The organism is Paraconexibacter sp., from assembly GCF_059438195.1.
Genome location: NZ_JBLKKY010000012.1, coordinates 1 through 54,312, shown reverse-complemented (window position 1 = coordinate 54,312; position 54,312 = coordinate 1). Strand labels below are relative to the sequence as shown.

Annotated in this window: 57 protein-coding genes and 1 pseudogene (1 of these 58 only partly in view); 36 read left to right on the top strand and 22 right to left on the bottom strand. The window is 73.8% G+C overall.

Going from position 1 to position 54,312, the window contains the following annotated elements; all coding sequences use genetic code 11:
* The 4 genes from ACME2J_RS06485 to ACME2J_RS06470 form a co-directional block, all read left to right on the top strand.
* On the top strand, window positions 1-975 hold the 3' portion of the coding sequence (locus tag ACME2J_RS06485; protein WP_495544067.1) for a WD40 repeat domain-containing protein. 69 nt of this gene lie to the left of the window's left edge; the window shows 975 of its 1,044 coding nt (coding positions 70-1,044); the start codon falls outside the window, past its left edge; it ends in the stop codon at window positions 973-975.
* Window positions 976-1,008: 33 nt separating this feature from the next.
* Window positions 1,009-1,518: a hypothetical protein gene (locus tag ACME2J_RS06480; protein ID WP_495544093.1), complete on the top strand. Its 510-nt coding sequence runs from the start codon at window positions 1,009-1,011 to the stop codon at window positions 1,516-1,518.
* 152 nt (window positions 1,519-1,670) lie between these two features.
* Complete coding sequence (locus ACME2J_RS06475) at window positions 1,671-2,369, top strand: dihydrofolate reductase family protein (RefSeq protein ID WP_495544066.1); 699 nt, start codon at window positions 1,671-1,673, stop codon at window positions 2,367-2,369.
* A gap of 249 nt (window positions 2,370-2,618) precedes the next feature.
* The gene (locus ACME2J_RS06470) at window positions 2,619-3,245 is read left to right on the top strand and encodes a dihydrofolate reductase family protein (RefSeq protein ID WP_495544065.1); all 627 of its coding nucleotides are present in this window, start codon (window positions 2,619-2,621) and stop codon (window positions 3,243-3,245) included.
* 320 nt (window positions 3,246-3,565) lie between these two features.
* Here the strand turns inward: ACME2J_RS06470 and ACME2J_RS06465 are convergent, their stop codons facing one another.
* Complete coding sequence (locus ACME2J_RS06465; protein ID WP_495544064.1) at window positions 3,566-4,135, bottom strand: TetR/AcrR family transcriptional regulator; 570 nt, start codon at window positions 4,133-4,135, stop codon at window positions 3,566-3,568.
* Between the two features lie 94 nt (window positions 4,136-4,229).
* Between ACME2J_RS06465 and ACME2J_RS06460 the strand changes: the two genes are divergently transcribed.
* Window positions 4,230-4,562 (top strand): DUF1330 domain-containing protein, encoded by a 333-nt coding sequence (locus ACME2J_RS06460; protein ID WP_495544063.1) that lies wholly within the window; start codon window positions 4,230-4,232, stop codon window positions 4,560-4,562.
* A complete protein-coding gene (locus tag ACME2J_RS06455) occupies window positions 4,559-5,332 on the top strand; it encodes an MBL fold metallo-hydrolase (protein ID WP_495544062.1) in 774 nt (257 codons plus the stop codon). Before ACME2J_RS06460 ends, ACME2J_RS06455 begins: the two co-directional genes overlap by 4 nt.
* Before the next feature lie 170 nt (window positions 5,333-5,502).
* Here ACME2J_RS06455 and ACME2J_RS06450 read toward each other — a convergent pair whose 3' ends face one another.
* The gene (locus tag ACME2J_RS06450) at window positions 5,503-5,889 is read right to left on the bottom strand and encodes a ribonuclease HI family protein (RefSeq protein ID WP_495544061.1); all 387 of its coding nucleotides are present in this window, start codon (window positions 5,887-5,889) and stop codon (window positions 5,503-5,505) included.
* A 586-nt stretch (window positions 5,890-6,475) separates the two neighbouring features.
* On the opposite strand from ACME2J_RS06450, the gene ACME2J_RS06445 reads away from it, so the two are divergent.
* From ACME2J_RS06445 to ACME2J_RS06435, 3 genes are read left to right on the top strand one after another with little or no spacing between them, the layout of a single operon-like run.
* Window positions 6,476-6,637 carry a hypothetical protein gene (locus tag ACME2J_RS06445; protein ID WP_495544060.1) on the top strand — a complete coding sequence of 54 codons (162 nt, stop codon included), beginning with the start codon at window positions 6,476-6,478 and terminating at the stop codon, window positions 6,635-6,637.
* A 20-nt stretch (window positions 6,638-6,657) separates the two neighbouring features.
* Window positions 6,658-7,092 carry an SRPBCC family protein gene (locus ACME2J_RS06440; RefSeq protein WP_495544059.1) on the top strand — a complete coding sequence of 145 codons (435 nt, stop codon included), beginning with the start codon at window positions 6,658-6,660 and terminating at the stop codon, window positions 7,090-7,092.
* Between the two features lie 51 nt (window positions 7,093-7,143).
* A complete protein-coding gene (locus tag ACME2J_RS06435) occupies window positions 7,144-8,064 on the top strand; it encodes a methylenetetrahydrofolate reductase (protein ID WP_495544092.1) in 921 nt (306 codons plus the stop codon).
* Window positions 8,065-8,149: 85 nt separating this feature from the next.
* Here ACME2J_RS06435 and ACME2J_RS06430 read toward each other — a convergent pair whose 3' ends face one another.
* The 4 genes from ACME2J_RS06430 to ACME2J_RS06415 are packed head-to-tail and all read right to left on the bottom strand — an operon-like array spanning window position 8,150 to window position 11,366.
* Complete coding sequence (locus ACME2J_RS06430) at window positions 8,150-9,127, bottom strand: SRPBCC family protein (protein ID WP_495544058.1); 978 nt, start codon at window positions 9,125-9,127, stop codon at window positions 8,150-8,152.
* Between the two features lie 24 nt (window positions 9,128-9,151).
* Window positions 9,152-9,496 carry an ArsR/SmtB family transcription factor gene (locus tag ACME2J_RS06425; RefSeq protein WP_495544057.1) on the bottom strand — a complete coding sequence of 115 codons (345 nt, stop codon included), beginning with the start codon at window positions 9,494-9,496 and terminating at the stop codon, window positions 9,152-9,154.
* A 59-nt stretch (window positions 9,497-9,555) separates the two neighbouring features.
* Entirely contained in the window at window positions 9,556-9,822 is a 267-nt protein-coding gene (locus ACME2J_RS06420) for a DUF1905 domain-containing protein (RefSeq protein WP_495544056.1), read from the bottom strand.
* Complete coding sequence (locus ACME2J_RS06415; protein ID WP_495544091.1) at window positions 9,816-11,366, bottom strand: FAD-dependent monooxygenase; 1,551 nt, start codon at window positions 11,364-11,366, stop codon at window positions 9,816-9,818. The genes ACME2J_RS06420 and ACME2J_RS06415 overlap by 7 nt, the downstream gene beginning before the upstream one ends.
* Window positions 11,367-11,534: 168 nt before the next feature.
* Between ACME2J_RS06415 and ACME2J_RS06410 the strand changes: the two genes are divergently transcribed.
* Both ACME2J_RS06410 and ACME2J_RS06405 read left to right on the top strand, forming a co-directional pair.
* Window positions 11,535-12,362 carry a metallophosphoesterase family protein gene (locus tag ACME2J_RS06410; RefSeq protein ID WP_495544055.1) on the top strand — a complete coding sequence of 276 codons (828 nt, stop codon included), beginning with the start codon at window positions 11,535-11,537 and terminating at the stop codon, window positions 12,360-12,362.
* The gene (locus ACME2J_RS06405) at window positions 12,362-12,949 is read left to right on the top strand and encodes a nucleotidyltransferase family protein (protein ID WP_495544054.1); all 588 of its coding nucleotides are present in this window, start codon (window positions 12,362-12,364) and stop codon (window positions 12,947-12,949) included. Before ACME2J_RS06410 ends, ACME2J_RS06405 begins: the two co-directional genes overlap by 1 nt.
* Here ACME2J_RS06405 and ACME2J_RS06400 read toward each other — a convergent pair.
* Entirely contained in the window at window positions 12,936-14,543 is a 1,608-nt protein-coding gene (locus tag ACME2J_RS06400) for a lactonase family protein (RefSeq protein WP_495544053.1), read from the bottom strand. The two genes, ACME2J_RS06405 and ACME2J_RS06400, sit on opposite strands and share 14 nt — an antisense overlap.
* A gap of 125 nt (window positions 14,544-14,668) precedes the next feature.
* Between ACME2J_RS06400 and ACME2J_RS06395 the strand changes: the two genes are divergently transcribed.
* From ACME2J_RS06395 to ACME2J_RS06375, 5 genes are all read left to right on the top strand, one after another.
* Entirely contained in the window at window positions 14,669-15,493 is an 825-nt protein-coding gene (locus ACME2J_RS06395; protein WP_495544052.1) for a flagellar motor protein, read from the top strand.
* Between the two features lie 12 nt (window positions 15,494-15,505).
* Window positions 15,506-16,450, top strand: a complete 945-nt coding sequence (locus ACME2J_RS06390) for a flagellar motor protein MotB (protein WP_495544051.1) — start codon at window positions 15,506-15,508, stop codon at window positions 16,448-16,450.
* Window positions 16,447-16,896 (top strand): flagellar basal body-associated FliL family protein, encoded by a 450-nt coding sequence (locus tag ACME2J_RS06385; protein WP_495544050.1) that lies wholly within the window; start codon window positions 16,447-16,449, stop codon window positions 16,894-16,896. The genes ACME2J_RS06390 and ACME2J_RS06385 overlap by 4 nt, the downstream gene beginning before the upstream one ends.
* A 10-nt stretch (window positions 16,897-16,906) precedes the next feature.
* Window positions 16,907-17,314 (top strand): flagellar motor switch protein FliN, encoded by a 408-nt coding sequence (gene fliN / locus ACME2J_RS06380; RefSeq protein ID WP_495544049.1) that lies wholly within the window; start codon window positions 16,907-16,909, stop codon window positions 17,312-17,314.
* Between the two features lie 107 nt (window positions 17,315-17,421).
* Complete coding sequence (locus ACME2J_RS06375; RefSeq protein ID WP_495544048.1) at window positions 17,422-18,996, top strand: alpha/beta fold hydrolase; 1,575 nt, start codon at window positions 17,422-17,424, stop codon at window positions 18,994-18,996.
* 10 nt (window positions 18,997-19,006) lie between these two features.
* Here ACME2J_RS06375 and ACME2J_RS06370 read toward each other — a convergent pair whose 3' ends face one another.
* Entirely contained in the window at window positions 19,007-19,993 is a 987-nt protein-coding gene (locus ACME2J_RS06370; protein ID WP_495544047.1) for a patatin-like phospholipase family protein, read from the bottom strand.
* A 65-nt stretch (window positions 19,994-20,058) separates the two neighbouring features.
* Complete coding sequence (locus tag ACME2J_RS06365; protein ID WP_495544046.1) at window positions 20,059-21,912, bottom strand: hypothetical protein; 1,854 nt, start codon at window positions 21,910-21,912, stop codon at window positions 20,059-20,061.
* 161 nt (window positions 21,913-22,073) lie between these two features.
* Between ACME2J_RS06365 and ACME2J_RS06360 the strand changes: the two genes are divergently transcribed.
* Genes ACME2J_RS06360 through flhB form a run of 5 tightly spaced genes read left to right on the top strand, consistent with a single transcriptional unit; the run spans window position 22,074 to window position 25,494 of the window.
* On the top strand, window positions 22,074-22,667 hold the full coding sequence (locus tag ACME2J_RS06360) for a FliO/MopB family protein (RefSeq protein ID WP_495544045.1): 594 nt from the start codon (window positions 22,074-22,076) through the stop codon (window positions 22,665-22,667).
* Window positions 22,667-23,302 (top strand): flagellar type III secretion system pore protein FliP, encoded by a 636-nt coding sequence (gene fliP / locus ACME2J_RS06355; RefSeq protein WP_495544044.1) that lies wholly within the window; start codon window positions 22,667-22,669, stop codon window positions 23,300-23,302. Before ACME2J_RS06360 ends, fliP begins: the two co-directional genes overlap by 1 nt.
* 10 nt (window positions 23,303-23,312) lie before the next feature.
* Window positions 23,313-23,585, top strand: coding sequence for a flagellar biosynthesis protein FliQ (gene fliQ / locus ACME2J_RS06350; protein WP_495544043.1), 273 nt, complete (start codon window positions 23,313-23,315; stop codon window positions 23,583-23,585).
* 22 nt (window positions 23,586-23,607) lie between these two features.
* A complete protein-coding gene (gene fliR / locus ACME2J_RS06345) occupies window positions 23,608-24,417 on the top strand; it encodes a flagellar biosynthetic protein FliR (RefSeq protein WP_495544042.1) in 810 nt (269 codons plus the stop codon).
* A 3-nt stretch (window positions 24,418-24,420) separates the two neighbouring features.
* The gene (flhB, locus tag ACME2J_RS06340) at window positions 24,421-25,494 is read left to right on the top strand and encodes a flagellar biosynthesis protein FlhB (protein WP_495544041.1); all 1,074 of its coding nucleotides are present in this window, start codon (window positions 24,421-24,423) and stop codon (window positions 25,492-25,494) included.
* A 42-nt stretch (window positions 25,495-25,536) separates the two neighbouring features.
* On the opposite strand, the gene ACME2J_RS06335 is transcribed toward flhB, so the two are convergent.
* Window positions 25,537-26,076, bottom strand: a complete 540-nt coding sequence (locus ACME2J_RS06335) for a Uma2 family endonuclease (protein WP_495544040.1) — start codon at window positions 26,074-26,076, stop codon at window positions 25,537-25,539.
* A gap of 148 nt (window positions 26,077-26,224) precedes the next feature.
* On the opposite strand from ACME2J_RS06335, the gene flhA reads away from it, so the two are divergent.
* The 9 genes from flhA (at window position 26,225) to ACME2J_RS06290 (ending at window position 34,903) form a co-directional block, all read left to right on the top strand.
* Window positions 26,225-28,300, top strand: coding sequence for a flagellar biosynthesis protein FlhA (gene flhA / locus ACME2J_RS06330; protein ID WP_495544039.1), 2,076 nt, complete (start codon window positions 26,225-26,227; stop codon window positions 28,298-28,300).
* The gene (locus ACME2J_RS06325) at window positions 28,297-30,054 is read left to right on the top strand and encodes a flagellar biosynthesis protein FlhF (protein WP_495544038.1); all 1,758 of its coding nucleotides are present in this window, start codon (window positions 28,297-28,299) and stop codon (window positions 30,052-30,054) included. Before flhA ends, ACME2J_RS06325 begins: the two co-directional genes overlap by 4 nt.
* A complete protein-coding gene (locus ACME2J_RS06320; protein ID WP_495544037.1) occupies window positions 30,051-30,650 on the top strand; it encodes a hypothetical protein in 600 nt (199 codons plus the stop codon). Before ACME2J_RS06325 ends, ACME2J_RS06320 begins: the two co-directional genes overlap by 4 nt.
* A complete protein-coding gene (locus tag ACME2J_RS06315) occupies window positions 30,651-31,040 on the top strand; it encodes a hypothetical protein (RefSeq protein WP_495544036.1) in 390 nt (129 codons plus the stop codon).
* Window positions 31,037-32,248, top strand: coding sequence for a glycosyltransferase family 2 protein (locus ACME2J_RS06310; RefSeq protein WP_495544035.1), 1,212 nt, complete (start codon window positions 31,037-31,039; stop codon window positions 32,246-32,248). The genes ACME2J_RS06315 and ACME2J_RS06310 overlap by 4 nt, the downstream gene beginning before the upstream one ends.
* Window positions 32,249-32,417: 169 nt before the next feature.
* On the top strand, window positions 32,418-33,224 hold the full coding sequence (locus tag ACME2J_RS06305) for a flagellin N-terminal helical domain-containing protein (RefSeq protein WP_495544034.1): 807 nt from the start codon (window positions 32,418-32,420) through the stop codon (window positions 33,222-33,224).
* A gap of 261 nt (window positions 33,225-33,485) precedes the next feature.
* Entirely contained in the window at window positions 33,486-34,139 is a 654-nt protein-coding gene (locus ACME2J_RS06300) for a CHAP domain-containing protein (RefSeq protein ID WP_495544033.1), read from the top strand.
* Between the two features lie 32 nt (window positions 34,140-34,171).
* The gene (locus ACME2J_RS06295; RefSeq protein WP_495544032.1) at window positions 34,172-34,525 is read left to right on the top strand and encodes a hypothetical protein; all 354 of its coding nucleotides are present in this window, start codon (window positions 34,172-34,174) and stop codon (window positions 34,523-34,525) included.
* 69 nt (window positions 34,526-34,594) lie between these two features.
* Window positions 34,595-34,903 carry a putative quinol monooxygenase gene (locus tag ACME2J_RS06290; protein ID WP_495544031.1) on the top strand — a complete coding sequence of 103 codons (309 nt, stop codon included), beginning with the start codon at window positions 34,595-34,597 and terminating at the stop codon, window positions 34,901-34,903.
* A 76-nt stretch (window positions 34,904-34,979) separates the two neighbouring features.
* Here ACME2J_RS06290 and ACME2J_RS06285 read toward each other — a convergent pair whose 3' ends face one another.
* Window positions 34,980-36,155 (bottom strand): exonuclease/endonuclease/phosphatase family protein, encoded by a 1,176-nt coding sequence (locus ACME2J_RS06285; RefSeq protein WP_495544030.1) that lies wholly within the window; start codon window positions 36,153-36,155, stop codon window positions 34,980-34,982.
* Between the two features lie 137 nt (window positions 36,156-36,292).
* Here ACME2J_RS06285 and ACME2J_RS06280 point away from each other — a divergent pair, with 137 nt between their 5' ends.
* On the top strand, window positions 36,293-36,598 hold the full coding sequence (locus ACME2J_RS06280) for a hypothetical protein (protein WP_495544029.1): 306 nt from the start codon (window positions 36,293-36,295) through the stop codon (window positions 36,596-36,598).
* A 23-nt stretch (window positions 36,599-36,621) separates the two neighbouring features.
* Here ACME2J_RS06280 and ACME2J_RS06275 read toward each other — a convergent pair whose 3' ends face one another.
* The 4 genes from ACME2J_RS06275 to ACME2J_RS06260 all read right to left on the bottom strand — a co-directional run bounded on the left by ACME2J_RS06275 (window position 36,622) and on the right by ACME2J_RS06260 (window position 41,543).
* Window positions 36,622-36,798 carry a hypothetical protein gene (locus ACME2J_RS06275; protein WP_495544028.1) on the bottom strand — a complete coding sequence of 59 codons (177 nt, stop codon included), beginning with the start codon at window positions 36,796-36,798 and terminating at the stop codon, window positions 36,622-36,624.
* A gap of 35 nt (window positions 36,799-36,833) precedes the next feature.
* Complete coding sequence (locus tag ACME2J_RS06270; protein ID WP_495544027.1) at window positions 36,834-39,512, bottom strand: Ig-like domain-containing protein; 2,679 nt, start codon at window positions 39,510-39,512, stop codon at window positions 36,834-36,836.
* Window positions 39,513-39,600: 88 nt separating this feature from the next.
* Complete coding sequence (gene purM / locus ACME2J_RS06265) at window positions 39,601-40,704, bottom strand: phosphoribosylformylglycinamidine cyclo-ligase (RefSeq protein ID WP_495544026.1); 1,104 nt, start codon at window positions 40,702-40,704, stop codon at window positions 39,601-39,603.
* A complete protein-coding gene (locus tag ACME2J_RS06260) occupies window positions 40,701-41,543 on the bottom strand; it encodes an undecaprenyl-diphosphate phosphatase (protein WP_495544025.1) in 843 nt (280 codons plus the stop codon). Before ACME2J_RS06260 ends, purM begins: the two co-directional genes overlap by 4 nt.
* A 37-nt stretch (window positions 41,544-41,580) precedes the next feature.
* Here ACME2J_RS06260 and ACME2J_RS06255 point away from each other — a divergent pair, with 37 nt between their 5' ends.
* From ACME2J_RS06255 to ACME2J_RS06245, 3 genes are read left to right on the top strand one after another with little or no spacing between them, the layout of a single operon-like run.
* Window positions 41,581-42,687, top strand: coding sequence for a DegT/DnrJ/EryC1/StrS family aminotransferase (locus ACME2J_RS06255; RefSeq protein ID WP_495544024.1), 1,107 nt, complete (start codon window positions 41,581-41,583; stop codon window positions 42,685-42,687).
* Window positions 42,688-42,698: 11 nt separating this feature from the next.
* Window positions 42,699-43,718 (top strand): DUF354 domain-containing protein, encoded by a 1,020-nt coding sequence (locus tag ACME2J_RS06250; RefSeq protein ID WP_495544023.1) that lies wholly within the window; start codon window positions 42,699-42,701, stop codon window positions 43,716-43,718.
* Window positions 43,719-43,756: 38 nt separating this feature from the next.
* Window positions 43,757-44,776 (top strand): hypothetical protein, encoded by a 1,020-nt coding sequence (locus tag ACME2J_RS06245; protein WP_495544022.1) that lies wholly within the window; start codon window positions 43,757-43,759, stop codon window positions 44,774-44,776.
* Between the two features lie 39 nt (window positions 44,777-44,815).
* Here ACME2J_RS06245 and ACME2J_RS06240 read toward each other — a convergent pair whose 3' ends face one another.
* The 7 genes from ACME2J_RS06240 to ACME2J_RS06210 are packed head-to-tail and all read right to left on the bottom strand — an operon-like array spanning window position 44,816 to window position 51,963.
* Complete coding sequence (locus tag ACME2J_RS06240) at window positions 44,816-46,573, bottom strand: glycosyltransferase (RefSeq protein ID WP_495544021.1); 1,758 nt, start codon at window positions 46,571-46,573, stop codon at window positions 44,816-44,818.
* 55 nt (window positions 46,574-46,628) lie between these two features.
* Window positions 46,629-47,744 (bottom strand): DegT/DnrJ/EryC1/StrS family aminotransferase, encoded by a 1,116-nt coding sequence (locus tag ACME2J_RS06235; RefSeq protein WP_495544020.1) that lies wholly within the window; start codon window positions 47,742-47,744, stop codon window positions 46,629-46,631.
* A 9-nt stretch (window positions 47,745-47,753) separates the two neighbouring features.
* Complete coding sequence (locus ACME2J_RS06230) at window positions 47,754-48,206, bottom strand: sugar 3,4-ketoisomerase (RefSeq protein ID WP_495544019.1); 453 nt, start codon at window positions 48,204-48,206, stop codon at window positions 47,754-47,756.
* Window positions 48,207-48,211: 5 nt separating this feature from the next.
* On the bottom strand, window positions 48,212-48,946 hold the full coding sequence (locus ACME2J_RS06225; protein ID WP_495544018.1) for a class I SAM-dependent methyltransferase: 735 nt from the start codon (window positions 48,944-48,946) through the stop codon (window positions 48,212-48,214).
* Entirely contained in the window at window positions 48,943-50,313 is a 1,371-nt protein-coding gene (locus ACME2J_RS06220; protein WP_495544017.1) for an NAD(P)-binding protein, read from the bottom strand. Before ACME2J_RS06220 ends, ACME2J_RS06225 begins: the two co-directional genes overlap by 4 nt.
* Window positions 50,306-51,013, bottom strand: a complete 708-nt coding sequence (locus ACME2J_RS06215) for a class I SAM-dependent methyltransferase (protein WP_495544016.1) — start codon at window positions 51,011-51,013, stop codon at window positions 50,306-50,308. Before ACME2J_RS06215 ends, ACME2J_RS06220 begins: the two co-directional genes overlap by 8 nt.
* Window positions 51,010-51,963 (bottom strand): GNAT family N-acetyltransferase, encoded by a 954-nt coding sequence (locus ACME2J_RS06210; RefSeq protein ID WP_495544015.1) that lies wholly within the window; start codon window positions 51,961-51,963, stop codon window positions 51,010-51,012. Before ACME2J_RS06210 ends, ACME2J_RS06215 begins: the two co-directional genes overlap by 4 nt.
* Before the next feature lie 115 nt (window positions 51,964-52,078).
* Here ACME2J_RS06210 and ACME2J_RS06205 point away from each other — a divergent pair, with 115 nt between their 5' ends.
* Window positions 52,079-54,031, top strand: coding sequence for a polysaccharide biosynthesis protein (locus ACME2J_RS06205; protein ID WP_495544014.1), 1,953 nt, complete (start codon window positions 52,079-52,081; stop codon window positions 54,029-54,031).
* Window positions 54,032-54,072: 41 nt separating this feature from the next.
* Window positions 54,073-54,312: pseudogene (locus ACME2J_RS06200) on the top strand (hypothetical protein); the annotation flags it as partial.

Below are 54,312 nucleotides of genomic sequence, written 5' to 3'. Positions count from 1 at the left end.
GTCGAGGCGCATGAGGAAGTCGCCGAGCGCCGCGACCCCGTGCGCGGCACGGAGCTGCTCGCCCTCGACCTCACCGAGCCGGGCCGCGACGCCGCCGTCACCGGGATCGCCTGGCACCCCGCCGGCGGTCGTCTCGCCGCCGCCACGGCGGCCGTGACGGCGAGCATCTGGGACCTGTCCACCCGCGAGGCGCTCGTGACGGTGAGCCACGGCGATGCGGCCGACCGGATCGGGAGCGTCGCGCTCAGCGCCGACGGGAGCCGCCTGCTGACCGCCGGGAGCCGGTCCGCCCGCGTGTGGGACGCGGCCTCGGGAGAGGAGCTGCTGGTCGTGAGGCACAGCGAGGAGGCGTACAAGGCGCCGATCCTCGCTGCGCGCTTCGCGCCGGACGGGATGCACATCGCCACGGGCGGGGTCGACTGCACCGCGCGCGTCTGGGACGTCGCGACGGGCGTGGAGAGCATGCGGGCCGGCGGTCCCCGCACGGTGTGGGACGTCGCGTACGCCCCCGACGGCACATGGCTGGCCGTCGGCCGCGAGGACGGCGCCCGGATCCACGACGCCCGGACCGGCGACGATCTCGTGACGCTCGCCGTGGACGACTCGGTCCACGGGCTGGCCGTCAGCCCCGACGGCCGGCTGCTCGCGGCGAGGACCATCGACCGGGCAGTGATCTTCGAGACCGCGTCGTGGGCGAAGCTCCATGCCTTGCCGGGGATCGGCTTCGGCACCGCCCGTCTCTTCCACAGCGTGGACTTCAGCGCGGACAGCACGCGCATCGCGACGATGTGCGGCTACGTCGGCACCCCGGAGGGCTATGCCGAGGTGTGGTCGGTCGCCACCTGGGCGAAGCTCGCCGGGGTGCGCTGCGGCTTCGGTCCCGCCATCCTCAGCCCGGACGGGACGAGGCTCGCGACACGTGACGCGCGCGAGCCCGGCGTCCTGAAGGTCTGGGGCTTCGAGGGCCTTCCGTAGCGTCGTCCATTTCATGACTGACCCTGGACCGCCATCAAGGATCTGCCGATCGCGATCGAGTCCTCGTCGCTCGAGACGCTCCTGCCGAGCGGCCCGACCGGCATCGAGGACCTCTCGACGACGCAGCTGGTCCTGCGGGGCCGCGGCGAGGAGGGGATCGGCGAGCAGGTCGGGATGGTGAGGACCCAGGAGGGCCTGCGTGGGCTCGGGCTCTCGCTCACCGGGGAGTGGATGACGCTCGCGGACTTCCTCGCTCATCTCGACACGATCGGCATCGTCAACGTCAAGCCCTGCCGGGTCGGGCGCCTCGACGAGCTCAGCCGCCTCTACGCCCACTGCGAGTCCGCGGGCATCCAGATGTACAACGGCGGCATGGGCGAGCTCGGCGTCGGCCGCGGCCAGGCCCAGCTCCTCGCGGCGCTCTTCCACCCCGACGCGCCCAACGACATCGCGCCCTCCGAGTACAACCTCGAAGACCCGCCGGCGGGCCTGCCGGCGAGCCCGCTGGACCCGGCGGCAGGGCGGGGGTTCCGGCGGGGGTGATCGCGGGTCACTACGGAGCACGACCCGGACACCTCGAAGCTGCTGCGGGCGAGGGTGCTGTCGTTCCGGGCGCCGTAGGGGCGGAGCGCCGAAACGGAGCAGCGCGGGGCGGGCAGCGCCGCGACGCCGCACGTACGGAGATCTGCCGACGCGTGGCGTCGCTGATTCGCCCCACCCCCCGGACGACGGAGACGTGTGACGTTCTGGCGACGCGCAGCGTCGTCGGTACGACGCACGGTGGTGCCCGGCGGTCTCGCCCCGGGCGCTGCACCGTGGTGCGTGCGATGAGTCGCGCGCCGGCGGGCGGTCTTACCCGCATGTCCTCGATCACCGCACAGACGCACGCGACGCTCGACGGCGTCATCGACGCTCCGCCCGGTGACGCGCTCGTGCCGTTCATGAGCGACGCGGGTCGGCAGGGAGCGCTCGATCTCGCGCTGACGGCGGACGCGCTGCTGCTGCCGCGCAAGACCTGGCAGGGCCTGGCCCAGGTGTGGCGCGAGCAGACCGGCCCGATGGCCGAGCGGCTCAACGCGATGCCGAAGTACGTCGTGTCCGCGACGCTCAGCTCTGCCGACGAGTGGGACCACACGACGATCGTCGGCTACGAGGAGATCACCGGCCTACGCGCGCGTCAGCAGCTCCTGACCTACGGCTGCGGGCGCCTCGCACGGGATCTGCTGGTCGACGGGCTGCTCGACGTGCTCGTGCTGTCGGTCACGCCCGTCGTGGCGGGCGCGGGCCGGCGGCTGTTCGACGACCCCGGCGATCTCGTCCGACTGCGACTCACCGACAGCACGACCTTCGACACCGGGGCCGTGCGGCTGTTCCTCGAACCCGATCAAGCCTGACGAAGCCATGACCGACCCCATGCGCGACGACGCTCGTCCGACACACGGCGCTGCTCCTTGCACGCCTGGGTCGGTGACGTCGGCGCCGCTCCTGTTTCCCTCGTCCGACGCGGGTCTCGTTACGTTTCGTGCATTCCGGCTGCTTCGAGACGAACGTCGGTCGTGCAAGTGCGCTGAGCCCAGCCGTCCATCCGGTCGTCTGCCCTCGTTCGCAGCGGCGTTTCCCCTCGACCCTCTTTGAGGCCGCCCGTGTCCCACACCACCTGTCACATGTCGATCTCGCTCGACGGCTTCGTCGCCGGCCCGGACCAGAGCGTGGAGCATCCGCTCGGGCAGCGCGGGCATGAGCTCCACCGGTGGCACATGGGCGATCCACGCGCCACCGAGGCGAACGCGACGGCGGCCGCCTGGCTCGGACGTCCACGCGGGGCCTACGTCATGGGCCGCAACATGTTCGGACCGATCCGCGGCCCGTGGACGGAGGACTGGCGCGGCTGGTGGGGCGACGAGCCGCCGTACCACGCACCCGTCTTCGTCCTCACGCACCACGAGCGCGACGCGATCGAGATGGACGGAGGCACGACGTTCCACTTCGTGACGGAAGGTTTCGACGCGGCCTACGCGCAGGCACTCGCGGTCGCAGGCGAACGCGGCGTCGACATCGCGGGCGGGGCCTCGACCGTCCGGCAGGCGCTCGCCGCGGGCGTGGTCGACGAACTCACACTCGACGTCGCTCCCGTCCTCCTCGGCGCCGGCGAGCGGATCTTCGACGGCGTCACCGCACTCGGGATGGAGCCCGTCGAGGCACTCCACTCGCCGCTCGCGACGCACATCCGCTACCGCCGCGTCGCCGCGACCCCTGGCAATGCCGCCTGACGCCGTCCGGCGGCACCGGGGCGACTCGGAGGCACGCGTTCTCCATGGGACGCCTCGGTATCCGCCGAGCGTCGAAGACGACGCCGAGGCCACGCGGAGAGAGAAGGAGGGACCGTGCTCCCACGTGCACGCGATGGGTGGCCGAGGGAGCAAGGTCCACGCGCCCGTCTCCACGCGGAAGGCAACGCGGTACCGACGCTCGCGCAATGCAGAAGCTCAGGTGCGCGGCTCGTAACCAGACGGCGCTCCCGTTCGACCTACCTCCGGCGGTCGGCCGCTCGGCGACGCCACGGGTGGGGAACCGCACGCCCGCTGGCGATTTAGGCGGCGGTCTGGTTGCGCGCCGCGGCCACGAGCGCGTCGACCGCCGCGCGTGCGTGCATCGCGGGGTCGGGCCGGCCCTGGATCGCGGCGCAGACGGTCGCGCCTTCGGCGATGACCATCAGCGAGTCGGCGACATCCTCCGTGAGGCCGGCGGCCTCGCACCTGGTACCGAGCATTCGACGAAATGCCGCCTTGTGCTTGCGGACCTCCTGGGCGATGCGCGGCGAGCTGTGGGCGAACTCGCCCCACGAGTTGATCCACGAGCAGCCGGTGAAGTCCTCGTCGTTGAACCAGACCGATAGGAAGTCGAAGACGCCGAGCAGGCACGCCACGGGGTCGGACTCGTCGCCGAGGTAGGCGACCAGGCGGTCGTGCTGCGTGGCATCGCGACTTTGCAGGCATGCGATCGCGAGGTCCTCTTTGGCCGGAAACAGCTGATACAGCCGCCGCAATGACACGCCCGAAGCGTCGCGGACCTCCTCCATGCGCACCGCCGCGATGCCCCGGGAACAGAACATCGGCTCTGCCGCTCGGATGATCTGTTCGCGCGCCGCGTCGGAGTCCATGGTCAGGACTGTAGACGCCCGGACTTGAGAAGAGAATGATGATTCTCATATAGTTGAGAATGCCCATTCTCAGATGGCCCGGGAGGCCCCGACAATGCCCGCCTACGCCCTATGCAACCTGCGCGAGGTCCACGACCCCGCCAAGCTGGACGAGTACCTGTCCCAGATCGACGCCACGCTCGAGCCCTACGGCGGACGCTTCCTGACCCAGGGCGGCACCATCGATGTCTGGGAGGGTGAGTGGCAGGGCGGCCTGGCGATGCTGGAGTTCGCCGACCGCGAGACGGCCACCGCCTGGTATCGCTCCGACGCCTACTCCGCGATCCGGCCGCTGCGCACCGACAACAGCGACTGCGTCGCCATCGTCAGCGACGGCGTCGCCCCCGGCCACAAGGCCGCTGACGCCGTCGGCACGCACCTGACATGAAGGCCCATCACCTGCGCAACGCCACCTTCGTGCTGGAGGCCGCCGGTCGCCGAGTGCTCATCGACCCGATGCTCGGCGCCAAGGGCACCGTCTCACCCCCCTTCGCCGTCATCCGCCACAAAGCCAGGCGCAACCCGATCATCGACCTGCCCGCCAACGCCGACGACCACCTCGCCGAGCTGGACGCCGCGCTGGTCACCCACTGCCGCCGCGGCCACCATGACCACCTCGACAAGACCGCCCACGCCCTGCTGCGCGAGCGCAACCTGCCCGTCTACTGCCACCAGCTCGACGTCAAGTACCTGCACGAGCAGGGCCTGCGCACCGAACCCATGACCCCGCATCAGCCCCGGGAGTTCCTCGGCGGCACGATCACCGCCTACCACGCCGTCCACGGCTACGGCCTGATCGCCAAAGCCATGGGACCCGGCGTCGGCTACCTCATCGAGCTTCCGGGTGAGCCGACCATCTACGTCTCCGGCGACACTGTCCTCACCAACGAGGTCCGCCGCGTCCTCAACGACCGCAAGCCCGACATCGCCGTCATGGCCGCCGGCAGCGCCAGCATCGACTTCGGTCGCCCCATCCTCATGCCCATGGACGAACTGCTCGAGTTCAGCCGCCTCGCCCCCGGCCGCGTCATCGCCAACCACCTCGAAGCCGTCAACCACTGTCCCACCACCCGCACCGGCCTCGCCGCCGAGCTCACCAAAGCGGGCCTCCGCGACAAGGTCCTCATCCCCGACGACGGACAAACCCTCGACCTCTGAGCAAGAGCACGCAGGCCATTCACGGGCTCGCGCGGCGGGGAGATCCAACAACCACTGCGCGAGCTCGCGACAGCGCATCACCGTCGCCGGCTACCACGAGGCGGACGAGGCGGATGCATCGCAGCGCCGAGGTTCGCGGACTGCCGCTCCCGCGTGTGGGGAGATGCGGCTCAGTGACCGCGCCCCAACTCGTCGGCGCGCCGGTTCTCCTTGCGCGGCACCCACTCGACGCTCCAGGTATCGAACCGGTCCAGCAGCTGCTCGGCCTGAGCCCGCAACCGCTGGAGCTCCGCATGTCTCGTCTTCCACTCGCGGTTGACCTGCTTGACGACGAGCATCGAATCGCCCTTGACGACGACGTGATGCACGCCGTGCTCGAACGCCAGTCGGAGCCCGAGGATCAGCGCGTGCCACTCAGCGGTGTTGTGGGTCCCCTCATCGAATCGCTCTACGTCCTCGTGCACGGAGCCGTCGCTCAACTCGACGGTGCAGGCAGCCGTGACGGGACCGGGACTCTGCCCGCCCCCATCGAAGTGAATGGTCGCCTGTTCGGTCATCTCACCAATATCCTCACCCATGGTCCGGCGCGAACGGCGCGAGTCGTCGACGATGTTCAGAGACGAAGATGGAAGTCGCTCGGCCTCCACTTCTCCTTCCGCCTGAGCGCAGCACTCGTACGCAGACGTTTCCGTGGGAACGCTTGGCCATGCAACCGTCCACGGGTGGCGTCGCTCCTCCCTCCGAGCCGAAGGGGGCGCCGGCCGAGCGCCGCGCGAAGTTCTCGCTCAGCGGGAGCTTTCCGCGGAGCGTCGGCTCGCCTCCTTCGCCGGCCGCTCGCCACGCCGGCCGGCTCCCGCGGCGCCGGCCCCAGGGCGTCGTCGCGCGACCGGAGAAGCTCCCGCTGAGCGGGAAGTTCACCGGTGACATATCGAGGCCCAGTTCCCCTCCCGCGTGACCCCCGGACCGCGGACCTCCGCCTGCAGCGCGTGCGGACAAGCCCAGGGTGACTGGTGCGCGTCGCGCACTTATGCCCGTGGATCCCGATGCCGCGCCCTGCAGCGCGATGCTCAGCGGGGTTCCACCCGCACCGGGCGACGGGGGATTGCGGATGGAGGGAACGGCGCGTGCGGTCAGGATCAGGCGATGACGCGCGACGAGCTGCAGCGGCGCGCCGAGCACCACGCCGCCGAGGCCGAACGACTGCTCGGGAGCCGATGGGGATTCATCAACAACGACATCAAGGCGGGCGCGCACGCGACGCTCGCCGTGTACGACGCCGACGAGGCGGCCAGGTCGGCCGGCTGACGACGGGGGACGCGCTGCGCATGAGGCTGGAAGAGAGCGTCGAGATCGACAGGCCCCTCGATGCGGTCTTCACGTACGTCTCCGACGTGGAGAACTACCCGCACTGGATGGCTCACGTTCTGGACGTGCGCAAGGACGCCTCCGACTCGACGCGAGGGAGCGACGGGTTCATCGTCGCCATCACGTCCGTCGGTCGCCGCTTCGAGACGCCCTACGAGCGGACCGGGCACGCGGCCGGTCGGGGCTATACGGATCACGCCGTGGGCGGACCCATCCCGAACCAGCGCTGGCACTCCACCTTCGAGGAGGTGGCGGGCGGGACGCGCGTCACGCGGACCGTCGAGGTCCATTCCCGTGGCGTGCTCAAGCTGTTGGAGCCGCTTCAGAAGCGGGCCGCCGGGCGCCAGCTGAAGAAGGACCTGCAGACGCTGAAGCAGGTCTTGGAGGCGCGCTAGAAGCATCCGCACGCGCCCGTGGCCCGGCTCGCCCGAATAGCCTTGCGCACTGTGGATCTTCAGCGTCGCATCCTCTCCCGCCACGGGGAGCTCCTGCTCTTCGCGCTGACCCCGCCACGGGCGTCGACGACGCCGGAGCAGGCCCAGGAGATCGCCGACGTCACGCTGGAGCGCCTCGGCCCGCTCGGCATCGACGGTCTGATCCTCTACGACATCGACGACGAGTCCGACCGCAACCCCGGCGAACGGCCGTTCCCGTTCCTGCCGACGATGGACCCGGCCGACTATCTCGACCGACACCTCCAGGCCTGGCGCACCCCGGTCGTCGTCTATCGCGCGACCGCGAAGTACACCGAGCGAGAGCTTCGCGACTGGATGGGCGAGCAGGACACCGCGAAGCGAATGGCTGTCTTCGTCGGCGCTTCCTCGCAGGCCAAGCCCGTGGCGACGACCCTGCGCACGGCCCAGCAGCTCCGCACCGAGGTGAACCCGGACCTGCTCCTCGGCGGCGTCGCCATTCCTGAACGGCACACCCGCAACGGCGCCGAGCACCTTCGCCTGATCGCCAAGCAGGAGGCCGGGTGCTCGTACTTCGTCACCCAGATCGTCTACGACGTCAACGCCGCCAAGAACCTGGTGTCCGACTACGCCCATGAGTGTCGCGACCGCGGCGTCGACGTGGTCCCGATCGTGTTCACCCTGTCGGTGTGCGGCTCGATGAAGACCCTGGAGTTCCTGCGATGGCTCGGGATCGATGTGCCGCGCTGGATCGAGAACGACCTGCGCCATGCCGACGACACGCTCGACGCGTCCGTCGAGCATGCCGAGGCCACCGCGCTCGAGCTGATGTCCTTCTGCCGTCGCCTGGGCGTGCCGTTCGGCATCAGCATCGAATCGGTCTCGATCCGCAAGGTGGAGATCGAGGCGAGCGTGCGACTCGCGGGCCGGCTCGGCCCCGCGCTCTCGCGCTGACCTCGTCCCCACCGACGAGCCGACCACGAGTCGCTTCGACTCGCGTGACGTGGACGCGCGCCCGGCCAGACGTCTCGCTCCTCGTTCAGGCGCCCACGAGGACCCCCGCCTCGAGCCGCGCGTAGCTCGTCTCCATCCCGTCGGTCATGCCGGTGCCCAGGACGGTCGCGCGGACCTCCGCGTCCGGGTAGGTGACGACGATCGACAGGAGCGTCCCGTCCTCGACCGGGGTGAGCGTCATCTCGTTGACGAGGTCGGGGCCGTCCGTGCCGATCATCCGCTCGCTCGTGACGACGCGGAAGGGCGGGGTGGACTCGAGCAGCTCGCCCGTGAAGCCGAAGCGGTCCTCGCCGCCCTCGCGCTCCCACTCGTAGCGGTAGGAGTCGCCGACGGTCGTCGCCACGTCGCAGACCGGCATCGTCCAGCCGTCGGGGCCGAGGAGCCAGCGCCGCAGGAGCGCCGGGTCGTGATGGGCCTCCCACACCTGCTCGACGGTCCCGCGGATGACGCGGCTGATCCGCGCCCGGTCCTCGCCGAGGAGCTGCGCCTCGGTCGGGCGGTCCGCCGCGAACGACGAGAGGTCGGCGACGACGCCGTCGATCTGCCCCATCGCGGAGCGCATGCCCTCCTCCATCCCCATGCCGAGCAGCTGCTCGAGCTCGTCGGCCGAGTTGAAGTGGGTCGTCGTGACGACGCGCGAGCCCGCGGCCGTCTCCTCGAAGGAGTAGACGAGCCGCATCGTCGGCATGTCGGGGTTCGGCGTGCCGTCGGGCTGCGCGAACCCGTCGCGCACCTCGAACGACCGCGGCGGGTCGACCGAGACGAACTCCCAGTAGCCGGCCGAGGACTGGCCGTCGGGCCCGTTCATCACGTAGGCCGAGCGGCCGCCGGGGGCCATGTCGTGGCGGGTGAAGGTCGCAGGCCACTCGGCCGGACCCCAGAACCGCTCGATCTGCCGGGGGTCGGCGTAGGCGTCCCACAGGCGCCGGACCGGGACGGGGAAGTCGGCGACCACCGTCATGGTGAGGGCGACGGGGTCCTTCTCGACGGAGGTGATGGGCATGACGGACCTTTCGGTGGGTGGGGGTCAGTCCTCGGCGAGCAGCGCGTCGAGTCGCTCGACGCGGCCCCGCCAGATGCGCTCGTAGGAGTCGAGCAGGGTCTGCGCCCGCCGGATCGTCGCGGGGTCGGCGAGGACCAGGCGCTCGCGACCACGCGAGCGCTTCGTGACGAGTCCCGCCGCCTCGAGCACGGCGACGTGCTTCTGGACGGCCGCGAACGACATCGCGTAGGCCCCGGCGAGCGCCGACACCGATGCCTCGCCGGCGAGCGTGCGGCGGACGATGTCCCGGCGGGTGGCGTCGGCGAGGGCCCGGAAGATCCGGTCCGCCTCGTCGTCGTCGACGCCGCGATGGGCCTTACCTACAACCATTTGGTTGCATGTTACGCGGCGGGTGCGCCCGCGGTCAAGTGATGCGTGGCGCGACGCGGCTACCCGATCCTCTCGTCGATGCGGACGCGCACGGTGTCCCCCGCCGCCTTGCCGATCGCCCCCCGCAGGGCCGCCCTCACCGGGAGCCGGTGCGTGCCGTCGCCCTGCGCCATGAGCGCTCCGGTGAACGGCTCGCCGTCGATCGTGCCGCGGATCTTCACGAGGCCGCGGGTCCCGAAGAGCTCGGCGGCATCGTCCATCACGACGCACGTCCACGCCCCCGGCGCGTCGCCCTTCTGCAGACGGGCGTCGAACTGTCTCACCATGCGCCCTCAGACTCCTCGCCCGCGGGCGGACTCATCGGCGGCCCGAACCACTTCTCGAGCGCTTCGACGAGTCCGTCGCTCGCCCGGTCCCCGACGCCCACCCACCCCACGTACCCGTCGGGCCGCACGAGGACCGCCCCCGGCGCCTCGACCTCCCCGATGGCCGGCAGCTCCCACGGCCCGTCGCACGTGGCCCGGACGACGCGCACGCGATCGGCCCACCCGCCGACGTCCACGACGCCCGGCGCCCCGAGCCCCACCAGCACCGGCCGCGCCTCGTGCAGCAGCTCGTACATCCGGACCGGCGCGCCCTCGATCACCAGGTCGACGTCCGGCATCCGCCGCCCGAGCAGCGTATGGCCCTCGCCGAGGTCGTAGCGGATGTCGAGCCCGGACTGCATGGCGCCGAACCGCCGGCGCGGCTCGTCGCTGCTCATGAGGTCGACGACGGTCTCGCGCAGCGCGTCGGCGCGGTCGTCGCCGGGACGCATGAGCGCCACCTGGGCCATCGTCGTGCGCAGCACGCGGGCGCCGACCGGGTGGCGCTCGTCGTGGTAGGTGTCGAGCAGCGCGTCGGACGCGACCCCGCGGACGACGAGCCCAAGCTTCCACCCGAGGTTCACCGCGTCCTGCACCCCGGTGTTGAGGCCCTGCCCGCCGACCGGTGAGTGGACGTGGGCGGCGTCCCCGGCGACGAGCACGCGTCCCCGGCGGTAGTGCTCCGCCTGTCGCGTCGTGTCGGTGAAGCGCGAGATCCACGTCGGACGACAGATGCCGAAGTCGGTGCCGTACACCGCCTGGAGCCCGTCGCGCACGTCGCCGAGCGTCGGCTCGGCACTTGCGCCGTTCCCCGCCCCGACCTCCCGCTCGGTGATCATCACCCGCACCGGCCCCTCCTCGGCGAAGACGACCGCGCCGTCGCGGATCTCGTAGTCGACCCGGCCGATGGCGTGCGTGCCCACCTCGTCGCGGCGCATGCCGATCTCCGGCGTCCCGCTCATCTCCGCCTCGGCCAGGATGGCGCTCGTCGTCGCGTCCCACCCCGGGAACGCGATGCCCGCCGCCTTGCGGACCGTGCTGCGACCGCCGTCGCAGCCGACGACGTACTGCGCGCGCAGCGCCCCGCCGTCGGCGAGCGCGACGTCGACCCCGTCGTCGTCCCGGTGGACACCCGTCACCTCACGGCCGCGATGGACGAGGACGCCGAGACGGTCGACCCAGTCGGCGAGCAGCCGCTCGATGTGGTTCTGCCACAGCCCGAGCACATAGGGGTGCCGCGTCGGGAAGTCGCCGATGTCGATCGGCGCCGGCCCGAACTGCACCGCCTGCACGGGCTGCCCCTCGGCGAGGAACGGCCCGGCGATCCCCCGCTGGTCGAGCACCTCGATCGTCCGCGCGTGCAGGCCGCCCGCCCGCGACCCGGCGAGCTCGCGGCTCGCCCGCCGCTCGACGACCGCGACGTCCACCCCCGCGAGCGTCAGCTCGCCCGCGAGCATCATCCCCGTCGGACCGCCTCCGACGACCACCACCGCATGCTCCTCCACGCCCATCTCTGCGCCTCCTCGTCGTGTGCGGCGGAGCAGTATGGGGCACCCCCGGGGGCTTGTTTCAAGCCCCCGGGTGCGGTGTAATCTGGACATGGCGGGGCGCACGAGTGCGCCGCCCGCGCAGCTCCAGCTTCGCGCGCGGCCCGACGGGGTATCGCCGCACACATGACTCCGTCTCACGGCGACGACGCCGTCGACCGGTCCATCGACGTCGCGACGCCCGGCCGCCCGCCGGCCGACGACGTCGCGCACACCGTCCGCATCGCGGCGGCCGGCGACCTGCACTGCCACGAGGAGATGCGCGAGGACACGGCTCGGGCGCTCTGCGACCTCGACGGCCGCGCGGACATGCTCCTGCTCGCCGGCGACCTCACGACCCACGGCGAGCCCGAGCAGGCGCGCGTCCTCGCCGACGCCTGCCGCGACCGGCCGTTCCCGATCTACGCGGTCCTCGGCAACCACGACTGGCACACCGACCGCGTCGAGGAGACGACGGCCGTCCTCGCCGACGGCGGCATCACCATCCTCGAGAAGCAGCACGCCATCTGCCGCCTCGGCGAGACGGAGGTCGGCATCGTCGGGCTCAAGGGCTTCGTCGGCGGCTTCGACGGCCACCGCCTCCCGCACTTCGGCGAGCCGTCGCTGCGCGCGCTCTACGAGGAGACGACCGAGGACGTCGAGGCGCTCGACCGCTGCCTGCAGGCGATCTCGCACTGCCCGGTGCGGATCGCGCTGCTGCACTACGCGCCGATCGCCGCCACCCTCGAAGGCGAGCCGCCCGAGATCTGGAACATGCTCGGCACCGACCGGCTCGCGACCCCGCTCGTCGAGCACCAGCCGCAGCTCGTCCTCCACGGCCACGCGCACGCCGGGCGGTTCGCGGGCTCGCTCGGCGGCATCCCCGTCCACAACGTCTCGGTGCCGGTGATGCAGCGACACTTCTGGATCTTCGAGCTCGCCGGCGTCGACCGCGCGGTGCCCTCCCTGCACTGATGGGCGAGCAGGCGCAGACCCACGCGAGGCTCGCCGAGACGCTGCGGCGGGCGACCGCGGCGCTCCGCGACGGCGGCGTCGCCTTCATGCTCGGCGGCAGCCTCGCCTGCTGGGCGCGCGGCGGCCCGCGCTCGCAGAACGACATCGACCTCGTCGTCCCCGCCGACGAGGTCGACGAGGCGCTCACCGTCCTCGAGGGGATCGGGATGCGCACCGAGCGCCCGCCCGAGGAGTGGCTCGCGAAGGCCTACGACGACGACGTCATGATCGACCTCATCTTCGATCCGACGGGCCTCCCCGGAGTGTCACGCGAGGACATCGAGGCCGCCGAGCACCTCTCGGTCCTCGCGATCGGGATGCCGGTCATGTCGCTCGAGGACGTCCTCGCCGGCAAGCTCCTCGCCCTCAGCGAGCAGCGCCTGGACTACGCCCCGATCGTCGAGGTCGCCCGCGCCCTGCGCGAGCAGATCGACTGGCCCGCGCTCATCGCCCGGACGCGAGAGTCGCCGTACGCGCGGGCGTTCTTCCTGCTGCTGCGCGAGCTCGAGGTGCTGCCCGAGGACGTCGAGATCCTCAGCAGAACCTGAACGTCCGGACCACCGCGATGTCGTTGCGGTCCTTGCCGGGCGCCTCGACGTAGACCTCGATCTCGTCGTCGCGACGGCGGGGCACGCGCACGTGGAACGCCCGGGCGCGGGTGCGACGCCGGACGAGGTCCGGGCCGCGGTCATACCCGATGACCGCGTAGGCGGTGACGAGGGTGCTGCGCTTCGTGTCGCGACCGGCGACGCTGATCCGCAGGCGCACGGACCGGCGCGTGCAGCCCTTCGGCAGGTTGCGCACGAAGATCCGCGGTGGACGCGCGTCGCGGCGGCGCAGGACCTCGAGCGAGTCGGTCGTGAGCCAGCGCTCGGTCGGCGAGACGTGCAGGTACCGCAGAGGGAAGTCGCCGTCGGCGACCCCGAGGCTCGTGTCGCGCCCGGCGTCGCCGTCCTTGTCGCGCAGGCCGCCCGTGTCGGGGTCGCGGGCCCACGTGCGGATGAACGCGCCGTCGCGTGGCGCCTCGCTCACCGTCTCGTAGCGCGTCGAGTAGACCTGGAGGCCGTCGGCGGAGACGGCGATCGGCGCCCCGAGGGTCGGGCAGCGCCGCGCCGACGTGCACGGGAGCCGCGTCAGCTCACCGGTGTCCCGGTCGCGGCGGACGAGGAGGCCGTCCTCGTCCTCCTCGTCGACGAGGAGGCGGTTGCGCGCGCTCGTGAGGTAGAGGCCCCGCCCGTCGGCGGGCAGCGCCGCCTCGACGGGCACGCAGTCCTCGAAGTCGAGGTCGCCCGGGCCGTCCTCGGCGCGGCAGGCGCGCGGGACCGTGAGCGCCGGCGTCGCCTCGACCAGCCGCCCGTCGCCGGTGAAGCGCGCGTGGAGGACGACGAGCGTGCCGGTCATCGCGCTCGCGGCGTAGACGTCGCGGCCGTCGCGCGAGGCGACGAGGGCCTGCCCCGACCAGCCGGGCGTGAGGCCGGTGACGCAACCGGGGGACGGGAGGTCCGAGAGGCAGGCGCCGAGCGCCGACGAGGGCGCGAGCGACCCGTCGGCGAGGGCGCCGAGCGCGACGAGGCGTCCCCCCGCCATCGCGACCGCGCGCCCGGCGGTCGGCTGGACGAGCGTCGTCGCCGGCCCCGGCCCGCCGCAGCCGGCCGGTCCGGTCGGCAGGCAGCCGCCGCCCGGCAGCGGCGCGAGCGCCCCGCTGTCGGGATCCCGCGCGAGCGTGACGACGCCCTCGCCGACGACGTGGACGGCGCGGCCGTCCGGGGCCGCGACGAGGTGCGTGATGTTCCGCGGCATCGGCGGCAGCGCCTGGCAGCCCTCGGCCGCCGGCAGCGCGAGGCAGCCGCGCTCCCCGGAGAGGCGCGTCAGCCGCCCCGTCCTCGACGACTGCCGGGTGACGACGACGCGGACGCGGGCCGAGGTCTCGTCGCTCGCGCGGACCGCGATGACGTCGCGGCCGTCGGGCGAGTAGGCGACGGCGTCGGGGCGGCCCTCGCCGAGCCCCTTCGGCTCGTAGAAGTCGGTCCAGAACGTCGTCCCCAGCCACTCCGGCTGGCTCTCGGCGGACGCCGGCGCGGCGGCCGCGAGAGCCGCGAGCGCGGCGCCGGCGACGGCGGCGGCGAGAGACCTCCTGCACATGGCCGCACTCTGCACTCCGTAGGCCACCGAGGCAAGTCGCGCGAGACCGATCTGCGACGCCCGCTGCGTCCAGCGCGCGCTGGACGCCCCTGAAGATCCCGCGCCCGCGTCCGACGATCGGAACGATGAAGGCTGCAACCGCCATCGGCGTCGTCGTCGCGATCGTGTCGCTCGTGATCGGCGGCATCATGAAGGGGACCTCGCCGGCGCAGCTCATCAACCCGGCGGCCTTCGTGATCATCGTGCCGACCGTCGCGGGGTGCACGCTCGCCGCCGTCGGGATGGAGCGCTTCAAGCTCATCCCGACCCTCTACAAGACCGCGTTCTCTCCGCCCGACCTCGACCTCGCGGGTTCGGTCCGGCGGCTCACCGGCTTCGCGGAGCGCGCCCGCAAGGACGGCCTCCTCGCGCTCGAGGACGAGATCGAGACGATCGAGGACGAGTTCACCCGCAAGGGCATGCAGCTCGTCGTCGACGGCACCGACCCCGAGCTCCTCCAGGAGATCCTCGAGGCCGACACCGAGGCGATGCACGCCCGCCACAAGGCCAACGCGAACGTCTTCATGAAGGCGGGCGCCTTCGCGCCGACGATCGGCGTCATGGGCACGGTCGTCGGCCTCGTCTACGTCCTGGGCAACCTCTCGGCGCCGGAGACCCTCGGGCCCTCGATCGCGACCGCGTTCATCGCGACGCTCTACGGCATCGCGACCGCGAACCTCATCTTCCTGCCGGTCGGGTCGCGGCTCACGGCCCTCAGCGGCGAGGAGGTCCACGCCCGCCAGCTCGTCCTCGAGGGGATCATGGCGATCCAGGCCGGCGACAACCCCAGGATCGTGCAGGAGAAGCTCCTCAGCTTCGTCGCGCCCGCCGAGCGCGCCGCGGTCATGGAGGAGGACAAGCGCCCGTCGCTCACCGCCGTCGACGGCGGCGCCGCGGCCGAGGCGGCCTAGGAGCCGCCCGCCATGGCCCGCTCGCGCCGCCGCAAGGGCGGTCACGACGACCACCAGGAGCACTTCGACGAGTCGTGGCTCGTCACCTACGCCGACATGATGACGCTGCTCGTGGCGCTCTTCATGGTGCTGTTCTCGATCAGCTCGGTGAACGTGAGCAAGTTCGAGGGCCTGCAGCGCTCGCTGTCCGAGGCGTTCAGCGGCAAGGTCTTCCCCGGCGGGGAGGGCATCCGGCAGGAGGGCGGCGGACCGCCCGACGTCGACGAGGCGATCGCGCCGCCGCTCGAGCCGTCCCAGGCGGCCGGCGACGCGGCGAGCGGCAAGGAACGCGCCGCGCAGGGCCGCAAGGAGCAGAAGGACTTCGAGAAGCTCAAGGAGGCGATCGACGCGGCCGTCTCCGAGCAGGGCCTCGGCGGCAAGGTCCGCACCGAGATCTCCGACGACGGTCTCGAGGTGCGCATCCTCACGGACGACCTCCTCTTCGACTCGGGCAGCGCGACGGTGAAGCCGAAGGGCGCCGAGCTCGTCGAGACGATCGGCGGCGTCCTCAAGGTCCAGCGCGACCACGCCGTCCTCGTCGAGGGCCACACCGACGACATCCCTATCTCGACGGTGCAGTTCCCGACGAACTGGGAGCTGAGCACCGCCCGCGCCACGGGCGTCGTCCGCGTCCTCGTCCGCGGCGGCATGGCCGCGAAGCGGCTGACCGCGCAGGGACGCGCCGCCGTGGACCCCGTCGCCTCGAACGACAGCGCGGGCGGCAGGACGCTCAACCGGCGCGTCGAGATCCTCGTGCCCCGGCGCTTCCCGCCGAACGGTGAAGCGGCGCGCTCGGGAACTGAATCTGGCGGCGCGGATGCCGATGAGACGGTTGAGACCGACGACGGCGAGATCCCGTCGATCCATCCCGAGGAACCCTCGATCCGACCCGACGCCACGGAGGCACCGGTGCCGTGAAGAACCAGCTGAAGTTCATCGTCCCCCTTCTCCTCGTCCTCGTCGGCGGGGGCTACAAGTTCGCGCTCGCGAAGCCTGCCGAGGACGGGCCGCCGCCGAAGATCGAGGGCGAGGTCTACGTGCTCCCGAAGGAGTTCCTCGTCAACCTCGACAGCGGTCAGTACGCGCGACTCGGCGTGGCGCTCGTCTTCGAGCACGGGTTCCACGCGGCGCCGGAGGCAGGCGGCCACAGCGCTCCGCCGAAGCCCCCCGAGGGCTTCGGGCTCCTTCCCCAGGAGCCGGTGGTCCGCGCGATCGTCACCGACGAGCTCACCGGGGCGAAGGCGAAGGACCTCACCTCCTCGAAGGGTCGCGAGAAGATGAAGGAGCACATCCTCGAGCGTCTTCACAAGGAGTCCGACGTCGAGGTCGAGGACGTCCTGTTCACGGACATCGCGGTGCAGTGAGGAGCAGAAGATGAGCGACGACGTCCAGTTCGAGCCCCTCGACGGCACCCCCGTCCCCCCCGAGCCGGTCCCCGCGGCCGCGATCCCGGGCGACCTCGAGCGACTCACCGACGTCCTCGTCGAGCTCACCGTCGAGGTGGGCCGGACGCGGATGACGCTCGGCGAGGCGCTGAGCCTCGGTCCCGGGTCCGTCGTCACCGTCGACCGGCTCGCCGACAAGCCGGTCGACCTCCTCTGCAACGGCCGGCCGGTCGCACGCGGCGAGGTCGTCGTCATCGACGAGGAGTTCGGCCTGCGGATCACCGAGGTCATCGGCGCCGAGCGCTCGACCGAGGCCGAGCATCCCGCATCGCCCGACGGGCCGCCCGCGGTCGAGCCGGGCCCGGACGCGCCTGGGGAGCTCCCCGAGGCGGCCTGACGCCGCGGCGGCTGCGGGTTTCCGCGGAGGCGGGGCGGGACTCCACCGTCCGAGGTCTGCGGCGCCGGGCGGGTCCCCGTACCGGCCCGCGGCGCGACGCTGCGGGCGTGCGACTGCTGACGCGACCCGACGGCCCCGCCGCGACCTCCCCGGACGGGCAGGCCGCCGCCTCCCGCGCCCCGGTGGCCGCCGACCCGCGGTGGCCGCTCGACCGCCGCACGGCACCCGCCGTCGTCGTCCTCGCCGCGTGGGCGTGGGGGATCACCGCCGGCCTGTGGACCCCGCGCGGGCCGCTCTCGGCCTTCGAGGCGATCACCGCGATGGGCGTGGGCCTCGCGCTCGGGGGTCTCGCCGGCGTGCTCCTGCGCTCGCGCTGGGCGATGCTCGTCGCCCCTGTCGCGTTCATCGTCGCCTTCGAGCTCGCGCGGTCCGGGGCGGACGGCCCCACGGTCGACGGGATCCACCTGAGCACCTACGGACTCGTCGCGCTCGGGTCCGGTCGCGGCGTCCATGGTCTCGTCGCCCTCGTCCCGATGGCGCTCGGCGCCGTGCTCGGGGCGGCGTGGGTGCGCCGAGCCGGCGCCGCGACGCTCGCGGAAGTCCGCGGGCGCGCCCGCGCGGCGCTGATCGCGCGCCGGACCGCGACGGCCCTCGTCGCCGTCGGGCTCGTCTTCCTCGCCAACGCGATCGCCCGGCCGGCGAGCACCGACCCCATCCTCGGCCCCGACGGCGAGCCGCTGCCGGGCAGCGTCGCCGAGCTCACCGAGGTCGAGGTCGACGGGCGCGATCTCGCGCTCATGATCCGCGGGCGGAGCGTCGAGAACCCGGTCCTGCTCTTCCTCGCCGGCGGCCCGGGCGGCAGCGAGCTCGGGGCGATGCGCCGGCACCTCGAGGCGCTCGAGGAGGACTTCGTCGTCGTCACCTGGGATCAACGCGGAACCGGCAAGTCCTACGGCGAGCTCGACGCGGCCGAGACGCTCAGCCTCGACGGAGCCGTCCGTGACACGGTCGCCGTCGCCGACCACCTCCGGGGGCGGTTCGGCGATGATCGCATCCACCTCGTGGGCCAGTCCTACGGGTCGCTCGTCGGGGTGCTCGCCGCCCGGGACGCGCCCGACCGCTTCGAGGCGTTCATCGGCACGGGGCAGATGGTGAGCCCGACCGCGACCGACAGGCTCTTCTACGCGGACACGCTGGACTGGGCGCGTCGCACCGGTGAGGACGGCATCGTCGACGAGCTCACCGAGCTCGGTCCGCCCCCGTACGAGCGGATCCTCGACTACGAGCCCGCCCTCGCCCACGAGCACGACGTGTACCCGTACGACCGCACCGGCGCCTCCGAGGGAGAGGGCGGGTTCTCCGAGAACCTCTTCGTGGAGGAGTACACGCTCCTCGAGTCGCTCCACGCGATGGGCGCCTTCCTCGACGTCTTCGCCGCCCTCTACCCCGACCTGCGCGAGGTGGACCTGCGCGACGACGCGCCGTCGCTCGCGATCCCCGTCTACCTCGTGCAGGGTCGCCACGAGGCCCGCGGCCGGGCCGTGCCGGCGGACGACTGGTACGGGAGCCTCGACGCGCCGGTGAAGCAGCGCGTCGTCCTCGACGGCGCGGGGCACCGGCCGCTGTGGGAGCGCCCCGGCGCCTTCGTCGCGGCGATGCGCGAGGTCGTGCTCGGGCGCTGAGGGCTCGGGTTCAGGCCGCGCGGCGGACCGGCGTCGCGGCGACGCCGAGACGGTCGAGCACGCCGCCGAGCCGGGCGGTCACGGAGCGCTCCGCGGTCTCGAGGACCTCGCGGCTCCGTGAGCGGTCCATCGGGTTGAGACCCATCGCGCGGATGTCGTCGGCGCCGGCCGAGATCGTCGCGACGCGCGCCCCGGCGGCCCGCAGGCGGCGGACCTCGCGCGCGCCGTGCGCCGCCGCGGCGGCGCGCACGGCGCCGAAGACGGCGATGTCCGCGAGCGGGCCGCGCTCCCGCGTCGCGAACGGCGAGAGGACGACGACGATGTCGCAGCCGGCGCCGACGAGCTCGCCGGCGTTCGCGAACGAGTGGACGCCCCCGTCGACGTAGCGGCGCTCGCCGATCTGCACCGGGCGGTAGTAGCCCGGGACGGCGCACGACGCGACGACCGCGTCGGCGAGCGGGGCCCGCGGGGCGCCGGGCCGGCCGAAGGTGACGAGCTCGCCGCTGCGCATGTCGCAGGCGTGGAGCCACAGCTCGGTCCGCGTCGGCCAGCCGTCGCGGCACGCCTCGTGCGTGAGGCCGCGGATCTCGTCGGCGGACCGCAGGCCGCGCGGGACGAGCCCCGACAGCGAGACGAGCCGCCGTCGCACGTCGCGCGCGAGCAGGCCCTCGGCGACGAGGCCGAGAGAGGCGGGGAGCGGCACCGCGCGACCCTCCCGGCTCCGGTCGCGCGTCGCGGCGGCGATCGCGGCGTCGAGCGCCTCGGGCTCCTCGGCGTAGCGCAGGAGCCCGGCCGGGTCGTGGCCGGCGGCGAGGACGGTCCCCGCGATCGCGCCGGCCGACGTGCCGCTCACGATGTCGGCGCGCGCGGGGTCCCAGCCCGTGCGCGCGTGGATCGCACGCAGGGCGCCCGCGAGCCACGCGATGCCGGTGATGCCGCCCGCGCCGAGGACGATCCCGACCTTCGGTCGGGCGGGGAGGGGCGCGGGTCCGGTCACGGGGCGAGGTAGCCCCGCGCCGGACGCGCGGTTACCCGCCGGTCCCCGGTCGGGGGGGGGGGCTCTCAGCGGCGCCCGGCCCCGGCGCAGTCCCGGTCGAGGCGGTCGGCGTGCCGGGGCGAGATGACGTCGCGGCCCGGGCCGCAGACGAGCTCGTCGTCCTCGCGGTCGGCGCCCGGCCGCAGGCGGTCGTCGTCGATCCCGCCCGAGAGATGGTCCTCGCCGTCGCCGCCGGAGAGGTGGTCGTCGCCCTGGCTCCCGAAGAGGCGGTCGTCGCCTTCGCTGCCGAACACGCGGTCGTCGCCGTTCTGGCCGCTCGCGCGGTCGTCGTCCTCCTGGCCGGAGAGCCGGTCGTTCCCGTCGCCGCCCTGGAGGTCGTCGTCGTCCTCGTCGCCCTGGAGGTCGTCGTCGTCCTCGTCGCCCTGGAGGTCGTCGTCGCCGTCGCCGCCGAGGAGCGTGTCCTCGCCCGCGCCGCCGCCGAGCTCGTCGCTGCCGTCGTCGCCGCGGAGCTTGTCGCTGCCGGCGTCGCCGTAGATCGTGTCGTCCCCCTGATTGCCGCCGACGAGGTCGTCGCCGTCGCCACCGCCGATGAGGTCGTCGCCCGGCCCGCCGCTGATCACGTCGCTGCCGGTGAGACCGGCGATCGTGTCGTTCCCGGGCCCGCCGACGATGCGGTCGTCGCCGGGCGTGCCGACGATGAAGAAGCCGCCGCCGGGCAGCGGGGCGCAGGTGACGCCGACGGAGTTGCCGGGCGGGCAGGACGTCGTCGGCGGCGAGGAGACGGCGAGCGGCGCCGGTGGCGTCGGCGCGGGGGGCGCCGCGAGGACCTGCACGGCGGCGCTCACCGCCTGCGTCGCGCCGGCGAGGTTCGTCGAGGTGACCCGGCAGCGGTGGGGGCCGGCGGCGGTCGGGACGTACGTCGCGCCGGTCGCGCCCGGGATCGGCGTGCCGTCGCGCTCCCACGCGTACGTGAGGGAGCCGGGGGGACGGTGCACGAAGCCCTCGGGCGAGTCGGGGGCCCATGAGCCCGCCGAGCAGCTCAGCGTCTGCCCCTCGACCGGCGCCCCGGAGATGACCGGCGGGGCGGTGCTCACGGGTTCGCGCAGCAGCGTGATCTGCCCCACGAAGTCCTGGTTCGAGGCGACGTCGGTGACGGGTCCCGCTCCGTCAGCGGGTGCGCGGCGAATCGTGTCGTCCGTGAACGGCTCGGACCAGAACAGCTCGTCGGTGGCCGGGTCGTAGGCGAGGGCGTAGGCGTTGCGGGCGATCGCGGTCGTCACGGGACCCGAGCCGTCGAGCGGAGCGGTGAGGATCGTGTCCGTCCCCTGGTCGGACCAGAAGAGGCGCCCGCCCGCGCGGTCCACCGCGATCCGGGCGGGAGAGCCTGCGTACAGCAGCGCAGCCGGGCCGCCGCCGACGCCGGTCGTCCGGACGCCTCCCGCGGCGAGGTAGAAGCGGCCGGCCGTCGCGTCGAGCGTCACCCCGCGGGGCGTGTCGGGAGAGGTCGCGAAGATCGACGGCGCTCCTCCCCCGAGCGGGGCCGCGCCGAAGGAGCCGGTGAGAGCCTCGGCCCAGACCACGCGGTCGCGGGGCGCATCGACGGCGAGGCCCTGCGGACCGCCGCCCGTGGCCGTGAGGACCGTCGGCGTGCCGCCTCCGCCGAGCGGGGCCGTGAGCACGACGTCCGACAAGGCGTCGTCCCAGACGAGCCGCTCCCGCGCGATGTCGATGTCGAGCCCCCACGGAGAGCCCAGGCCGCCGTAGAGGTCGGTGACCGCGCCGCTGTCGAGATCGATCGACCGGACGATCCCGCCGAAAGCGAGCTCGGAGGCGTAGAGCCGGTCGTCGGACTGCGCGACGGGCGCGGTGACGCCGAAGGCGATGACGACGGCGATGACGGCAGCGACGGGCGTGCGCACCGGGGCTCCCTTCCCACGATGGGTGACGCAGTTCGCGCAAGCCTAGCCGCGTCGCGCGCTTCCGGGGGATTCTCTCGCTCAACTCCGCGAGCGCGGTGCCGATCACCGGACGGACCGGGAGTCATCCCTCCCTCCGTCCCCCGGTCGACATCCCTCCACCGATGCTCTTCACGACCCGTGTCCGGGCCGTCGTCCTCGCGATGGTCCCGTTCGCCCTCGCCCTGCTCACGCTCGGGCCCGTCGTCGCGTTCGCGGCTCCGGGAGACCCGGCGAAGGGCGAGGACGTGCCGCTCGACCTCCCGGTCGAGAACGGGCCGACGCAGCTCGACACCGTCGGCAGCGGCGGGGGCGGGCTCGTCCGCACGATCGTCGGCCTCGCGATCGTCATCGGCGTCATCTACGGCCTCTCGTGGGTGCTGCGGCAGATGAAGTCCGCCAAGGAGGAGCGCACGACCGGGACGGGCCTGCGCCCGGCGGCGACGATCGCGCTCGGCCCGAACCGCTCGCTCCATCTCGTCCACGCCGGCCGCGAGCTCGTGCTCGTCGGCGTCGCCGAGCACGGCGTCACGCCGATCCGCACGTACTCCGAGGAGGAGGCGCGCGAGCTCGGCCTCATCGACGACGAGGACGACGACGCGACGCCGCCCACCCGCGGCGGGCTGTTCGGCGGCGCCGGTCTCACGGCCGGCGGGGGCTCCGGCACGACGCGCGGTCAGCAGGTCATCGAGGCGCTGCGGCGCAGGACGGTCCGGTGATGACGGAGGACGGGTCGGGGACCGTCCAGCTCCTCCTGCTCGTCGGAGCGATCACGCTCGTCCCGGCGCTGCTCTTCACCGTCACCGGGTTCACCCGGATCCTCATCGTCCTCGGCTTCATCCGGACCGGTCTCGGCACGCCGACCGCGCCGCCGAACCAGGTTCTCGTCGGGATCGCCCTCTTCCTCACGCTCTTCGTCATGGCGCCGACGTTCTCCCAGATCAAGGAGGACGCGATCGACCCGCTCACGGAGAACCGCATCAGCCAGTCGGAGGCGTTCGAGCGCGGTCAGCAGCCGCTGCGCGAGTTCATGTTCCAGCAGACGCGGACGAACGACCTCGCGCTCTTCGTGAAGCTCGCGGACATGGACCGGCCCGAGACGCGGGCCGACGTCCCCACCCACGTCCTCATCCCCGCGTTCATCATCAGCGAGCTGAAGACGGCGTTCCAGATCGGCTTCCTCATCTTCCTGCCGTTCCTCGTCATCGACCTCGTCGTCAGCGCGACGCTCATGTCGATGGGCATGATCATGCTGCCACCGGTCTTCATCAGCCTGCCGTTCAAGATCCTGCTCTTCGTCCTCGTCGACGGCTGGCACCTCATCACCCAATCGCTCGTCCAGAGCTTCCTCTGAGGGGGACCGCGTGGATCAGGACGTCATCGTCAGCCTCTCGACGCAGGCGCTGGAGCTCACGCTGAAGATCGCGCTCCCGCTGCTCCTCGTCGGGCTCCTCGCGGGCCTCGTCGTCTCCGTCTTCCAGGCGGTGACGCAGATCCAGGAGCAGACGCTCTCCTTCATCCCGAAGATCCTCGCGATGGCGGCGGTGATGGTCATCGCCGGCCCGTGGATGCTCAACCAGCTCCTCGTCTACACCTCCGAGCTGTGGGGCCAGATCCCCGCGCTCACCGGCGCCTGAGCCTGGCCCCGCGGGAGCACGGATGGCGCCCCTCGAGGACCTCACCGTCGAGCAGCTCATCGCCGAGATCGGCCAGCAGCAGGTCGTCGCCTTCTTCCTCGTCCTCGCCCGCGTCTCGCCGCTCTTCCTCCTCGCGCCGCTCTTCAGCTCGCAGAACGTCCCCGCGCGCGTGCGCGGCATCGTCGCCGTCGCCCTCGCGATCGGCCTCGCGCCCGTCATCGGCAGCACCGCCGACATCTCGCTCGACGCCTGGAACCTCGGCGGCCTGATCGGCAAGGAGATCCTCGTCGGGGCCGGCTTCGCGTTCGCGCTCGCGGCGTTCTTCGCGGCGCTCCAGGTCGCCGGGGCGTTCCTCGACACGCTCATCGGCTTCGCCTACGGCGGTCTCATCGACCCGGTCACCGGCAACCAGTCGTCGGTGCTCGCGCGGATCTACGCGCTCGTCGGCGTCCTCGTCTTCATCGCGATCGGGGGCGACGCGTGGGTCATCCAGGGCATCGCGAAGACCTACGAGCTCGTGCCGATCGACGGATACCCGAGCCTCCCCGCCCTCGTCGCCGGCGCCGACCGCGTGTTCGTCGGGATCTTCTCGGCGGCGATCCAGGTCGCCGGGCCCGTCGTCCTCGCGCTCATCCTCACCGACGCGGCCTTCGGCGTCGTCTCGCGCGTCGTCCCGCAGCTCAACGTCTTCGCCGTCGGCTTCCCGGCGAAGGTCGTCGTCGGGCTCATCCTCTTCGGCGTCTCCCTGCCGTTCGTCGTCTCGTGGTTCGGCGACGAGCTGCAGGCGTCGGTCGCCGCGGCCCTGCGGACCCTGCAGCTCGAGGGGGGGTGAGACGTGGCGAAGAGCGGCGGCGACAAGACCGAGAAGGCGACACCGAAGAAGCGCCAGGAGGCCCGCGAGAAGGGCCAGGTCGCGAAGTCGACGGATCTCTCGGGCGCGCTCATCCTCCTCGCGGGCGTCCTCGCCCTCGGGGCGGCGGGCCCCGGGATCGTCGATCGCATGGCCGACGTGATGCGCACGTCGCTCACGAGCATCACGCGCTTCGAGGAGGTCGACCGGGAGGGCGTCGGGTCGATCGTGCTCGACGCCGGGGCCGCGGCCCTGCTCAGCGTGGCGCCGATCGCGCTCGCCTGCGGGGTCACCGCGTTCTTCGTCGGGATCATCCAGGTCGGCCCGCAGCCGATGCCGAAGGCCATCAAGCCCGATCCCAAGCGGATGAACCCGATGCAGGGCTTCAAGAACATCTTCGGGCCCAACGCGGTCTTCGAGGGCTTCAAGTCGATCTCGAAGGTCGCGATCGTCGGGGCCATCGTCATGGCCGCCGTCGCGCCGAAGCTCACCGAGCTCGGGGCGCTCGTGGGGATCGAGCCCATCCAGCTCGCGACCGCGCTGTCCGGCGAGGTCAAGGCGATCGCGCTGCGGGCCGGCGCCGCCTACCTGCTCATCGGCTTCGTCGACCTCGCGTGGCGCCGCTACCAGCACGAGAAGCAGCTGAAGATGGACAAGCAGGAGGTCAAGGAGGAGCAGAAGGGCCAGGCGCTCCCCGCCGAGGTCCGCTCGCAGATCCGGCGCCGCCAGATCGAGGCGTCCCGGTCGCGCATGATGGGCGCGGTGCCCGACGCGGACGTCGTCCTCACGAACCCCACGCACTACTCGGTCGCGCTGAAGTACCACCCCGGGCTCGCCGCGCCGGAGGTCGTCGCGAAGGGCCAGAACCTCGTCGCCCTCCGCATCCGCGAGATCGCGGCCGAGAACGACGTCCCGGTCGTGCCGAACCCGCCGCTCGCCCGCGCCCTGTACTCGGGCGTCGAGATCGGCCAGCAGATCCCGGAGGAGTTCTACGCCGCGGTGGCCGAGGTGCTGGCGTACGTGTATCGCACCGCCCAGCGCCGGCCGGTCCCGGCCTGAGTCCGGGAGCCCCGACGCCGCCCGCGACCACGGCGCGCGCCGTCAGCGCAGCAGGCGGTCGAGCGCCAGCCGGAAGCCGTCGAGCAGCGGCGAGGTGAGCGCGTCGTCGGGGCCGAGGTTCCGCTCCCCGTCGCCGGTGATGACCGTCGCGCACGGGCCCGCAGGGTCGACGAGCCACAGCTCGCTCGCACCGTGAGCGAGGTAGCGAGCGCGCTTCGTGGTGCGGTCGTACCGCGTCGTCGCCGGGGAGAGGACCTCGACGACGAGGTCCGCGACCGGCAGGGGCAGCGGAGTGTCGATCGTCACCCCGCGCGCGGGCGCGTACCACGCGACGTCGGGGCGGAAGACCGTGTCGATCCCGGCATCGGTGTCGAGATCGATGACGACGGTGCCGCCCTCGTCGCCGCGGGCGTCGCTCCACGCGAGGAGGGACGACGCGATTCGCAGGACGACGGCCTGGTGCGGGAGTCCCGCCGAGTTCATCGTGACGAGCTCACCGTCGAGCAGCTCGAAGCGCAGGCCCGGCGGCGCCTCGTCGAGCGCGACGAACTCCGCGGTGTTGAAGCGTGCGGCGACGTGCATGGGGAAGGTCATCGTAGGTCGGCTCCCGAGGGGTGTCCACACCTCCATGAGGGCGCGCCCGGCGAGTCTCGTCCCCTCAACATCCGTCCGCCGATGCCGATGTAGAGGCAGACCGGGGCGGTCCCCCTCCAACCGCCCGGGCGACCCGTTGGCATTCCTCCTCCAGCGCATCACGAAGTACTCCGACCTCGTCGCCGCCGGCGTCGTGGTCCTCGTCGTGGTCATGATGATCGTGCCGCTGCCCCAGGCGGTCCTCGATCTCGCGATCACGCTGAACATCTCGATGGCGCTCGCCATCGTCGTCGCGACGCTCTACATCCCGCGCGCGCTCGACTTCGCGGCGTTCCCGTCGCTCCTCCTCCTCACGACGCTCTTCCGCCTCGCGATCAACGTGAGCGTCACCCGCATGATCCTCCTCGAGGGGGACGGCGGCGAGGTGGTCGAGGCGTTCGGCACGTTCGTCGTCGGCGGCAACGTCGTCGTCGGCCTCGTCATCTTCCTCGTGCTCGTCGTCATCCAGTTCGTCGTCGTGACGAACGGCGCCGGCCGCGTCGCCGAGGTCGGCGCGCGGTTCACGCTCGACGCGATGCCCGGCAAGCAGATGGCGATCGACGCCGACCTCAACGCCGGCCTCATCACCGAGGAGGACGCGAAGCGCCGCCGCGACGACATCTCGAAGGAGGCGGACTTCTACGGGTCGATGGACGGCGCCTCGAAGTTCGTCAAGGGCGACGCGATCGCCGCCGTCCTCATCACGCTCATCAACCTCGTGGGCGGCATCGTCGTCGGCGTCGTCCAGCTCGGGATGCCGTTCGGCGAGGCCGCCCAGCACTTCTCGCTCCTCACGGTCGGTGACGGCCTCGCCGCCCAGATCCCCGCGCTCCTCATCTCGGTGGCCACGGGCATCATCGTCACGCGCGCCGCCTCGGACCACGACCTCGGCACCGACATCGCCGGGCAGCTCACCGCGCAGTCGAAGGCGCCGATGGTCGCCGGCGCGGTCATCTGCTCGTTCGCGCTCGTCCCAGGTCTCCCGAAGATCCCGTTCCTCGTCATCGGCTCGGTCTTCTTCTTCGCCGGCCGCGCGCTCATGAAGTCCGACGGCGTGAAGGCCGAGGAGGAGGCGCGCGCCGCGACCGAGCAGGCCGCGCTCGAGGCGTCCGCACAGGCGAGCCCGCGCGACCAGGCGCTCGACGCGATCGGCATCGACGCCCTCGAGCTCTGCATCGGCTTCGGCCTCGTCCCGCTCGTGAGCAGCGAGGCGGGGTCGGGCGGCGCCCTCCTCCAGCGCGTCGGCGCGGTCCGCCGGCAGATCGCCTCGGAGGTCGGGACGATCATCCCGTCGGTCCGCATCCACGACGAGGTCGGCCTCGCCTCGCACGAGTACGTCATGAAGGTGCGCGGCTCGGTCGTCGGCCGCGGTCGCATCACGCCCGGCCACCAGCTCGCCCTCGACCCTGGCGACGCCGTCGGCACCGTCGACGGCATCAAGACGACGGAGCCCGCCTTCGGCCTCCCCGCGGTGTGGATCCCCGACGCGGCACGCGCCGAGGCCGAGGCGCTCGGCTACACGGTCGTCGATGCCGAGTCGGTCATCGTCACGCACCTCACCGAGACGATCCGCCGCCACGTCGCCGAGCTCCTCACGCGACAGGACACGCGCGCGCTCCTCGATCGGCTCAAGGAGTCGAACGCCGCGGTCGTCGACGAGGTCGTCCCCGAGCTCCTGTCGGTCGGCGAGGTCCAGCGCGTCCTCCAGGCGCTGCTGCGCGAAGGCGTGTCCATCCGCGACCTCGGCGCGATCCTCGAGGCGGCGGGCGACCGCTCGCGGCTCACCCGCGACCCGGACCTCCTCGCCGAGTACGCCCGCCAGGCGCTCGGCCGCACGATCGTCGCCCCCTACCTCGACGAGGAGCAGCGGCTGCGCGCGATCGCGCTCGACCCCATGCTCGAGCAGGAGGTCTCGGAGGCGATCGCGCAGACCGCCGACGGCGAGTACCTCGCGATGGACCCCAACCGGGCGGCCGATCTCGTCGCCCGGCTCGGAGATCAGGTGGAGGCGGCGGTCGCCCGGGGCCGCAAGCCCGTCCTCCTCTGCAGCTCGCGCGTGCGCCGCCACCTGCGGCGGCTCAGCGAGCAGGCGCTGCCGCAGCTGTCGGTGTGCGCGTACAACGAGATCGCACCCGGGATCAGCGTCGAGACGATCGGAGTGGTGAGCGCATGAGCGCGAACGGAGTGAAGACCTACAGGGGGCGCGGGCTCGACGAGCTCCTCCCGAAGATCCGCGCGGAGCTCGGGGAGGACGCCGTCATCCTCGCCCAGCGCGAGGACGCCGAGGGCGGCGTCGGCGGCTTCTTCGCCCGCCGGATGATCGAGGTCGACGCCCGGCCCGCGGCGTCGCGGATCGACGTCCAGGCGGACGAGCCGGCGCTGCCGGGCGACACGGAGACGTGGGCCGAGCCGGAGAGCTGGGCCGAGCCCGAGCCGCCGGCGGAGCCGGAGCTGTGGGCCGGCCGCCCCCTCCCCGCCGAACAGGATTCCTCCGTCCACATGGCCGCGGAGGAATCCGGTTCGACGGTTGAGCGCGGGGCCGCCGCCGACAGCTTCGAGGAGCACCTGCGCACGCTCCTGCGCGCGCCGGCGCCCGCGCCGGCGCACCGGCCGTCGGTCGCCCCGCAGGTCCCGGAGATCCCGCAGCCCGAGCCCGAGGCGCGCGCCGCCGAGACCGCGGAGTCCGCGCCGCCCGTCGGCGACGCCGAGGGTGCCGTGCAGGAGCCGTCCTTCCACGAGCCGGGGCCTGCCGCGCCGGTCGCGGACGAGGTGGTGGCGGAGCCGCGGCCTGCCGCGCCGGTCGTGGATGACGTGGTGCCGGAGCCGCGGCCTGCCGCGCCGGTCGTGGACGAGGTGGTGCCGGAGGCGCAGCACGACGAGCCCGTCGTCGACGAGGTGGTGCCGGAGCCGGAGTTCGCCGCGCCCGTCGCGGACGAGGTGATGCCGGAGCCGCCGCACGCCGAGCCCGAGCTCGCAGAGCCCGAGCCCGAGACGGTCGAGCCCGTCGCCGAGCCCGAGCCCGCCGTCGCCGAGCCGGCCGCCACCGCACCTGAGCCCGAGGAGCCCACCGCGCCCGAGCCTGCCGCCGTCGAGGAGGCCGCGCTCGTGCCGCCCGTCGAGGCGGGCCTCGTCCCGGCGCCACCGGCCGCCGAGGTCCTCCCCGCGGGACGTGTGCAGGACCCCGAGGCCGTCGCCCTGCGGGACGCGCTCGTCGACGTCGGCGTCGGCACGCAGCTCGCCGAGGCGCTCGTCGACGAGACCGTCACCCATCTCGCCCCGCTCGCCAAGGACCCGAGCCTCGTCCCGCTCGTGCGCCGGGCGCTCGCCGCCCGCATCCCGACGCACGCGGTCCGCGGCCGCGTCGTCGGCTTCGTCGGCCCGGGCGGCGCGGGCAAGACGCGCTGCGTCGCCCGCCTCGCGACCGCCTACGCCCGTCGCTCGCCGCTCCCGGTCGCGTGCGTCTCGCTGCGGCCGCACGACGGCGGCGCCGAGCTGCGCGAGCTGCTCTCGCCCGTCGGCGTCGCGATCCACGCCGAGCACGACGCGGCCGTCGCCGCCCGCAAGGTCGCCGAGCTGCGCGAGGAGTCGATCGTGCTCATCGACACGCCGGGGGTGAGCCCCCGCGCCGAGGCCGAGCTGCGCGTCCTCGCGGCCGAGCTGGCGCAGCTCCACGCGGACGAGATCCATCTCGTCATGCCCGCGACGATCGGGCCGCGTGCGGCACGCGACCTCCTCGAGGGGACGCAGGCCCTCGGGACGGCCGCGATCGCGATGACCCACGCCGACGAGACCGATGCGCTCGGCACCGTCGTCGACCTCGCGATCGAGACCCGCACCCCGCTCTCCTTCGTCGCCCGCGGCCGCAGCGTCGATGCCGGCATGCGGCCCGCGGACCCCACCGAGATCGCCGAGGGGCTGATCGCATGAGCTGGGGGACCCGCGGACCGGCGGTCGGCGCGCGCGTCGCACTCGTCGTGGGTCGGAACCGTCGCCTCGAGGCGACGGTCGACGACCGCGGGTCCGGCTGGTTCGACATCGACGTCGAGCCGGGCTCCCAGACCGTCGTCGGCGACGACGTCCGCGCCACTCTCGAGTTCGCCGGCGCGGACGGCATGGGCCACGTGCGCGGCCGTCTCGTGCGCACGCCCGTCCCCGGCATGTACCGGTTCACGCACACGGCGCCGATGACCGTCGAGCGCCGGCCGGAGTTCGTCCGCGCCCACGTCGCCGCCCCGCTCGTCATCCGCCGGATCGCACCGGACGCGATCGCTCGTCGCGCGGTGACGACCGACGTCACCGGCGGCGGGATGATCGTCCGGGGGATCCCGGACGCGGCGCCCGGCCGCCTCTACACGTTCGAGCTCGAGCTGCCGGGGACGCCCCTCGTCGAGGGCCAGTTCCGCATCCAGCAGGTCGAGGGCGAGTTCGCGACCGTCGTCTTCACGGTGATCAGCGCGACCGACCGCGCGCTCGTCGTGCGCTACGCCGCCGATCACCGCGTCCACCGCGGGAGCGTCGCCTAGATGGCGCGGCGGCGTCGCAAGAAGGACGAGGCGGCCGAGCCGGACACCAGCGCCGGCCTCAAGCTCAGCGACCACCCGCGCGCGCAGCGCTCGATCGGCGCGGTGAAGGGCTGGGGCGGCCTCGCCGGCTTCGCTCTCGGCACGCTGCTCGCGCTCCGCACCAACCTGCCTCTCGCCGACGCGACCCTCCGCGGCCTGCTCGTCGGCATCGGCGCCTACTTCGCCGCCTGGGCCGCCGCCGTCGTCGTCTGGCGCCAGCTCGCTCGCGCCGAGCTCGACGAGATGCGGCGCTTCATCCTCGAGGCCGCGGAGGCCGCCGAAGCGGAGGCCGAGGCCCGCCGGGCCGTCGACGCCGCCGCGGCGGCCGCCGCCCATCAGGAGACCGCGTGACCACGACCCCGAGCGCGACGACGATCGTCGCCATCCTCCCGACCTCGCAGACCGATGCCCTCGCCTGCCTCGAGAGCATCGCGGGCCTCGGCGAGCAGCCGGCCCACGACGTCGTCCTCGCCGACGTCTCCGGCGGCGTGCTCGACGAGCTCCTCCGGCGCGTCGAGGGCGACGTCGCCGTCGTCCGCGCCAGCCGGCGGGGCGGCGTCGCGGGCGCCCTCTCCGCAGCGCTCCCCCGCGTGGGCACGCCGCATCTCGCCGTCCTCCCCGACGGGGGCTGCGTCGCGCCGGGCTGGCTCGCCGCGCTGCACGGCGAGGTCTCCGGCGACCCGCATCTCGCCATCGCGACGGCCGTCCGCGCCGAGGACCCCGCGGTCCCGCCGGTCGCCGCCCCCGCCTTCGCGGCGCGGACCGACGCGCTGCGCGAGGCCGCCGAGGCGGGCCTGCTCCGCGCCCCCGACGGGCACGTCGTCGCCGCCGCGGTCGCGGCGCTCGCCCCCGACGGCGCCTTGCGCGTCGTCCCCGGCGCCGTCGTCTCGCGTCCCGGCCCGGGTGCGGCCGCCGCCCGCGGCGGCTGGAAGTACGGCTCCGATCCGGAGCTGTCGATCGTCATCCCGACGCTCGACGCGACCGGCGATCGGCTGCGGGGCTGCGTGCGTGCGCTCCAGGAGCACACCGACGCCGCCCACGAGGTCATCATCGTCGACAACGGGTCGCCCCCGCAGGGCTTCACGGCCCCGGTGAACGCCGGTCTGCGCGCCGCGCGCGGCCGCTTCATGGTCGTCTGCAACGACGACGTCGAGGTCCTGCCCGGCTGGTGGCCGCCGCTGCGCGAGGCCCTCACCGACTCCGCGCGGCCGGCCGAGGTCGCGTTCCCCCTCACCGTCGACGGGGCGATGCGCGAGGACTTCGCGGCGTGGTGCTTCGCGCTGCGCGCGGACACCATCGACCGCTTCGGCGTCACCCCCGGGGAGTTCCTCGATCCGCGGCTGCGCATCTGGTTCCAGGACACCGACCTCCTCGTCCGGCTCCGGGCCGCGGGGACGCCGCCTGTCCTCGTGCGGTCGAGTCGCGTCCGCCACGGCCTCAGCGAGACCGTCGGGACCGCGGACCCGTCGCTGCGCGCCTGGATCGACGCGCAGATCGTGCGCGACAAGGCGACCTTCGAGTCGCTGCACGGCGACGGCATCGCCGGCGCGGCCCGCTGAACGGCGCGCGTCTCCGCGCGCGTCGCCGGGGGCGTCCAGAAACGTCCAGTCCCCGGGGAGGACCTCTCAAGTCCCCCGCTGAGAGGCCGACGACTCCGTCTGCAGAAGGAGTGCCATGGAGGCGCTCCGGGACAGATCAAACCCATCGTCTTCAAGGAGAGAAGTCGCGATGTCCCTTCGCATTCAGAACAACGTCGAGGCCCTGCAGTCCTGGAACGCGCTGAACCGTTCCACCGAGATGGTCTCGAAGTCGATGGAGCGTCTCAGCTCCGGTTACCGCATCAACCGCGCCGCCGACGACGCCGCGGGCCTCGGGATCTCCGAGAAGATGCGCGGTCAGATCCGCGGCCTCGCGCAGGCGCAGCGGAACATCCAGGACGGCGTCTCGCTCGTCCAGACGGCGGAGGGCTCGCTCGACGAGGTCCACTCCATGCTCCAGCGCGTGCGGGAGCTCGCCGTCCAGTACAAGAACGGCTCGCTCTCGCAGGCCGGCCGTGACGCCATCCAGACCGAGGTCAACCAGCTCGCCTCCGAGATCGAGCGCATCGGCACCTCGGCGGAGTTCAACGGGATCAACCTGCTCAACGCGAGCGGCACGATCACGTTCCAGGTCGGCGCGAACGACGGCCAGCAGATCACGGCGTCGACGATCAGCCTCGGCTCGACCGTCGGCTCGACGTACTACTCGCTGACGACGGCGGGCAGCACCGACATCTCCGAGATCGACGCGGCGATCACCGCGGTCTCCTCGGCCCGCTCGACGTTCGGCGCGGTCCAGAACCGCCTCGATCACGCGCTGGGAGCGGCCGCCACCGCGCAGGAGAACCTCGTCGCCGCGGAGTCGCGGATCCGCGACGTCGACATGGCGGAGGAGATGGTGAAGTTCACGAAGAACCAGATCCTCACCCAGGCCGGCACGGCGATGCTCGCGCAGGCCAACCAGGCGCCCCAGGGCGTGCTCTCGCTCCTGCGGTAGCGGACGCGCAGGAGACTCATCTCGATCCAGGGGGACTGGATCGCGGACGGCGACGGGCGGTCAGCGATGGCCGCCCGTCGTCGTCCTCCGTCGTTCTCGCCTCGGTCGCCCTGGCCCCGCCCGGCGCCCCCCGACCGGCCGAGAACTCACATCGGGTCGCATGGGGACCGCTCCTGAGTTCTCGGCGCCTCAGGGAGGTGGCGCGGGCGACGGCCGGCGCGCCCTCAACCTCGCGGCCCGGCGGCCGATCACCGGTGGGGAATGACCGGCATCGAGGCCACCGTCGCGCGGATCGCCGAGATCCAGCAGCTCACGAACCCGGACGCCCGCCGTCAGGCGGCGACCGGTGGCGTCGCCGCGCCGCCGTCCTCGGCGTTCGCGGCGCAGCTCGTCAGCGCGACCGCCGCCGGCGCCCCCGTCGCGACGACCGCGACCGCGCCCACCGCCTCCCCCGGCCTCATGGGCACCGGGACCGCCGGAGCGCGCATCGTCGCCGCCGCGGCCGGCGAGGTCGGCGTCACCGAGCAGCCCCCGGGCTCGAACAACTCTCCGCGCATCGCGCAGTACCGCAGCGCGATGCCAGGTAACCCGGGCATCGGCCCGTGGTGCGCGTACTTCACGAGCTGGGTGGCGCAGCAGGGCGGCGTCCCGCTCGGCGAGCAGGGTCAGGGCTTCGCGAGCGTCGACGCGCTCTATGCCTGGGCGCAGCGCACCGGCCGCGCCCTGCCGAACGGCAGCGTCGCGCCCGTCCGCCCCCAGCCGGGCGACCTCATCGTGTGGGACGAGCACATCGGCGTCGTCGAGTCCGTCGCCGCCGACGGGACCGTCCACACGATCGAGGGCAACTCGAGCGACATGGTCACCCGCCGCACCCACGCACCGGGCAGCGCGCTCGGGTACGTCCGCCTCGGGTAGCCGGGGGCGCGGACGTCGGGTACGTTCGCGCGATGGACGCGAATCGTGCCGAGCGTGCGGCGACGCAGGTCGGCGTCATCAGCCTCGCGATCGGCGGCCCGCTGCTGCTCGCCCCGGAGCGCCTCGGCGTGCTCGGCGGACTCGGGCCTCGCGCGGCCCGTGCCACGGGCGCCGCCGACATCGTCGTGGGCGCGGGGCTGCTCGCCGGCCGGCCGCGATGGGCCTGGATGCTCGCCCGCGCCGGGCTCAACGTCCTCATCGCCCGCCATGGCGCGCGGCGCGCCCGCGACGGCTTCCCGCGGGGCGGCATCCTCGCCCGCGGCCTCCTCGGCGCGACCGTCGCCGACGCGGTCGTGGCGGCGGCGCTCGCGCGAGCTGGGCGCTGAGGCGCGCTTGCCCTGCGGGCCCCCCGTCCTGTAGGCAGGCGGCTCCAACCCCACGACACCGGAGATCTCATGCTCATCGTCCATGCCACCCTGCCCATCCGCGCCGACAAGCGCGACGAGTTCCTCGGCGCCGTCGGCGGCCTCATCGCCGAGACGAACAAGGAGGAGGGCGTCATCGAGTACTTCCTCGTCGAGAAGGTCGACGAGCCGAACACGTTCGTCATGATCGAGCGCTACGCCGACGAGGCCGCGTTCCAGGCGCACCTGGGGACGCCGCACTTCGGCGGCGCCGCCCAGCACCTCGCAGCCTGGGTGAGCGCGCCGCCGAAGATCGTCAAGTACGAGTCGGGCGAGGGCGAGGAGGTCGCCCTCGGGTGACGTCTGCCACCGCGAGCCGCAGGATCGTGACGCCCCACGACGTCATGCTGCGGCTCGCGGCGGACGCCGCGTCGTCCTACGGCCGCAGCCGCATGACGACGCCGAGGTGGTCGGACGGCCAGAGGCCGCCGGGGGTCCTGTTGTCCGGGTCGTCGCCGACGACCCAGCCGCGGTCGACGCGGACCGGCGAGCCGTCGGCCTTCTTCGCGAAGACCATGTCGATCCTGTGGTCGACGCCGGAGGCGTCGGGATCGTCGAGGGTCTCGGAGAAGCCGAACGTGAAGCCCTCGCTCGCCGGCGCGAACTGCAGCCACGTGTCGTGGAACCCGCCCGGGCCGGTGATGGCGCCGTAGGCCGCCGACTGCGGCGTCGGGACCGGGTCGGCCGGGCTCGTCGAGGAGTTGAGCGGGTCGGAGTTGCAGTCACACACGATGACCGTCGAGCGCCCCGGGACGTTCGCCGGTCCGGCGAGCAGCTCCTGCGCCTGGAGGAGCCGGATGAGCGGGCTCGCCGACTCGAGGTGCGTGTTGACGAACCGGAACCGCTTGGAGCCGGCCCGGACGTCCGCCCAGTTGTAGCCGCGGATGAACGAGAACGGCGCGCCGCCGACGTCGAGGTTGATCCTCGCCGTGTACTGACCGCTGCCGGAGTCCTCGATCTTCACGCCCCTCGAGGCGCGCTTGAGGATGACGTCGCGCATCGTGAGCCGCACGTCCTTGCTCGTCGGGTCGCCGGGCGCGGTCATGAACGACGGCCCTTCGACATCGGATTCCGTCTGCACCTCGACGACCTCGTAGCGCTGCCGGTGCGCGCGCAGCTCGGCACGCAGGATCGCGAGGAAGTCCTGGTACACGTCGGTCGCGTTCGCGGTCCCGACCGCGCCGAGCTCGAGCGGCCCGGTCCGCCACAGCGCGACCTCCTGGAGGCCGATGAGGCGCGGCTTGCGCGTCGCGATCTCCTTCGCGAGGAGCTTGGCCCGCGCGGGGAAGTTCGTCTGCTGGACGATGCCGAAGAGCGTGTGGTTGGCCTGGCCGAAGGCGATGAGCGCGGGGAGGCCCGTGAGTCCCTGCGTCGCGGCGATCGGACGCTCGATGTCGCCGCCGAGATAGAGGTTGCGCGTCATCACCGTGACCGGCTTGCCGTTCTTGCCGGGCTTGCCCGCCTTCTTGGCGTCGGCCGCGGCGGCGGCGGGACCGGCGAGCCCGAAGGCGACGAGGGCGGCGACGACCAGCCGCCGCGCGAACTGGGACATGTGACTCTCCTCCGTCGGTGGAAGGGCCAGTGTCGACCCGCATCGCCGGCCCTGCGGGTGAGCGACGTCACCCCCGGCGGGGGTGATTCCTCGCGGCCTCGATGGACCTGGGCCGACCCGCGCCCTAGGCTGCCACCGTGTTCCGCCTCCTCTTCCGCTGGCCGGACCTCCTCGTCCGGGCGCTCGACGACTTCCACGAGCTCGTGCGGACGCTCAAGCGCATGGAGGACGTCGGCCGGATCTCGAAGGACATCCGCGACCTCGAGCGGCGGCTCGCCTCGGTCGAGCGGGCCCTCGTCGAGATCGCCCGCGCGGCGAAGACGTCCGACACGATCATGCGCGCGATGCCCGGCTCGAAGGTCGTCGCGGCGCGCGCGAAGGCGAGCCGGTCGAAGTCCCGGACGAGCCGCGAGAAGGCGACGGGCGGGGACGCGACGCCCTGAGCGAGCGCGCCACGGCGGCGCCCTCAGCCCATCGTCGTGTCGTCGGGGTCGGTGCCGAACTTCGTCTCGCCGATCCCGGTGATGTCCTGCTCGGCCTCCGGCTCGCTCTCGGTCGACGCCTTCGGGAAGACCTGCGCCGCGACGACGCTCACGAGCACGACGGCGACGAAGAGCAGGATCGCGAGGAGGCCGAGGGACATGCTTCTGGCTCCCCGGCGCGCCCGTCCCTCACACGTCAGCCGGGGCGCGCGAGGACCGTGTAGGACTGCAGCTCGCCGCGGATGAGGCGCTCGAGGTCCCCGGTGTAGCCGGTGTAGGAGTGGACGACGCCGCGGCGATTCGAGATCTCGGCGGCGACCTGGGGGCCGAGGTCGACGTCGAAGGCATAGCGGCCGTCCTCGATGGGAGCGGTGAACTCGAGCCGCTCGGTCGCCCCGGCCGGGGGCTGGAAGACGATCTGGAGCCTCACGACGCCGCGGGCGCGGTCGGACAGCGTGCCGCGGGCGGTGAGGCGCCGGCCGTCGATCACGGGCCGCTCGGCCTCGAGGTTCGCGCGGTTCGGCGCGGCGCGCAGCCGGGCGCTCGCGGGAAGCGTGTCCTCGTCACCGGGGTACTCGATCTCGAGGATCCCGGTCGTCGCGTCGCGCTGTGCGGCGGGCAGCCGGTGGCGGAACCGCAGGCGCCGGTTCTCGCTGTCGATCGTCTTCGTGAACGGCGTCGTCGTCCCATTCGCCTCGAACGAGAACCGCACGTCGCCGTTCGTCCGCGCGCTGATGGGGGCGAGGACGTCGAGGACGCCGTCGTCGACCTCGTTGCGCTCGACCTGGAGCTTCGCCGCGAAGGGCGGAAGCTCGAAGGCCGCGGGGGCCACGGGGGTCGCAGCGGCGGGACCAGTGCGCGCACCGGAGACGAAGGACGTCTCGGACGCCGACCCCTCCCAGCCGGGATCGGGCGCGAAGGTCGCGCGGACGACGTGCGCTCCGAGCGGTCCGGGCACCACCGACGGGCAGGTCGCGCGGCCGCTCGCATCGACGGGCCGTGCGCCGCAGCCCGCGACGGGCGCGCCGTCCAGCGCGAAGGCCACCGCGCCGCGCGGCGGACCGGCGGCCGCGGCCTGCTCGGCGACGACGTCGGCGACGTACGTCGCGGGGTCCCCGGCGATCGGCGTCCCGGTGAGCAGACCCACCGTGGTCGCCGTCGTGCCGACGACGAGCAGGTCGTCGCTCCCGCTCGACGGCCGGTAGCCGGTCGTCCCGGCAAACGCCGCGGTGAGGCCGCGCGTGCCGACGTCACCCGGGACGGGAGCGATGCACATCGCGACACCGCCCGACCCGACCGCGGCGCTGTCACACGACGGCGACAGCGACCCGCCGCCGGTGCGGGTGATCGCGACCGTCCCGCCCGGCGGGGCGGGCGAGACCGTCGCGGCCAGGGCGACGTCCGCGCCAGGTCGCACCGGGCCCGACGGTGCGACGAGCGTCGTCGCCGTGTCCGTCTCGACGAGCACGTCGACGGTGTCGTTCTCCACGCTGGAGAAGGCGGGGACGAAGAAGATCGTCCGGTACGCCGCGGGTCCGGTGGTCGCGGGTGCCGACGTGGTGCACTCCGCGACGCCGGTCGAGGTGTCGACGGGAGTCGCGTCGCAGCTCGTGATGATCCCGTCCGGGCCGATGAACCGCATGTCCCCGCTCGGCGGCGCCGGCGTCACCGTCGCGGTGAGCGTGAGCGGCGCCGCGACATCGACCGGGTCGGGAGCAGCGGTGAGGGTCGTGGCGTAGGGCTGCACGGCCGTGTACGTCGCCGACCCCGACGACGACGGCTGATGGCCCGCCGTCGTCGGCACGAAGCGGGCGCGGACGGCCCGTGTCCCGACCGGCGCTCCCTGCGTGAACGTGCACGACGCCGCGCCCGTCCCCACGTCGACGGCGTCGGTGCACAGCACGGCGCCCGCCGACCCGCCTGTGAAGTCGACGACCTCGACCGTGCCCGCGACGCCGGCCGGCGTCACGGTGGTGCTCACCGTCTGCGTCTCTCCGACCTCGACGGGGTTCTCGGCGACGACCGGGAACGCCGTCGACGTCGGGGTGATCTCGGTGAGGACGACGCGGCCGGGATCCTCGAGCAGGTCGTCGGAGCAGTCGGTGAGCGACCCGCAGGTGCTCGACCCGCCTCCACCCGCCGCCGAGATGTCGAGCCCGTCGTGGTGACCGGCCCCGCCGCCGCCGCCGAACACGCCCGCTCCGCCACCGCCACCGCCGTAGAGGCTCGTGCCGACGCGCGCGCCGCCGTCCCCGCCCGCGAGGGCGGCGCCCGGAGTGCCGTTCGCGGCCGCGTTCGTCGTGTTGACGCCGCCGGCGCCTCCGGCGGCCTGCGTCCCGCCGCCGCCGCCCGTGACGACGCCCGGGTCGCTGGGCGAGTCGGCGCCGCCGCCGCCGGTTCCCCCCGCCGGCCCGGCGTCGCCGCCGCGCGACGGGACCCCCGCCCCTCGGCCTGCGCCCCCGCCGCCACCGGCGACCGCGAGGAACGTCGCGAGGTCGGCCGCGCGCGACACGAGCGACAGCCCGCCGCCGTCGCTCGGCGTGAGGTCCGGGTCGCCTCCGCCGTTCGCGCCGCCGAACGCGTCGACGCAGACGTAGAGGGTCTCGCCCGGGGTGACCGCGAGGACGCCTTGGACACGTCGTCCGTCCCCGTCCAAGCCGCTGCCGCCCGGGCGGGTCTGGCCGCCGCGACCGCCGACGAGCGTGACGGCGAGCTCGGTGACGCCGGCGGCGACCGTGTACTCGTTCGCGGTGACGCCGCCATCGCCGCCGCAGCCCTTCGTGGTGAACGTCGTCGTGGCCCCGTGGGCCGCCGGCGTGAGGGCGAGCGCCGCGAGAAGCGCGACGGGAACGGCGAGAAGGGGCGTGCGCGGCATCGGTGCCTCCGGTGTCGACCATGGCAGGAGCCGGTGCGCACGGTCCCCGGCCGACACTCTAGCCGGAGGAGTGATGCTGCGGCGCCGACTACGCCGCCCGCAGCCCGCCCGCGTCCCCGACGACGCCGGCGCCGGGCACCCGCACGATGCCGCCCTCGTCGGTGACCGTGCCGATCCGCGCGGTGTGCGGATGGCGCTCGGCGAGGAGGGCGACCGCGTCGCCCGCGCGGTCCTCGGGGACGACGACGGCGAAGCCGCAGCCCATGTTGAAGACCTCCCACATCTCGTGGACGGGGACCTGCGCGCGGTCGGCGATGAGCCCGAAGACCGGCGGCGGCGCGAGCGGCTGCTCGACCGTGAAGCCGCAGCGGGTCCCGACGAGTCGCAGGAGGTTCGTGAGCCCGCCGCCCGTGATGTGGGCGAGACCGTGGACGGGGACGTCCGAGCGCAGCAGCTCCACGACGGCCTTCACGTAGATGACCGTCGGCTCGAGGAGGGCGTCGGCGACCGAGTCGCCCCGCAGCTCCGGCGGCGCGTCGTCGAGCGCGAGGCCCGCCGGGCCGCCGTCGTGACCCGCGCCGTCCTCGAGGAGCGCGCGGCGCGCGAGCGTGTAGCCGTTGGAGTGGATGCCGCTCGAGGGGATCCCGACGAGCGCGTCGCCGGGCTTCGCGTCCGCGCCCGTGACGATCTGGTCGAGGGCGACGGTGCCGAAGGCCGTCCCGCAGAGGTCGAAGCCGCGCGGCGAAGGATGGCCGCGGATGATCTCCGGCAGCACGGCGAGCTCGCCGCCGGGGATCTCGATGTCCGCCTGCTCGGCGCCGGTCTTCAGACCCTCGCCGATCTTCGCGAGCGCGTCGGCCGAGACCTCCTCGACCGCGAGGTAGTCGACCATCGCGATCGGCTCCGCCCCGACGCAGACGACGTCGTTGACGTTCATGGCGATGCAGTCGATGCCGACGGTGTCGAGCCGGTTCGCCTGCTCGGCGACGACGATCTTCGAGCCGACGCCGTCCGTCGAGAGCGCGATGCCGAGGTTCGGCGCGACCCGCAGGACGCTCGCGTAGTGGCCGCTGGGCAGCACGGAGGCGCTCGGCCGCTCGAGGCGGATCGACTTGAGGACGTCGACGAGGGCGCCGACGCCGGCATCGGCCTGGTGGGTGTCGACGCCGGCAGCGGCGTATGCGTCGCTCATCGCGCTCGATCGTCCCAGATGCGGCGGCGTCGGCGCCGGTTCGTCGCGACGACGATTCCCGCGAGGAGCGTGCGATACGCGGCGTAGGGCAGCAGCGACCGGTCGCGCTCGACCTGCCGGATGAGCTTCACCGACGCGAGCGTCGAGGCGAACGAGGCCGCGGCGCCGAGCCCGGCGCGCGCCGCGAACCCCGGCGGGACGCCCCGCCGGGCGAGCCGGACGCCCTTGAGGAGGCTCGCGCCGACGATGACGGGCAGCGCGACGTGGCGGGAGAGGACGTTGGCGTCCTCGCGCCCGAAGCCGCGCGCCCGCGCGACGGCGAGCGTCATCCCGTTGCGCGACGCGCCGGGGACGAGCGCGCACGCCTGTCCCAGCCCGAGGAGGACGGCATCGACCCACGTCGCGTCGTCGCGCGACCGGTCCGAGCGCCCGCGGAGGTCGGCGATCGCCATCGCCGCCGACCCGAGGACGAGCCCGACGGCGATCGTCGGCGGCGTCCCGAGCCGTTCCTCGATCGGCCGCTCGAGGGTGTAACCCGCGACGGCCGGCGGCACGAACGACCCGACGACGAGGACGAGGCGGCGCGCGTCGAGGCCGCGGGCCGCCTCGCCGACCTCGTCGCGCAGCGCCACGAGGAGCGCCGCGGCCGTGCCCGCGTGGAGCGCCACCTCGAAGGCCTTGCGCAGCTCGGGGTCGAGCGCGGTGGCGTACGGGCGGCCCAGCAGCCACGGGATGAGCGTCACGTGCCCGGAGGAGCTGATCGGCAGCAGCTCCGCCGGACCGTGGAGGACGCCGAGCGCGGCGGCGTCGAGCAGGCTGACCTCGTCCTCGTCGGGCACGGGAGCAACGGTAGCGACGGGTAGCCTTCGCGCCCCCATGGCCGTCCCGCTCTTCGACCCCTCGACGCCGCTGCAGCCCCTGCGCGGCGCGCTGCGCGCCGCGGTCGACGAGGTGCTCGACAGCGAGACGTACATCCTCGGGGGGCAGGTCGCGGCCTTCGAGGGCGAGCTCGCCGCGCACCTCGGCTGCGCCCACGCGGCCGGGGTCGCGAACGGCACCGAGGCGATCACGATCGCCCTCCGCGCCCTCGGCGTCGGTCCCGGCGACGAGGTCGTCGTCCCCTCCTTCAGCTTCTGGGCGAGCGCCGAGGCGATCCCCCCGACGGGCGCCGTGCCCGTCTTCTGCGACGTCGATCCCCACACGTTCGTCGTCACCCCCGAGACCGTGCGCGCAGCGCTCACCCCGCGGACGAAGGCGGTCGTCGCCGTCCACCTCTTCGGGAACGTCGCGCCCGTCGACGAGATCGCGGCGCTCGGCGTCCCCGTCCTGGAGGACAGCGCGCAGGCCGCCGGCTCGCTCGCCGCCGACGGGCGCCGGCCGGGCGCGCTCGGGGCGGTCGGGACGTTCTCGTTCTACCCCTCGAAGAACCTCGGCGCCTTCGGCGACGGCGGCGCGGTGACGACGAGCGACGGCGAGCTCGACGCGCGCGTGCGCACCCTGCGCTTCCACGGCAGCGAGGACAAGGTCACCTACACCGAGGTGGGGCTCAACTCGCGGCTCGACGAGCTGCAGGCGGCGGTCCTCCGCGTCCAGCTGCCGTCGCTCGAGCACTGGGCGGCGCACCGGCGCCGCGCGGGCGAGTGGTACCAGGAGGAGGGGCTCGGCGACCTCGTCACGCTGCCCACGCCGACGCCGGGCGCCCGGCCCGCGTGGCACCTCTACGTCGTCCGCACGCCCGAGCCCGATGCGCTCGCCGCGGCGCTCACCGAGCGCGGCATCGGCGCCCGCGGCTACTACCGCCGGCCGATCCACCGCCAGCCGGCCGTCGAGCGGCTGCTCGCCGACGGGCGCGCCCGCTGCGACGTCCCGCTCCCCGGCACCGACGAGGCCGCGAAGACGCACCTCGCGATCCCCATGAGCGCCGCGATCACGCGCGCCGAGGTCGCCGAGGTCGTCGCCGCCATTCGCGACGCGCTCGCCTGAGGCCGACCGCGATGCGCGTCTGGATCGACCTCACGAACTCGCCGCACGTCCTCGTCCTGCGCCCCGTGGTCGAGGCGCTCCGGGCACGCGGGGCGGACGTCGAGGTGACCGCGCGCGACTTCGCCCAGACCGTCGCGCTCGCCGAGCGCCACGGGCTCGACGCGACGGTCATCGGCCGCCACCGCGGCGGCCGCCTCGCCGCGAAGGCGCTCGGGCTCGCCGACCGCTCCGCGGCGCTCACCCGATGGGCGCGACGCCGGCGCTTCGATCTCGCGCTCGGCCACGGGTCGAACGACGTCACGGTCGCGGCGGCGGTCCTGCGGGTCCCGCGGTCGACGATGTTCGACTACGAGTGGGCGACGGTCCAGCACACGATCAACTGCGGGCTCGGGAACGCCGTCGTCGTGCCCGACGCGATCCCGCCCGAGCGCCTGCGCCGCTACGGCGCGACGCCCCGCAAGATCCGCGCGTACCCGGGCCTGAAGGAGGAGTACTACCTCGCGGACCTCGTGCCCGACCGCGCGGTCCTCGACGAGCTCGGGCTCGACCCCGGCGAGCCCCTCGCGGTCGTCCGCACGCCGCCGGCGGTCGCGCTCTACCACCGCTTCGAGAACGACGTCTTCGCTCAGGCGCTGCGCGTCCTGCGCGAGCAGGGGCAGGTCGTCGCGCTCCCGCGCACGCCCGAGCAGCGGGAGGAGCTCGCGCGCTTCGGCGGCGTCACCGTGCCCGAGCGGGCGATCGACGCGCCGTCGCTCGTCGCCTTCGCCGACCTCGTCGTGAGCGCCGGGGGGACGATGAACCGCGAGGCCGTCGCGCTCGGCACGCCGGTCTACACGACGTTCGAGGGCCGGCTCGGCGCCGTCGACGAGCGGCTCATCGCCGAAGGCCGGCTGCGCAAGCTCGACCGTCCGCAGGACCTCGTGCTCGAGCGCGCGCCCGGTCGGCGTCCCGGTGAGCTCTCTCCCGACCGCGTCCGGCGCGATCCGGCGCTCCTCGTCGACCTCCTCACGAGCCCGCTCAGGGGGCGCTGAGCGCTCAACCCGGGGGTCGGAGAGCCGACCACGGTGGTGTGAGCGAGCATCCGCGGGCGTACTTCCTGTGTCCTGACACGGACGTGCCGTCCGGCGGCATCCGCGTCGTCTACCGGGCCGTCGACCACCTCAACGAGGCGGGGGTCCCCGCGGTCGTCGTCCACATGACGCCGGGCTTCCGCTGCACCTGGTTCGAGAGCTCGACGCCGGTCATCAGCGGCGTCGAGGCCGACCCGCGGCCCGGCGAGGACATCCTCGTGCTCCCCGAGATCCTCGGTCCGCGACTCGGCGAGCTCGCCGCGGGCGTCACGAAGGTCGTCTTCAACCAGAACGCGTACAACACGTTCCACGACTACCCGTTCGTCACGGAGCCGGGGGCGACCGCCTACGACCACCCGGACGTCATCGGCGCGGTGTGCGTGAGCGACGACAACGCCGCCTACCTCCGCTACGGGTTCCCGCAGCTCGACGTCGAGCGCATCGTCTACCAGCTCGACCCGGAGCTCTGGTGGTGCCCGGACGGCCCGCGCAGGCGGCGGATCACCTTCATGCCGCGCAAGCACGGCGACCAGGCGCGGCAGGTCCTCAACCTCCTCGCGCAGCGCGGGGCGCTGCGCGACGTCGAGGTCGTGGCGCTCGACGGCATGAGCGAGACCGAGGTCGCCGCGGCGCAGCGCGAGGCGCTCGCGTTCCTCAGCTTCGGCTACCCGGAGGGCTGCCCTTTCCCGCCGAGGCGATGGCCGCCGGCTGCCTCGTCATCGGCTACCACGGGATGGGCGGCCGCGACTACTTCACCGAGGAGAACGGCTTCCCCGTCCCGCAGGGCGACATCGTCGCCTTCGCGCGCGCCGTCGAGGAGGTGCTCGACGCGCACCGCGCCGACCCCGCCGCGCTCGAGGCGCAGGCCCGCGCCGCGAGCGAGCGGATCCGCGCGCGCTACACCGCGGAGGCCGAGCGCGAGAGCGTCCTCGCGGCGTTCGGCCGCCACCTCCCGGGCGGCGTGCCGGGACGCCCGGCGGCGCTCACCCGCGCCTGATCTCACCGCCCCCGAGCGGTGAGTGTCGATCCACCCACGCTGCGCGTCGGTGGATCGACACTCACGCGGGTCGGAGGGCCGACGCGTCGACGTGGGCGCCCGGCGCCCCGTCGAGGCCGTCGCCCGGGGTGCGCACGACGAGGGCGTCGTCGTGGGCGAGCTCCAGCGGCGTCGCGGTCGGCGTGACGTCGAGGTCGACGTCGACGCCGGCGGCGAGCGCGTCCTCGAGGGCGGGGATCGCCGCGTCGAGCCGGTCGGGGTGGACGGCGACGACGCCGCGCTCGGCGAGCTGGCCGACGAGGATCGTCCGCAGCGCCTCGACCGCGGCCGCCTCCTCCCCGGGGCCCGGGCAGGCGATCGCGACGTCGAACCGGCCGGCGAGCTGGAGGAGCGTCGAGGTCGCGGTGAGGCCCGGGACGAAGCACGTCTCCACCGCCGGCCACGCCGCGAGCGCGCGTGCGTGCGCGACCCAGGCCTCGACGAGCTCGACCTTGTGGCAGTGCCCCGTGCGGGCGTGCAGCTCGTGGAGGATGCGGTCGATCCCGTCGACCCCCGACGGCGGCACGTCGAGCTCGTCGCGGCGCACCGGGCCGAGACGGGCGACGCGCTCCCTGATCGCCTCGAGGCCCGTCCGCCAGCGGTCGGAGGAGTGGTGGTCGAGGAGCGCGTCGAGATCGACGCACGCCGCCGTGACGTCGGCGCGGAGCCTCGCGTCGTCGTGGGCGACCGGCCACAGGTCGGCCGCCGCGCCGGCGCTGCCGAGCAGCGCCGCCTCGACGGGGTCCGGCGCCCAGGCGACGACGGGCAGACCGGACTGCGCGGCCTCGACCGCGGCGGTCCCCGACGAGCACGGGTAGGCCTCGATGAAGACGTCGGCGGCCGCGAGCGCGTCGCTCACGTCGGTGACGGGGCCGGTCGCGACGACCCGGCCGCCGGTCCGCGCGGCGGACTGCGCCCACCGGCCGGTCGACGACGGGCCGACGACGAGGAGGATCGTCGACGGGTCCTCGTGGAGGAGCGGCTCGACGGCATCGAGGAGGTGCCGCTCGCCCCCCTCGTACTTGTAGGGCGCGCCGATCGTGAGGAGGAGCCGCGCCTCGGGCGGGACGCCGATCCGCTCCCGCGCCTCGGCGCGGCGGTCGGGTGTCGTCGCGTCGACGTCGGCGAGCGGGAGGGCGAGCGTCGCGGTCCTCTCCCGCGGCACGCCGCGGCGCTCGGTCGCGATCTCGGCCGCGACCGGCCGGTGGCCGACGACGACGTCGGCGCAGTCGCGGCCGAGCCAGAAGCAGTGGTCGGCGTGGTCGGAGACGAGGATCGGCGGGCGGTCCTCGAGCCCCGCCCAGGCGAGCGACGGCAGCGGGTCGTTCGGGTTGACGTGCAGGACGATCTCGTCGAAGCGGCCGCCGAGGGCGCGCAGCGCCGCCGCGGTGGCGAGGAGCCCCGCCTCGGCGCCGGGCACGACGAGCTCGCGGCCGCCCGTCGCGCGTGCGGCGTCGACGAGCGGCGCCGGGGGCGGACCGGAGCGGCGGGTGACGACGAAGGAGTGCCGGCGGTCGCCGTCGCGCTCCATCCATCGCCAGCCCAGTCGCGTGTGGCCGCCGATGTCGAGCGCGTGGGTGAAGACGTGGAGGACTCCGCCGCCTCCGGCGTGCGGGAGGGAGGGGAGCGTCGTCGCCGCCGCCGCGAGCACTGCCTCGAGCCGCTCGTCGGCGAAGCGGCCGGGATGACGGAGCGCGACGACCCCCGATGCCGTCTGCACGAGGGCGCAGGCCGCGTCGTGCCGGCCCGCGGCGGAGCACCGCTCGGCGGCGGCGGTCATCGTCTCGAGGATCTCGGCGTGTCGCGCGATCTCCGCTGCGTGACGGGGGAGGCTGTCAACCGGAGAGGACATCGGCGGTCTCCCGACGAGTGTGGAGGGCGGCGTGGACGGCATCGGCGACGCGGTCGACGGCGGACGCCGGCAGGTGCGGGCCGATCGGCAGCGAGAGGACCTCGGCGGCGAGGCGCTCGGCGACCGGGAACGGCCCGAGCGCGTGGTCCGCGTAGGCCTGCGAGCGGTGCGGCGGGACGGGGTAGTGCACCTGCGTCTGGACGCCCGCCTCACCGAGACGGGCGCGGAGCGCGTCGCGGTCGGCGGCACGCACGACGTAGAGGTGCCAGGCGTGGTCGTCGCCGGCGTCCTCGGGGACGACGAGCCCGCTGCCGGCGAGCGCCTCGGCGTAGCGCGCGGCGAGAGCGCGCCGGCGGAGGTTCCACGTCCCCACGTGGCGCAGCTTCACGCGCAGCATCGCCGCCTGGAGCGGGTCGAGCCGCGAGTTCACCCCGCGCTCCTCGTTGAGGTAGCGCTCCCGCGAGCCGTAGTTGCGCAGCACGCGGACGCGGTCGGCGAGCGACGGGTCGTTCGTCGTCACCGCCCCGGCGTCGCCCTGGGCGCCGAGGTTCTTCGACGGGTAGAACGAGAACGCGGCGAGGTCCCCGGTCCGTCCCGCGCCGCGGGCGCCGTGCGCCTGGGCGGCGTCCTCGACGAGGGCGACCCCGGCCCCGTCGCACAGCTCGCGCAGCTCCCGCGCATACGCGACCCGCCCGTAGAGATGGACGCAGAGGACGGCCGCGGTCCGCGGCGTCAGCGCCGCCGCGACGGCCTCGGGCGTCATCGCGTGCGTCGACTCGTCGGGCTCGACGGGCACGATCGCGGCGCCGGCGGCGCTCACGGCGAGCCAGGTCGCGATGTACGTGTTCGAGGGGACGATCACCTCGTCGCCCGGCCCGACGCCGAGGGCCCGCAGCGCGAGGACGAGGGCGTCGAGGCCGCTCGCGACGCCGACCGCGTGCTCCGTCCCGACCCAGTCCGCGAACTCCGCCTCGAACGCCTCGACCTCGGGCCCGAGGACGTACCAGCCGGAGTGCAGGACCCGGAGCGCCGCGGCGTCGAGCTCGTCGCGGAGCTCGTCGTAGGCGGCGCGCAGGTCGAGGAACGGGACGCGGTCCACGGTGCGCCCTCAGGCGGCCTTCGCCTCGACGTGCACCGGCGCGGGCGCGTGCTTCGCGCCCTGGAGCGCCGCGAGGAACTCGTCCTGGTCGCGGTAGTAGTCCTCCTCGGTGTACTTGAGCGAGGCGAGGACCATGCAGACCGAGCCCGACGAGAAGTTCTCGAGGTGCCGCCAGGTCATCGGCGGCACGTAGAGCCCGTAGTGCGAGCGGTTGAGCTGGAAGCGCTGCTCGACGTTGCCGTCGGAGAGGACGACGTCGAACGAGCCGCTCATCGCGACGAGCAGCTCGTGCGTGCGCTTGTGCGCGTGCCCCCCGCGCTCGGCGCCGCCCGGCACGTCGTAGATGTAGTAGACGCGGGCGATGTCGAAGTCGACGTGCTCGCCGCCCTCGATGAAGGTGAGGTTGCCGCGCGGGTCGTGGATCTTCGGGAAGCCGATGATCCGGCAGTCGGAGAGGGCCATCGTCACTACCTCCGTTCCGCGACGACGCCGATGTTCGCGAGCTGTCGCGGCTCGAGCTCGTCGCTGATCTCGTTGAGCGCGACGAGGAGGTCCGTCGGCCAGTCGAGCATCATCGAGTTGGGCAGGGTCTTGAGGAACCACCCGAGCTCCTCGGTCGGGTGGAGGCCGGCGGCCTCGACGTCGGCGCGCAGCCCGTCGAGCGTGTAGACGCGCTGGTGGCCGACGAGGTGGTCGCGCGGCGAGAGGGTGTCGAGCTGCGGCTGCAGTCCCATCCGGACCGCGAGCCGGCGGTGCAGCGACTCGGCGTTCGGGACGACGACGACGAGCCGGCCGCCGGGTCGCAGCCACCTCGCGAGGTGGGCGAGCAGCGCGCGCGGGTCGTCGACGTGCTCGGCGACGTGGAGCGCGAGGACGGCGTCGACGGGCTCGTCGGGGGCGAAGGTCTCGAACATCCCCTCGTGGACGGCGAGGCCCGGGTGCAGCTCGCGGGCCTGGGCGGCGAGGAGCGGCGAGCCCTCGACGACCTCGATCGGGACGCCCCGGTCGCGGAGCAGCCGGGTCATGAGCCCGACCCCGTAGCCGAGCTCGAGGACGCGCTCGGCTCCGGCGACCGCGCGGGCGATGAGGTCCGCGGAGTGCTCCTGCTGGAGGTCCTCGACGTGGAGGTCGGGGACCTCCTCGCCGGCGAGGTAGTAGCGCTGGGCGTAAGCGTCGAGCGCGTCGGGGGAGAGGGCGGTCATGCGAGGGCCTCCGCGGCCGCCAGTCCTGCGACGACCTGCTCGTTGAAGGAGTCGGCGCCGGGCGCGGTCGCGCCGCCGACGACGAGGACGTCGAGGTGCCGGGCCTCGAGGTGCGCGACGGCCGCCGCGTGCGCGTCGCGCGTCCCGGCGGTCGGCGCGTCGAAGGTCTCCATCGCGCCGGAGAGGACGACGTCCGCGGCCGCGCGGGCCCCGAGGATCCCCACGGCGCGCAGGCCGTCGAGCGCCCGGTCTCCGATCGCCTCGGAGGCGACGTCGTGGCGCAGCTCGACGCAGAGGACGCGCGTCCCGGGGGCGAGGCCGGGGCCGCTGTCGCTCACGCGGACGACCGGGTTGTCGGCGTCGACGACGTGCGTGAGGGCGATCGGCGCCTCGCGCCGGGTCTCGATCCACGCGATGACGGAGCGCGCGCGCTCGGGCGCGTAGTCGTGCCCCACGGCGGTGAAGAGCTCGCGCGCACCGACGCCGACGACGGCGCGCCGGGCGCTCCAGGGCTCGAGGCCGTCGACCGTCAGCTCGGTGGCGCCGGTCGGGAGGCGACGCAGGCCGCGCAGCGGCCCGGCGGTGACGAGCTCCACGCGCGCGCTCGCGCGCAGGCGGGCGAGGAGCGCCTCGACGATCGCCCCGGGGCCCTCGTCGCCAACGGTCTCGAAGCGGCGCGCAGGGGCGAACGACGGGCTGCCGAGGCAGGCCTCCGCGACCGTCCGCGGCCAGAAGAGGGGCATCCAGACCTTGCGCCGCCACGCGGCGAGCGTGCGCTCGGCGCCGCCGGCCAGGAACTTCTCGGCGACGGGGGCGATGAGCAGCTCGTGGAGCGTGTCCCCGTGGTTCGCACGCGACGCCTCGTCGAGCATGTGGCCGTTGAGCCGGCCGAGCACGCCGACGTCGCCGTGCGTCGCGAGCGCGGCGCCCGCCTCGCGCGCGACGACCGCGGTGCGCTGCGGGCCGAGCACCTCGCGGAGCCCCGCGAGGTCGACGGTGAAGTAGACGTCGTCGTGGACGGCGCCCTCGACGATCATCCGCGGGGCGGGGACGTCGACGAGCCGGTCGCCGACGAGGTCCTCGACCCATGCGCGCACGAGCGGCGTGTACGGCCGGTGACCGCCGAAGCCGGGGACGTACGCGGAGAGGGGCGGGACGTCGGTCCCGTGCGGGTCGTCCTCGTAGCCGAGCTCGAGGACGCGGACGCCCAGCTCGAGCCGGCGGCCGTCGCGCCGCATCGCCAGGAAGCCCCCGCCGAGGCCGCGCTCGGGGACGACGAGGCGCACGTCGCGGCCCGCGCGCGCGAGGGCGTCGGCGGCCGTGAGCGCCGCGACGCTGCCGCCGACGACGGTCGCGGGGTCAGGCATGGCGCAGCGTCGCGAGGGTCATCGCGCAGAGGTCGGGGACGCGGTGGGAGACGCGGTCGAGGCCCTCGAGCACGTCGGCCGGGAGCGCCTCCATGAGCGCGTTGGGGAGCGGCTTGCAGACGACGCCCGTCGACGCGAGGACCTCGAGCCCGGCCCCGGCGGCGAGGGTCCGGAGCGCCTCGCGGTCGATCATCCGGCGGGTCGAGAAGGTCTCCGCGCGGGCCGAGAGTCCCGTGAGATCGTCGAGCAGACCGATCTCGAGGGCGACGAGACGGTGCAGGGACGTCGGGTTGGGCACCGAGACGTGGACGAGGCCGTGCGGCGCGAGCACCGACGCGCAGCGGCCGAGGAAGGCTCCCGGGTCCGTCAGCTCGTGGAGGAGGTTCGTGGCGACGACGTGGTCGAAGGGTCCGTCCGGGAGGGCGTCGGCGTCGAGATCGCAGACCGCCGTCTCGACCCCGGGCAGGCGGCGGTCGCGCAGGCGGGCGAGGTACTCCGAGGAGCGGTCGAGGGCGACGACCGTCGCGCCGTCGGCGACGAGCGACGCGGTCATGAGGCCCGTCGCGGCGCCCGCCTCGAGCACGCGGTCGCCGGCGCGCACGTGCGCGGAGATCCGGGCGGCCGTCGCGCGCGTGTAGAGCGCGTCGAAGTCCTCGTCGGGGTCGTAGATCGCCGTGTAGTCGCCGCGCACCTCGGTCATGGCCGCCTCCGTCGCAGGACAGGGCGCAGCTCTGCGGTCGCGCCGAGCGCGCGCTTGAACTGGACGAGGCCGTCGTTCGGCACGCGGCGCGGGCCGGCCGGGCCGTCGGCCGGCAGCGTCGAGGTGCCGAGGTCGAGGGCGGAGAGCCCGTCGTCGAGCGCGCGCCCGACGAGGCGCTCGGCGAGGACGGGCATCGGCGAGCGGTCGAGGCCGGGGACGTCGCCCCACGCGACGACGAGCTCGGTGCCCGGCGTCACCCGGTAGGTGAGGGCGGCCGCGACCGGCGGGGCGTCGCCCTCGCGCAGCTCGGCGAGCCGGATCGCGTCGCCGAACGCCTCGCGCACGGCGAGGACGCGGGCCAGGTCGATCGACAGCGTGCGGCCGCGCCCGGCGCGGTTCGCGACGAGGACGGAGAACGCGCGCTCCCAGTCCTCGGCGTCACCGAAGGCGAATCGCTCGGGCCCCGCGTCGCGGTGGCTGCGGCGCAGCGGCTTCTTGCGGGCCGCGAGCCAGTCGGCGGCGCTCGCGAGCGGCGCGAGGTCGAGGGTGAAGCTGAGGTCGGCCTCCGCGACGGCGAAGCCGGAGCCGAGGAGCGCGAAGCGGACCGCGTCCTCGGCGGCGAGGTGGCAGCGCGGCGCGCAGCGCACGACCGTCTCGGTGACGCCGAGGTCGTCGAGCTGGGCGACGACGTCGTCGACGAGCGCGGCGACGCGGCCGGGCGTCTCGTCGGGGCGGGTGAGCGTGACGCCGCCGAACGGCGCGCTGTCGCCGGAGGTGAGGACGCCGTCCTCGAGCACGCCCGCGAGCCCGCCGACGAGCCGGCCCTCGTCGTCGTGGTGGGAGAGGACGAGGCTCCGCGCCGACGGGGGCGCGTGGAGAGCGTGGTATCGAGGGTCGTTGAAGAGCACGGTCGCGTCCGGGAGGACGGCCGCGGCGGATGGGAGGGACATCCTGATCCGGGTGGTCGGACGGTCGCGGCGGGCCTTGAGGTCGCGGCGGCGCGCCAGGCCCCGCGCACGGCGCGGCCCGGACGACCGGTGGCCGCCGTGCGACAATCCCGCGCTGATGCGCCGACGGATCCCCTTCCCCGCGCTGCATCGCCACGCGCTCCCCCAGGCGGCGGCCGACGCCGTCCTCGTCGCGATCGCGTACTACGGCGCGTACCGGCTGCGCTTCGACGCCGGCGTCCCCGAGCGGTTCGACCTCCTCTTCGAGCGGACGCTGTGGTTCGCGGTGCCCGTGAGCATCGTCGTCTTCGGCTTCTTCGGCCTCTACCAGCGGTGGTGGCGCTACGCGGGCCAGCGCGACCTCCTCGGGGTCCTCTACGCCGTCGTCGTCTCGACGCTCGCCATCGCGGCCTTCGTCGCGCTCGCGGACCCCGTCACCGTCACGTCGGGCGCGGGCGAGGTCGGCGTCTCGATCCCCAACGGGGTGCTCGCCCTCCACTTCCTCCTCACGCTCGTCCTCGTCGGCGGCGCGCGGTTCCTCGCGCGGACCTACCACGAGCGCGGCATGCCGAGGCTGCGCGCGCCGAAGGGCGCGCGGCGCGTGCTCGTCGTCGGCGCGGGCGACGGCGGCCGGCTCGTCCTGCGGGAGATCATCCGCAACCCGGAGCTGGGGCTGCATCCCGTCGGCTTCGTCGACGACGACCCTCGCCTCCACGGCCAGCGCGTCGACGGGGTCAAGGTGCTCGGCGACACGCGAGCCGACCTCCCGCGGGTGCTCGACGAGGTCGAGCCCGACGAGGTGACGATCGCGATCCCGTCCGCGCCGGGCACGCTGCGCGGGCGCGTCGTGAAGGCGTGCCGGGACCGGGGCATCCCGGTGCGCACGCTCCCGACCGTCTTCGAGCTGCTCCAGACCGGCGGGCCGGTCGTCCGGCAGGTGCGCGAGGTGCGCGTCGAGGACGTCCTCGGCCGCGACCCGGTCATCAGCTCGGTCGAGGAGGTCGGCGCGTACCTCCAGGGCGAGGTCGTCCTCGTCACGGGGGCGGGCGGCTCGATCGGCTCCGAGCTCTGCCGCCAGATCGCCCGGGTCGGGGCGCGCAAGCTCATCCTCCTCGACCACGCCGAGGACAACCTCTTCGAGATCCAGCGCGAGCTCGAGGAGGACCGCCACGTCCACCCGTCCGGGCTCTCGACGGTCCTCGCCGACTGCAAGGAGGGCGAGCGGATGCGGGAGGTCTTCTCGCACCACCGTCCGACGGTCGTCTTCCACGCCGCCGCCTACAAGCACGTGGGGCTCATGGAGCTCAACCCGGTGGAGGCGGTCCGCAACAACGCGATCGCGACCCGTCTCATGGCGCAGGTCGCCGGCGAGTCCGGCGTCAAGCGCTTCGTCCTCGTCTCGACCGACAAGGCGGTCTCGCCCGCGACGGTGATGGGCGCCTCGAAGGCGCTCGCGGAGTTCGCCGTCGAGGCGGCGGGCCAGCGCTGGCCGGGCACGCGCTACGCGTGCGTGCGCTTCGGCAACGTCCTCGGGTCCTCGGGCTCGGTCGTCCCGATCTTCCGGCGGCAGATCGCCCGCGGCGGACCGGTGACGGTCACCGACGAGCGGATGACCCGCTACTTCATGACGATCCCCGAGGCCGTGCAGCTCATCATCCGCGCGGGCGGCCTCGGGAAGGGCGGGGAGATCTTCGTCCTCGAGATGGGCGAGCCCGTGTCGATCCTGCAGCTCGCGCGCGACATGATCGAGCTCTCCGGCCTCGAGCCCGACAAGGACATCGCGATCGAGGTCACCGGCCGCAGGCCCGGCGAGAAGCTCGACGAGGACCTCATCAACCCGTTCGAGCGCGAGGTCCCGACGGGCGCCGAGAAGATCCTCCGGGCCGACCGGGACCCGCTCGACCCGGACACGATCGAGGCGATGTTCGACCAGATCGGGCTGCTCGTCCTCGAGGGCGACGCCGCCGGTCTCGCGGCGAAGGTCGCGGAGCTCTCCGCGGTCCACGTCCCCGGGACGGTCGTCGAGGGGCCCGGGGAGCGAGCCGCGCGCAGGGCGCGCCGGGAGGCCTGACGGGGGCATCCCGCCCCCGCGGTCCTTACACTCGGGGTTTCATGCTGGTCGTTCTCGGTGCTCTCGAGCTCTCCGACCGGGTTCAGACTCTCGGCGCGTACGCAGGGTTCGCGGCGGTTCTGGGACTCGGCGTGCTCTCCATGCTCTACTTCGGCCAGGCCCGAGAGCTGAAGCGCCTGCGCGAGTGGGCGGGCCGTGCGCCCGAGCGGGCCGCCGAGATGCAGGCCCAGGCCGAGCATGTCGGCACGCGCACGATGTGGGACACGATCGTCGAGGTCGAT

Bases quoted from the DNA above. Each gene is read 5' to 3' on its own strand.
- ACME2J_RS06315 (WP_495544036.1), top strand. From the start codon at position 30,651: ATGGCGCGGCGGCGTCGCAAGAAGGACGAGGCGGCCGAGCCGGACACC.
- ACME2J_RS06275 (WP_495544028.1), bottom strand. From the start codon at position 36,798: ATGTCCCTCGGCCTCCTCGCGATCCTGCTCTTCGTCGCCGTCGTGCTC.
- ACME2J_RS06250 (WP_495544023.1), top strand. From the start codon at position 42,699: ATGCGCGTCTGGATCGACCTCACGAACTCGCCGCACGTCCTCGTCCTG.
- ACME2J_RS06305 (WP_495544034.1), top strand. From the start codon at position 32,418: ATGTCCCTTCGCATTCAGAACAACGTCGAGGCCCTGCAGTCCTGGAAC.
- ACME2J_RS06395 (WP_495544052.1), top strand. From the start codon at position 14,669: ATGAAGGCTGCAACCGCCATCGGCGTCGTCGTCGCGATCGTGTCGCTC.
- ACME2J_RS06225 (WP_495544018.1), bottom strand. From the start codon at position 48,946: ATGACCGCCCTCTCCCCCGACGCGCTCGACGCTTACGCCCAGCGCTAC.
- ACME2J_RS06285 (WP_495544030.1), bottom strand. From the start codon at position 36,155: ATGTCCCAGTTCGCGCGGCGGCTGGTCGTCGCCGCCCTCGTCGCCTTC.
- ACME2J_RS06420 (WP_495544056.1), bottom strand. From the start codon at position 9,822: ATGGTGAGACAGTTCGACGCCCGTCTGCAGAAGGGCGACGCGCCGGGG.
- ACME2J_RS06440 (WP_495544059.1), top strand. From the start codon at position 6,658: ATGAGGCTGGAAGAGAGCGTCGAGATCGACAGGCCCCTCGATGCGGTC.
- ACME2J_RS06290 (WP_495544031.1), top strand. From the start codon at position 34,595: ATGCTCATCGTCCATGCCACCCTGCCCATCCGCGCCGACAAGCGCGAC.
- ACME2J_RS06240 (WP_495544021.1), bottom strand. From the start codon at position 46,573: ATGACCGCCGCCGCCGAGCGGTGCTCCGCCGCGGGCCGGCACGACGCG.
- ACME2J_RS06205 (WP_495544014.1), top strand. From the start codon at position 52,079: ATGCGCCGACGGATCCCCTTCCCCGCGCTGCATCGCCACGCGCTCCCC.
- ACME2J_RS06390 (WP_495544051.1), top strand. From the start codon at position 15,506: ATGGCCCGCTCGCGCCGCCGCAAGGGCGGTCACGACGACCACCAGGAG.
- ACME2J_RS06425 (WP_495544057.1), bottom strand. From the start codon at position 9,496: ATGGTTGTAGGTAAGGCCCATCGCGGCGTCGACGACGACGAGGCGGAC.
- ACME2J_RS06460 (WP_495544063.1), top strand. From the start codon at position 4,230: ATGCCCGCCTACGCCCTATGCAACCTGCGCGAGGTCCACGACCCCGCC.
- fliN (WP_495544049.1), top strand. From the start codon at position 16,907: ATGAGCGACGACGTCCAGTTCGAGCCCCTCGACGGCACCCCCGTCCCC.
- ACME2J_RS06220 (WP_495544017.1), bottom strand. From the start codon at position 50,313: ATGCCTGACCCCGCGACCGTCGTCGGCGGCAGCGTCGCGGCGCTCACG.
- ACME2J_RS06210 (WP_495544015.1), bottom strand. From the start codon at position 51,963: ATGTCCCTCCCATCCGCCGCGGCCGTCCTCCCGGACGCGACCGTGCTC.
- fliP (WP_495544044.1), top strand. From the start codon at position 22,667: ATGACGGAGGACGGGTCGGGGACCGTCCAGCTCCTCCTGCTCGTCGGA.
- ACME2J_RS06335 (WP_495544040.1), bottom strand. From the start codon at position 26,076: ATGCACGTCGCCGCACGCTTCAACACCGCGGAGTTCGTCGCGCTCGAC.
- ACME2J_RS06300 (WP_495544033.1), top strand. From the start codon at position 33,486: ATGACCGGCATCGAGGCCACCGTCGCGCGGATCGCCGAGATCCAGCAG.
- ACME2J_RS06430 (WP_495544058.1), bottom strand. From the start codon at position 9,127: ATGCCCATCACCTCCGTCGAGAAGGACCCCGTCGCCCTCACCATGACG.
- ACME2J_RS06465 (WP_495544064.1), bottom strand. From the start codon at position 4,135: ATGGACTCCGACGCGGCGCGCGAACAGATCATCCGAGCGGCAGAGCCG.
- ACME2J_RS06320 (WP_495544037.1), top strand. From the start codon at position 30,051: ATGAGCTGGGGGACCCGCGGACCGGCGGTCGGCGCGCGCGTCGCACTC.
- ACME2J_RS06410 (WP_495544055.1), top strand. From the start codon at position 11,535: ATGACTCCGTCTCACGGCGACGACGCCGTCGACCGGTCCATCGACGTC.
- ACME2J_RS06270 (WP_495544027.1), bottom strand. From the start codon at position 39,512: ATGCCGCGCACGCCCCTTCTCGCCGTTCCCGTCGCGCTTCTCGCGGCG.
- ACME2J_RS06450 (WP_495544061.1), bottom strand. From the start codon at position 5,889: ATGACCGAACAGGCGACCATTCACTTCGATGGGGGCGGGCAGAGTCCC.
- ACME2J_RS06255 (WP_495544024.1), top strand. From the start codon at position 41,581: ATGGCCGTCCCGCTCTTCGACCCCTCGACGCCGCTGCAGCCCCTGCGC.
- ACME2J_RS06400 (WP_495544053.1), bottom strand. From the start codon at position 14,543: ATGTGCAGGAGGTCTCTCGCCGCCGCCGTCGCCGGCGCCGCGCTCGCG.
- ACME2J_RS06230 (WP_495544019.1), bottom strand. From the start codon at position 48,206: ATGGCCCTCTCCGACTGCCGGATCATCGGCTTCCCGAAGATCCACGAC.
- ACME2J_RS06445 (WP_495544060.1), top strand. From the start codon at position 6,476: ATGACGCGCGACGAGCTGCAGCGGCGCGCCGAGCACCACGCCGCCGAG.
- purM (WP_495544026.1), bottom strand. From the start codon at position 40,704: ATGAGCGACGCATACGCCGCTGCCGGCGTCGACACCCACCAGGCCGAT.
- fliR (WP_495544042.1), top strand. From the start codon at position 23,608: ATGGCGCCCCTCGAGGACCTCACCGTCGAGCAGCTCATCGCCGAGATC.
- ACME2J_RS06455 (WP_495544062.1), top strand. From the start codon at position 4,559: ATGAAGGCCCATCACCTGCGCAACGCCACCTTCGTGCTGGAGGCCGCC.
- ACME2J_RS06405 (WP_495544054.1), top strand. From the start codon at position 12,362: ATGGGCGAGCAGGCGCAGACCCACGCGAGGCTCGCCGAGACGCTGCGG.
- ACME2J_RS06295 (WP_495544032.1), top strand. From the start codon at position 34,172: ATGGACGCGAATCGTGCCGAGCGTGCGGCGACGCAGGTCGGCGTCATC.
- ACME2J_RS06325 (WP_495544038.1), top strand. From the start codon at position 28,297: ATGAGCGCGAACGGAGTGAAGACCTACAGGGGGCGCGGGCTCGACGAG.
- ACME2J_RS06215 (WP_495544016.1), bottom strand. From the start codon at position 51,013: ATGACCGAGGTGCGCGGCGACTACACGGCGATCTACGACCCCGACGAG.
- ACME2J_RS06360 (WP_495544045.1), top strand. From the start codon at position 22,074: ATGCTCTTCACGACCCGTGTCCGGGCCGTCGTCCTCGCGATGGTCCCG.